The 57,671-nt window shown below is 41.7% G+C and carries 53 protein-coding genes, 1 tRNA gene and 1 pseudogene; 35 read left to right on the forward strand and 20 right to left on the reverse strand.

Features of this window, described 5'->3' with window-relative positions; genetic code table 11:
• Window positions 1–936 (forward strand): tetratricopeptide repeat protein (locus AC5JMF_RS00395; protein ID WP_495793739.1); only part of this gene is annotated, 936 nt, incomplete at its 5' end.
• A 23-nt stretch (window positions 937–959) separates the two neighbouring features.
• On the opposite strand, the gene AC5JMF_RS00400 is transcribed toward AC5JMF_RS00395, so the two are convergent.
• The 4 genes from AC5JMF_RS00400 to mnmG all read right to left on the reverse strand — a co-directional run bounded on the left by AC5JMF_RS00400 (window position 960) and on the right by mnmG (window position 7,715).
• Entirely contained in the window at window positions 960–1,193 is a 234-nt protein-coding gene (locus tag AC5JMF_RS00400) for a hypothetical protein (RefSeq protein ID WP_495793740.1), read from the reverse strand.
• A gap of 23 nt (window positions 1,194–1,216) precedes the next feature.
• Window positions 1,217–4,096: an isoleucine--tRNA ligase gene (gene ileS / locus AC5JMF_RS00405; protein ID WP_495793741.1), complete on the reverse strand. Its 2,880-nt coding sequence runs from the start codon at window positions 4,094–4,096 to the stop codon at window positions 1,217–1,219.
• Between the two features lie 151 nt (window positions 4,097–4,247).
• Entirely contained in the window at window positions 4,248–5,558 is a 1,311-nt protein-coding gene (locus tag AC5JMF_RS00410) for a hypothetical protein (protein ID WP_495793742.1), read from the reverse strand.
• Window positions 5,559–5,771: 213 nt separating this feature from the next.
• Window positions 5,772–7,715, reverse strand: coding sequence for a tRNA uridine-5-carboxymethylaminomethyl(34) synthesis enzyme MnmG (gene mnmG / locus AC5JMF_RS00415; protein WP_495793743.1), 1,944 nt, complete (start codon window positions 7,713–7,715; stop codon window positions 5,772–5,774).
• A gap of 355 nt (window positions 7,716–8,070) precedes the next feature.
• On the opposite strand from mnmG, the gene AC5JMF_RS00420 reads away from it, so the two are divergent.
• The 5 genes and pseudogenes from AC5JMF_RS00420 to AC5JMF_RS00440 form a co-directional block, all read left to right on the forward strand.
• Entirely contained in the window at window positions 8,071–9,225 is a 1,155-nt protein-coding gene (locus AC5JMF_RS00420; RefSeq protein WP_495793744.1) for an AAA family ATPase, read from the forward strand.
• Window positions 9,222–9,911, forward strand: a complete 690-nt coding sequence (locus AC5JMF_RS00425) for a hypothetical protein (RefSeq protein ID WP_495793745.1) — start codon at window positions 9,222–9,224, stop codon at window positions 9,909–9,911. The genes AC5JMF_RS00420 and AC5JMF_RS00425 overlap by 4 nt, the downstream gene beginning before the upstream one ends.
• Window positions 9,912–9,914: 3 nt before the next feature.
• Window positions 9,915–10,757 carry a D-alanyl-D-alanine carboxypeptidase family protein gene (locus AC5JMF_RS00430; RefSeq protein ID WP_495793746.1) on the forward strand — a complete coding sequence of 281 codons (843 nt, stop codon included), beginning with the start codon at window positions 9,915–9,917 and terminating at the stop codon, window positions 10,755–10,757.
• Between the two features lie 121 nt (window positions 10,758–10,878).
• Window positions 10,879–11,448: a TIGR04376 family protein gene (locus AC5JMF_RS00435; protein ID WP_495793747.1), complete on the forward strand. Its 570-nt coding sequence runs from the start codon at window positions 10,879–10,881 to the stop codon at window positions 11,446–11,448.
• Between the two features lies 1 nt (window position 11,449).
• Window positions 11,450–11,860 (forward strand): annotated as a pseudogene (locus AC5JMF_RS00440) (Uma2 family endonuclease); the annotation flags it as partial.
• Between the two features lie 3 nt (window positions 11,861–11,863).
• On the opposite strand, the gene AC5JMF_RS00445 reads toward AC5JMF_RS00440, so the two are convergent.
• Window positions 11,864–12,328: a hypothetical protein gene (locus AC5JMF_RS00445; protein WP_495793748.1), complete on the reverse strand. Its 465-nt coding sequence runs from the start codon at window positions 12,326–12,328 to the stop codon at window positions 11,864–11,866.
• A gap of 279 nt (window positions 12,329–12,607) precedes the next feature.
• On the opposite strand from AC5JMF_RS00445, the gene AC5JMF_RS00450 reads away from it, so the two are divergent.
• Window positions 12,608–14,137 carry a tetratricopeptide repeat-containing S1 family peptidase gene (locus AC5JMF_RS00450; RefSeq protein WP_495793749.1) on the forward strand — a complete coding sequence of 510 codons (1,530 nt, stop codon included), beginning with the start codon at window positions 12,608–12,610 and terminating at the stop codon, window positions 14,135–14,137.
• Between the two features lie 135 nt (window positions 14,138–14,272).
• Here the strand turns inward: AC5JMF_RS00450 and AC5JMF_RS00455 are convergent, their stop codons facing one another.
• From AC5JMF_RS00455 to AC5JMF_RS00470, 4 genes are all read right to left on the reverse strand, one after another.
• Window positions 14,273–14,962, reverse strand: a complete 690-nt coding sequence (locus tag AC5JMF_RS00455; RefSeq protein ID WP_495793750.1) for an HAD family hydrolase — start codon at window positions 14,960–14,962, stop codon at window positions 14,273–14,275.
• Window positions 14,963–15,130: 168 nt separating this feature from the next.
• On the reverse strand, window positions 15,131–15,856 hold the full coding sequence (locus AC5JMF_RS00460) for a DevA family ABC transporter ATP-binding protein (protein ID WP_495793801.1): 726 nt from the start codon (window positions 15,854–15,856) through the stop codon (window positions 15,131–15,133).
• A gap of 12 nt (window positions 15,857–15,868) precedes the next feature.
• Window positions 15,869–17,044, reverse strand: coding sequence for an ABC transporter permease DevC (gene devC / locus AC5JMF_RS00465; protein WP_495793751.1), 1,176 nt, complete (start codon window positions 17,042–17,044; stop codon window positions 15,869–15,871).
• A complete protein-coding gene (locus AC5JMF_RS00470; protein ID WP_495793752.1) occupies window positions 17,041–18,231 on the reverse strand; it encodes an ABC exporter membrane fusion protein in 1,191 nt (396 codons plus the stop codon). Before AC5JMF_RS00470 ends, devC begins: the two co-directional genes overlap by 4 nt.
• Window positions 18,232–18,453: 222 nt before the next feature.
• Here AC5JMF_RS00470 and AC5JMF_RS00475 point away from each other — a divergent pair, with 222 nt between their 5' ends.
• Together AC5JMF_RS00475 and AC5JMF_RS00480 are read left to right on the forward strand one after the other, a co-directional pair.
• Window positions 18,454–19,080, forward strand: coding sequence for a TetR/AcrR family transcriptional regulator (locus AC5JMF_RS00475; RefSeq protein ID WP_495793753.1), 627 nt, complete (start codon window positions 18,454–18,456; stop codon window positions 19,078–19,080).
• A 160-nt stretch (window positions 19,081–19,240) separates the two neighbouring features.
• A tRNA-Val gene (locus tag AC5JMF_RS00480) sits at window positions 19,241–19,314 on the forward strand.
• 17 nt (window positions 19,315–19,331) lie between these two features.
• Here AC5JMF_RS00480 and AC5JMF_RS00485 read toward each other — a convergent pair.
• Entirely contained in the window at window positions 19,332–19,559 is a 228-nt protein-coding gene (locus AC5JMF_RS00485; protein WP_495793754.1) for a hypothetical protein, read from the reverse strand.
• Window positions 19,560–20,246: 687 nt separating this feature from the next.
• Between AC5JMF_RS00485 and AC5JMF_RS00490 the strand changes: the two genes are divergently transcribed.
• Entirely contained in the window at window positions 20,247–20,615 is a 369-nt protein-coding gene (locus AC5JMF_RS00490; protein ID WP_495793755.1) for a hypothetical protein, read from the forward strand.
• A 244-nt stretch (window positions 20,616–20,859) separates the two neighbouring features.
• Here the strand turns inward: AC5JMF_RS00490 and AC5JMF_RS00495 are convergent, their stop codons facing one another.
• The gene (locus AC5JMF_RS00495; protein ID WP_495793756.1) at window positions 20,860–21,042 is read right to left on the reverse strand and encodes a hypothetical protein; all 183 of its coding nucleotides are present in this window, start codon (window positions 21,040–21,042) and stop codon (window positions 20,860–20,862) included.
• Window positions 21,043–21,082: 40 nt separating this feature from the next.
• A complete protein-coding gene (locus AC5JMF_RS00500) occupies window positions 21,083–21,331 on the reverse strand; it encodes a PIN domain-containing protein (RefSeq protein ID WP_495793757.1) in 249 nt (82 codons plus the stop codon).
• A 93-nt stretch (window positions 21,332–21,424) separates the two neighbouring features.
• Here AC5JMF_RS00500 and AC5JMF_RS00505 point away from each other — a divergent pair, with 93 nt between their 5' ends.
• From AC5JMF_RS00505 to AC5JMF_RS00515, 3 genes are read left to right on the forward strand one after another with little or no spacing between them, the layout of a single operon-like run.
• Window positions 21,425–24,940, forward strand: coding sequence for a CHAT domain-containing tetratricopeptide repeat protein (locus AC5JMF_RS00505; RefSeq protein ID WP_495793758.1), 3,516 nt, complete (start codon window positions 21,425–21,427; stop codon window positions 24,938–24,940).
• Window positions 24,941–24,943: 3 nt separating this feature from the next.
• Window positions 24,944–25,321 carry a hypothetical protein gene (locus tag AC5JMF_RS00510; RefSeq protein WP_495793759.1) on the forward strand — a complete coding sequence of 126 codons (378 nt, stop codon included), beginning with the start codon at window positions 24,944–24,946 and terminating at the stop codon, window positions 25,319–25,321.
• A complete protein-coding gene (locus AC5JMF_RS00515; RefSeq protein WP_495793760.1) occupies window positions 25,318–26,700 on the forward strand; it encodes a hypothetical protein in 1,383 nt (460 codons plus the stop codon). The genes AC5JMF_RS00510 and AC5JMF_RS00515 overlap by 4 nt, the downstream gene beginning before the upstream one ends.
• A 398-nt stretch (window positions 26,701–27,098) precedes the next feature.
• Here AC5JMF_RS00515 and AC5JMF_RS00520 read toward each other — a convergent pair whose 3' ends face one another.
• Complete coding sequence (locus AC5JMF_RS00520; protein WP_495793761.1) at window positions 27,099–29,195, reverse strand: S8 family serine peptidase; 2,097 nt, start codon at window positions 29,193–29,195, stop codon at window positions 27,099–27,101.
• A gap of 168 nt (window positions 29,196–29,363) precedes the next feature.
• Between AC5JMF_RS00520 and AC5JMF_RS00525 the strand changes: the two genes are divergently transcribed.
• The 3 genes from AC5JMF_RS00525 (at window position 29,364) to grxD (ending at window position 30,972) form a co-directional block, all read left to right on the forward strand.
• The gene (locus AC5JMF_RS00525; RefSeq protein ID WP_495793762.1) at window positions 29,364–29,969 is read left to right on the forward strand and encodes a hypothetical protein; all 606 of its coding nucleotides are present in this window, start codon (window positions 29,364–29,366) and stop codon (window positions 29,967–29,969) included.
• A gap of 152 nt (window positions 29,970–30,121) precedes the next feature.
• Window positions 30,122–30,385, forward strand: a complete 264-nt coding sequence (locus tag AC5JMF_RS00530; protein WP_495793802.1) for a BolA family protein — start codon at window positions 30,122–30,124, stop codon at window positions 30,383–30,385.
• A 263-nt stretch (window positions 30,386–30,648) separates the two neighbouring features.
• A complete protein-coding gene (gene grxD, locus AC5JMF_RS00535) occupies window positions 30,649–30,972 on the forward strand; it encodes a Grx4 family monothiol glutaredoxin (RefSeq protein WP_495793763.1) in 324 nt (107 codons plus the stop codon).
• Between the two features lie 342 nt (window positions 30,973–31,314).
• Here the strand turns inward: grxD and AC5JMF_RS00540 are convergent, their stop codons facing one another.
• The 3 genes from AC5JMF_RS00540 to AC5JMF_RS00550 all read right to left on the reverse strand — a co-directional run bounded on the left by AC5JMF_RS00540 (window position 31,315) and on the right by AC5JMF_RS00550 (window position 34,190).
• Window positions 31,315–32,451: a cystathionine gamma-synthase gene (locus AC5JMF_RS00540; protein WP_495793764.1), complete on the reverse strand. Its 1,137-nt coding sequence runs from the start codon at window positions 32,449–32,451 to the stop codon at window positions 31,315–31,317.
• Entirely contained in the window at window positions 32,441–33,826 is a 1,386-nt protein-coding gene (locus AC5JMF_RS00545; RefSeq protein ID WP_495793765.1) for a cystathionine beta-synthase, read from the reverse strand. Before AC5JMF_RS00545 ends, AC5JMF_RS00540 begins: the two co-directional genes overlap by 11 nt.
• A gap of 220 nt (window positions 33,827–34,046) precedes the next feature.
• Window positions 34,047–34,190, reverse strand: coding sequence for a hypothetical protein (locus tag AC5JMF_RS00550; RefSeq protein WP_495793766.1), 144 nt, complete (start codon window positions 34,188–34,190; stop codon window positions 34,047–34,049).
• An 82-nt stretch (window positions 34,191–34,272) separates the two neighbouring features.
• Between AC5JMF_RS00550 and AC5JMF_RS00555 the strand changes: the two genes are divergently transcribed.
• Both AC5JMF_RS00555 and AC5JMF_RS00560 read left to right on the forward strand, forming a co-directional pair.
• Entirely contained in the window at window positions 34,273–34,872 is a 600-nt protein-coding gene (locus AC5JMF_RS00555) for an MBL fold metallo-hydrolase (protein ID WP_495793767.1), read from the forward strand.
• A gap of 128 nt (window positions 34,873–35,000) precedes the next feature.
• Complete coding sequence (locus tag AC5JMF_RS00560; RefSeq protein WP_495793768.1) at window positions 35,001–35,588, forward strand: Uma2 family endonuclease; 588 nt, start codon at window positions 35,001–35,003, stop codon at window positions 35,586–35,588.
• A 10-nt stretch (window positions 35,589–35,598) separates the two neighbouring features.
• On the opposite strand, the gene purQ is transcribed toward AC5JMF_RS00560, so the two are convergent.
• Both purQ and purS read right to left on the reverse strand, forming a co-directional pair.
• Window positions 35,599–36,276 (reverse strand): phosphoribosylformylglycinamidine synthase subunit PurQ, encoded by a 678-nt coding sequence (gene purQ, locus AC5JMF_RS00565; RefSeq protein ID WP_495793769.1) that lies wholly within the window; start codon window positions 36,274–36,276, stop codon window positions 35,599–35,601.
• A 303-nt stretch (window positions 36,277–36,579) separates the two neighbouring features.
• A complete protein-coding gene (gene purS, locus AC5JMF_RS00570) occupies window positions 36,580–36,858 on the reverse strand; it encodes a phosphoribosylformylglycinamidine synthase subunit PurS (protein ID WP_495793770.1) in 279 nt (92 codons plus the stop codon).
• Window positions 36,859–37,339: 481 nt separating this feature from the next.
• Between purS and AC5JMF_RS00575 the strand changes: the two genes are divergently transcribed.
• The 8 genes from AC5JMF_RS00575 (at window position 37,340) to AC5JMF_RS00610 (ending at window position 44,958) form a co-directional block, all read left to right on the forward strand.
• Window positions 37,340–37,744, forward strand: coding sequence for a Fur family transcriptional regulator (locus AC5JMF_RS00575; protein WP_495793771.1), 405 nt, complete (start codon window positions 37,340–37,342; stop codon window positions 37,742–37,744).
• 226 nt (window positions 37,745–37,970) lie between these two features.
• Window positions 37,971–38,765, forward strand: coding sequence for an LmeA family phospholipid-binding protein (locus AC5JMF_RS00580; protein WP_495793772.1), 795 nt, complete (start codon window positions 37,971–37,973; stop codon window positions 38,763–38,765).
• A gap of 97 nt (window positions 38,766–38,862) precedes the next feature.
• Window positions 38,863–39,153, forward strand: coding sequence for a hypothetical protein (locus tag AC5JMF_RS00585; protein WP_495793773.1), 291 nt, complete (start codon window positions 38,863–38,865; stop codon window positions 39,151–39,153).
• Between the two features lie 244 nt (window positions 39,154–39,397).
• On the forward strand, window positions 39,398–39,955 hold the full coding sequence (locus AC5JMF_RS00590) for a GrpB family protein (protein ID WP_495793774.1): 558 nt from the start codon (window positions 39,398–39,400) through the stop codon (window positions 39,953–39,955).
• A gap of 273 nt (window positions 39,956–40,228) precedes the next feature.
• Window positions 40,229–40,774 carry a GNAT family N-acetyltransferase gene (locus tag AC5JMF_RS00595; protein ID WP_495793775.1) on the forward strand — a complete coding sequence of 182 codons (546 nt, stop codon included), beginning with the start codon at window positions 40,229–40,231 and terminating at the stop codon, window positions 40,772–40,774.
• A 232-nt stretch (window positions 40,775–41,006) separates the two neighbouring features.
• Entirely contained in the window at window positions 41,007–42,374 is a 1,368-nt protein-coding gene (locus tag AC5JMF_RS00600; RefSeq protein WP_495793776.1) for an NAD-dependent succinate-semialdehyde dehydrogenase, read from the forward strand.
• Between the two features lie 123 nt (window positions 42,375–42,497).
• On the forward strand, window positions 42,498–44,141 hold the full coding sequence (locus tag AC5JMF_RS00605; RefSeq protein WP_495793777.1) for an acetolactate synthase large subunit: 1,644 nt from the start codon (window positions 42,498–42,500) through the stop codon (window positions 44,139–44,141).
• Between the two features lie 211 nt (window positions 44,142–44,352).
• Window positions 44,353–44,958: a YdcF family protein gene (locus AC5JMF_RS00610; protein ID WP_495793778.1), complete on the forward strand. Its 606-nt coding sequence runs from the start codon at window positions 44,353–44,355 to the stop codon at window positions 44,956–44,958.
• On the opposite strand, the gene AC5JMF_RS00615 is transcribed toward AC5JMF_RS00610, so the two are convergent.
• Complete coding sequence (locus AC5JMF_RS00615; protein ID WP_495793779.1) at window positions 44,955–45,737, reverse strand: Uma2 family endonuclease; 783 nt, start codon at window positions 45,735–45,737, stop codon at window positions 44,955–44,957. The genes AC5JMF_RS00610 and AC5JMF_RS00615 overlap by 4 nt on opposite strands.
• 108 nt (window positions 45,738–45,845) lie before the next feature.
• On the opposite strand from AC5JMF_RS00615, the gene AC5JMF_RS00620 reads away from it, so the two are divergent.
• Both AC5JMF_RS00620 and AC5JMF_RS00625 read left to right on the forward strand, forming a co-directional pair.
• A complete protein-coding gene (locus tag AC5JMF_RS00620; RefSeq protein WP_495793780.1) occupies window positions 45,846–46,736 on the forward strand; it encodes an alpha/beta fold hydrolase in 891 nt (296 codons plus the stop codon).
• A 210-nt stretch (window positions 46,737–46,946) separates the two neighbouring features.
• Entirely contained in the window at window positions 46,947–47,954 is a 1,008-nt protein-coding gene (locus tag AC5JMF_RS00625; protein WP_495793781.1) for a serine/threonine protein kinase, read from the forward strand.
• Between the two features lie 359 nt (window positions 47,955–48,313).
• Here the strand turns inward: AC5JMF_RS00625 and dnaA are convergent, their stop codons facing one another.
• A complete protein-coding gene (dnaA, locus tag AC5JMF_RS00630) occupies window positions 48,314–49,693 on the reverse strand; it encodes a chromosomal replication initiator protein DnaA (protein WP_495793782.1) in 1,380 nt (459 codons plus the stop codon).
• A gap of 164 nt (window positions 49,694–49,857) precedes the next feature.
• On the opposite strand from dnaA, the gene AC5JMF_RS00635 reads away from it, so the two are divergent.
• The 7 genes from AC5JMF_RS00635 to AC5JMF_RS00665 all read left to right on the forward strand — a co-directional run bounded on the left by AC5JMF_RS00635 (window position 49,858) and on the right by AC5JMF_RS00665 (window position 57,407).
• The gene (locus AC5JMF_RS00635) at window positions 49,858–51,150 is read left to right on the forward strand and encodes an HhoA/HhoB/HtrA family serine endopeptidase (RefSeq protein ID WP_495793803.1); all 1,293 of its coding nucleotides are present in this window, start codon (window positions 49,858–49,860) and stop codon (window positions 51,148–51,150) included.
• A gap of 59 nt (window positions 51,151–51,209) precedes the next feature.
• On the forward strand, window positions 51,210–51,743 hold the full coding sequence (def, locus tag AC5JMF_RS00640; RefSeq protein WP_495793783.1) for a peptide deformylase: 534 nt from the start codon (window positions 51,210–51,212) through the stop codon (window positions 51,741–51,743).
• Window positions 51,744–51,836: 93 nt separating this feature from the next.
• Window positions 51,837–52,937, forward strand: a complete 1,101-nt coding sequence (locus AC5JMF_RS00645) for a hypothetical protein (RefSeq protein WP_495793784.1) — start codon at window positions 51,837–51,839, stop codon at window positions 52,935–52,937.
• Between the two features lie 356 nt (window positions 52,938–53,293).
• Window positions 53,294–55,561: a heavy metal translocating P-type ATPase gene (locus AC5JMF_RS00650; protein ID WP_495793785.1), complete on the forward strand. Its 2,268-nt coding sequence runs from the start codon at window positions 53,294–53,296 to the stop codon at window positions 55,559–55,561.
• A gap of 166 nt (window positions 55,562–55,727) precedes the next feature.
• Window positions 55,728–56,033: a DUF5132 domain-containing protein gene (locus AC5JMF_RS00655; protein WP_495793786.1), complete on the forward strand. Its 306-nt coding sequence runs from the start codon at window positions 55,728–55,730 to the stop codon at window positions 56,031–56,033.
• 193 nt (window positions 56,034–56,226) lie between these two features.
• A complete protein-coding gene (locus tag AC5JMF_RS00660) occupies window positions 56,227–56,772 on the forward strand; it encodes an HMA2 domain-containing protein (protein WP_495793787.1) in 546 nt (181 codons plus the stop codon).
• 233 nt (window positions 56,773–57,005) lie between these two features.
• Window positions 57,006–57,407 carry a fasciclin domain-containing protein gene (locus AC5JMF_RS00665; RefSeq protein ID WP_495793788.1) on the forward strand — a complete coding sequence of 134 codons (402 nt, stop codon included), beginning with the start codon at window positions 57,006–57,008 and terminating at the stop codon, window positions 57,405–57,407.
• The last annotated feature ends 264 nt before the right edge of the window (window positions 57,408–57,671 follow it).

Raw genomic sequence — 57,671 nt, forward strand, 5'->3', positions numbered from 1 at the left:
TTGGGAGATAAACAAGGGGCAATCACTGATTTCAACCAAGCCCTCAAGATTAATCCCAACTTAGCCCAAGCCTACTACAACCGGGGAAATGTCCGCTCTAGTTTGGGAGATAAACAAGGGGCAATCACTGATTACAACCAAGCCCTCAAGATTAATCCCAACTATGCCCAAGCCTACTACAACCGGGGAGTTGTCCGCGATGACTTGGGAGATAAACAAGGGGCAATCACTGATTTCAACCAAGCCCTCAAGATTAATCCCAACTTAGCCCAAGCCTACTACAACCGGGGAAATGTCCGCTCTAGTTTGGGAGATAAACAAGGGGCAATCACTGATTACAACCAAGCCCTCAAGATTAATCCCAACTATGCTAATGCCTACAACAACCGGGGAAATGTCCGCGATGACTTGGGAGATAAACAAGGGGCACTAGCCGATTACAACCAAGCCCTCAAGATTAATCCCAACGATGCCCAAGCCTACTACAACCGGGGAGTCGTCCGCTCTAGTTTGGGAGATAAACAAGGGGCAATCACTGATTACAACCAAGCCCTCAAGATTAATCCCAACTATGCCCAAGCCTACTACAACCGGGGAAATGTCCGCGATGACTTGGGAGATAAACAAGGGGCACTAGCCGATTACAACCAAGCCCTCAAGATTAATCCCAACGATGCCAAAGCCTACAACAACCGGGGAAATGTCCGCGATGACTTGGGAGATAAACAAGGGGCAATCACTGATTACAACCAAGCCCTCAAGATTAATCCCAACCATGCTAATGCCTACAACAACCGGGGAGTTGTCCGCAATGAGTTGGGAGATAAACAAGGGGCAATCGCTGATTTCACCAAAGCTGCCGAACTCTATCAACAACAAGGAAAAACAGATGATTACCAAAATGCACTCAACAGAATTAGAAGGTTGCAACAGTAGTCAGTTAAGCCAGAATTCTTTTGTCAAACACTAATAATCCTGCAAGAACGATCGCCACATATTTTAACGTAGCGATCGCCTGCTTGAGAGTAATAATAGACTTCTTGCAAAAATACTTGAACCGTCAGAGACTCAAGTCTCTGCCTAATAGCAAAAGTCCGTTGAAACGGACTAAAAATACTGTTATTAGTCGGTTTCAACCGACTTAAGTTATCAGCCAGAAAATTTATTTTCTGGCGAGTACCCGACTTTTGCAAGAGGTCTAATCAGAACTTAGTCCCTAAAAATCCCCAGCTAAGGCTGCAACGCACCTTTCACAAATTAGGGGATGTGCTGCTGATTCTCCTACATGAACTGAGTAATTCCAGCAGCGATCGCATTTTTGCCCGTCTGCGTCTACTACTCCAATACCCCAGGTATCTGACTGTAAGTTGTATTTTACATCTGGCAGTTTGTCTGGTGAATCTAACATTTCTACTTGGGAGGTGAGGAATAAATAACGAAGCTCATCGATACCATTACCTTGCTCTGGATTCAGTGCTTTTACTGAAGAACGTAACTGTTCATTCTTGATGTAAAGCAAGACTTTCGCCTCTAGGGAAGAGCCAATCACTTTATCTATCCTGGCTTGCTCTAATACCTTGTTAACTTCAGTGCGGATTTGCCGAACTTGTTGCCAAAAATCTGCTAGTTCGGGATTATACCATTTCTCCTCAAGTTGTACCCAACCGGCTTCAAATACCGATTTGTAGGGTGTTTTGTAGGGGAGATATTGCCAGATATCTTCGGCCATGTGGCATAATACAGGGGCGATCGCCCGTGCTAAATTCTCTAAAGCTAATTGCAGTACTGTTTGACAACTGCGACGCCTCAAAGCATTAGGGGCGCTGATATACAGTCTATCTTTGGCAACATCCAAATAAAAATTGGATAAATCCACCACGCAGAAATTCTGTACTGTTTGGAAAAAGCGGAAGAATTGGAAACTATCAAAGGCTTCTGTTACATCCTGAAACACTTCCATCATGCGGTGTAGCATGTAGCGGTCGAGTTCTGGCAACTCCTCGAAGGGTACAGCATCCTTTTCGGGGTCGAAATCATGCAAGCTACCCAACAAAAACCTTGCCGTATTGCGAATCTTGCCTCTCACATCATTGAGTTGCTTGATGATATTTTTACCGATACGCACATCAGCAGAGTAATCTACCGACGATACCCACAACCGCAAGACATCCGCACCATAAGCTGGTTCTGCTTTTTGATTTTTTCCGCCTTCAATAATTGTGTGTGGATTAACTACATTTCCTTCTGACTTACTCATCTTACGCCCCTGTTCATCCAGGACAAAGCCGTGAGTTAAAACAGTTTTGTAAGGTGCAACGTCATTTACCGCCACACTAGTCAGCAAACTTGACTGAAACCAACCGCGATGTTGGTCTGAACCTTCCAAATACATATCAGCGGGGTAACATAAATCTGGACGTTGCTGTGTAACTGCTGCCCAAGACGAACCAGAATCAAACCAGACATCCATCGTATCCATACCTTTGCGGTAAGACCGACCATTGTGGCGATAAGATTCAGGTAATAACTCTTCCACCGACATTTCCCACCAAGCATCAGAACCTTTTTGGGCGAAAATTGCTTGAACGTAGTTGATAGTTTCCTCATTCAGCAGTGGTTCCCCCGTTTCCTCATCATAGAAAACGGGAATTGGTACACCCCAAGACCGCTGACGAGAAATACACCAGTCAGAACGTTCCGCCACCATGGGCGTGATGCGATTTTCACCTTGGGATGGAATCCATCTTACCGTAGCGATCGCCTTTAGAGCTTCTTCCCGAAATCCCTCAACCGACGCAAACCATTGTTCAGTCGCCCGGAAAATCGTCGGCTTTTTCGTCCGCCAATCATAAGGATACTTGTGTTGATAAAGTTCCTCCTTCAACAGCGAACCCGCCGCCATCAAAGCATCAATTACCGCCTGATTCCCATCACCCAACACATTCAACCCGGCAAATTCTCCCGCCTCTTGGGTAAAGTTACCATTATCATCCACCGGTGCCAAGATAGGCAAACCATAACGCTGACCAACAACATAATCTTCTTGACCATGACCTGGAGCAGTATGTACCAACCCCGTACCTGACTCAGTAGTAATATAATCGCCACCCACAACAACCGGACTTTCACGGTCAAACAGAGGATGACGGTAAATACTGTGTTCTAAATCCCTCCCCTTAAACGTAGCTTTCACAATCAACTCAACTCCCAAAGTCGAAGATAAACTCTCCGCCAACTCAGCAGCAACAATCAGATACTTAAATCCTCTCTGCGTCTCTGCGCCTCTGCGTGAGATTTCCACCACTGCATAATTCAAGTCAGGATTCACCGCCACAGCCAAATTCCCTGGAATCGTCCAAGGGGTGGTAGTCCAAATAGCCACACCCAAATCTGGATATTCTCCCAACACAGCCTTAACAGCTTCCCCAAGACTCATAATTGGGAAAGCAGCATAAATACTACGAGAAGTGTGACCTTCAGGATATTCCAACTCAGCTTCCGCCAAAGCAGTTTTAGAACTAGGACTCCAGTGAACCGGCTTCAAACCGCGATAGATGTAACCTTTTAAAAACATCTGACCAAATACACCAATTTGCGCCGCTTCATATTCTGGCTGCAAAGTCATATAAGGGTGTTTAAAATCACCCCACATCCCGAAGCGCTTACAGCTTTTGCTTTGGTCATCTACTGCCTCTAAAGCAAATTCTCTAGCTTTGCGTCGCAGTTGTAACGGTGTCAAGTTTTGCCGTTCTGCTGGCTTCATATTCTGCAAAACTTTCAACTCAATAGGCAAACCGTGACAGTCCCAGCCAGGTACATAGCGAACCTTACGCCCTCTTACCAGTTGGTAGCGATTAACAATATCTTTAAGAATTTGACCTAAAGCATGGCCGCTATGCAGTGAACCATTCGCATAGGGTGGCCCATCGTGGAGTATAAATAATTCGCCAGGGTTTTCTTGGGAAAGGCGATCATAAATTTTATTTTCTTCCCAGAATTTTTGGATTTCGGGTTCACGCTTGAGGGCGTTGGCCCGCATATCAAAGTTAGTCTTGGGTAAGTTTACAGTATCTTTGTAGCTTCCTGATTCGGTCACAGTCTCATGCCTAAGATTATGTGTGCAGGTTTATCAATTATAGAAGATGGCATGATGACCAAGAACAAGGGAATAGGGAACGCTTAACAGAGAACAGTTTTTTCTATTTGTTGTCCTTTGGAAAATTTCTAGGATAGAAAATTTGTGAAAATTACAATTTTTGTCCGGCGTAAATCGATCGCACTTCCCCATTTCGGCGGACAATAGCTTCACCGCGACTCACTTCTACTAGAGTCCAACCACTAGAACCAATGCTTTCACCAACATCAACGCGGCGAGATACGCCATCGATTTTAAACAAGGCGGCAGATTTGTTACCTAACTCTAATAATCCTTCTAGGGTATGGCTAGGAGCAGTATCTGCAACAGTGTTTGGTAGATATACCTGCTGCTGAGTAGCGGTTGGTGCTTCTGGCGTTGTTGGGCGTAATGGTAATACTGGCAGCGCAGGTAGAGGATTGGGTGTTTGCTTGACGGCTATTGGCGCAGTTCGCACATCCACTGGTTTGAGTTCGCTTCGCACTGCCGCAGCCAACATGTTTACAGTTACAGGTTTAGCTGCTTTACGCACTGTATTCAAAGTTGTTTTGACAATATCTGGCTGAGTTCCCGGCACCGCAGTCGCAACCGGCGGTAATGGCGTAGAATTACCAGGAATAGATGGTAGCGCATAACGCATTGGTGATGGCGCTTGATAAACGGGAATATAAATCCGCTCAACAACGCTAGCAGAATTTTTGGCGGCTGGGGAGGTATAATTTGCCGCTAGAGGTGGTAATGGTGGTAAATTTCCAGTAAATTGATTGCTGGCTGGGGGTGTTTGAGTGGTGGTTGTTTCACGGGAAAACCCAGATTTGGCGATATAGCTGCGATTGTTTTGCCCTTCTTGCTTATCTATAGCAGCCAGTGACCCTAGCATGTAGTCAACCAACTCTGCGTTAACTTCTGCTCTTGTAGATACTTGTGATTGCGTTACTTGCAAAGCTGAGTGGGTCAATTTGGTATTTAAAAGATGGATGACTCCAGACTGTACTAAGCCAATAATACCTGCGATCGCCACTCCTAATGTTGTTCCCACAATTAGCAGTTTGCCTAAAATACGTCTGGTTCTTTGCTGCTTTGGATTGCCAGTCACAACTGTACCTAATTGTCTGTTTCTCATCCCAGACACTGGCTTGACAGTCCGCTGTGTCTTTGGTAAAACAATTTGCGGCACTGTAACTGTTTGCAGAGGTATGTATTCTGGAGGCAGTGAGGTGGGTGAGTGACCCGATTTCAACCTATTGCTCTGTCTCACAGTCTGGGAAGCTAGATTCCTGCTACCATCCAAAATGTGGTCAATGTCGGCAAAGAGTTCATCCATCAAACCATCAGCGTAGACATCAATCGACCAAGATTCGTTCGCGATTAAGTCATCTGCTGGTTCTAAAACAATAAGGCTGGTACTTGCTGCTTGTAACATAGGCGTTATAGGTTGTAGCTGCTAGGACGAATAAATTTCGCCCACACTGCCTGGAAATTAAGATTATTAATCAAACATCCAACCCCTCATCTTAATTAAGACAAGTTGATTGGGCGATGGTATTAAACTCAACTTTAATTTGAAGATTACTTGAAGATAACAATACTAAAAGTCGTGTCATCTATCATACCAATCCCCTCCTTACTACTATACTCAGCCTTTATGAAGTTGTGTTGAAGTTAACGCTGAAAACTCGGACTGGTTCTTGGTTTTACGTAATTCTAAATATAATAATAAGGCATTCATATCCGCAGGATTTACACCACCAATACGCGCTGCTTGGCCAATAGTCAGTGGTTTTACTTGGGTTAACTTTTCCCTTGCTTCTTTGGAAAGAGTATCAATTTTTGTGTAATCTAAATCTGCGGGTAAATGACGATGTGATTGACGAGCAATTTGCTCAATTTGATTTTGTTGCCTAGCGAGATAGCCAGAATATTTAATGTCAATTTCTGCACCTGCTTTCTCAGCTTTGCTCAGGTCGGGATTTCCGAGTTGATATTTATCAAGGTCAACATAATGAAATCCTGGACGTCGCAGCAAATCAGCCAAGGTAATTGAACCTTTGATTGCTTGTTGGGTATCGTTAGCGATCGCTCTACCTATGGTATCATGCTCTTTAACTCGTGTAGTGTGCAACCGCTCTTTTTCAGTGGCGATTTGGGTTTGTTTTTGGGTAAATAAATTCCAGCGGCGATCGTCTATTAACCCAACTTCCCGTCCTAACGGTGTCAGCCGTTGGTCAGCATTGTCAGACCGCAGTAGCAAACGATACTCAGATCTACTAGTCAACATCCGGTAAGGTTCCCGTAAGTCCTTTGTACAGAGGTCATCAACCAAAGTACCGATGTAACTTTGCTCACGTGCAAACACAATCATCTCTTGACCACGCACAAACCGCGCCGCGTTAATTCCGGCGACAATACCTTGAGCTGCGGCTTCTTCATACCCCGTTGTGCCGTTAACCTGCCCAGCACAAAACAACCCAGCAATCTTCTTAGTCATCAGCGTGGGATAACACTGAGTCGCGGGTAAATAATCATACTCCACAGCGTAAGCTGGACGTAGCATTACACATTTTTCCAAACCGGGGAGACTCCGCAACATTTGCAGTTGCAGATTTTCTGGTAACCCTGTAGAAAACCCTTGGATGTAAAGTTCCGGTATATCTCTACCTTCCGGTTCGATAAAAATTTGGTGGCTTTCTTTATCAGCAAAGCGCACAATCTTATCTTCAATGCTGGGACAATAACGCGGCCCCTTGGCTTCCACCCAACCACCATAAACCGGCGACAGATGCAAATTTTCCTGAATGAGGCGATGGGTTTCGGCAGTTGTGCGGGTGATGTAACAAGGCATCTGTTCCCGTTCTACCCACACATCCGGGTCAAAGCTAAACCAGTGTATTTCCTCATCCCCTGGTTGAATTGCCATTTTACTATAGTCTACCGATCGCTTGTCTACCCGTGCTGGTGTACCAGTTTTAAGGCGTCCGGTTTCAAAGCCCAAACGATTTAGGGTTTGTGTCAATCCTTCGGCAGCAAATTCTCCAGCACGTCCGGCTGGCATAGATTTATTACCAACCCAAATCCGTCCTCCTAGAAATGTGCCAGTCGTCAAAATCACGGCTTTGCACTCGAACGCCACACCAAAGTAAGTCTCAATACCAATCACTTCATCGTTAGCGCCCAGAACTAAATCTGTTGCCATACCCTCGCGGATTGTCAAGTTTTCTTGATTTTCCACAATCCCCTTCATCACCGCTGCATACTCACGTTTGTCTGTTTGGGCACGCAATGCCCAAACAGCGGGCCCTCGTGAAGAGTTGAGGATACGCTTTTGTAGGTAGGTACGGTCTGCCATCTTGCCAATTTCGCCGCCGAGTGCATCTACCTCATTAGTCAACTGAGATTTGGCAGGGCCACCCACGGCGGGGTTACAGGGTTGCCAAGCAATTTTGTCTAAGTTGAGTGTCAACAGTAAGGTACGACAGCCAAGGCGGGCCGTAGCGAGGGCAGCTTCACAACCAGAGTGACCTGCACCGACGACAATCACATCAAAAGCGTCTTGGAATTCTATGGAATTGTGCATGGTCATACTTAGAGATGAAAGGGAACAGGGAACAGTGGTAAATAAGTTGCCAGCCAGGGGCAGGGCTTTGAACTTTTACGACAAAAGTAAAGTAAGTTGATGGTTCTTTTTAATTTTAACTGTTCCAGTGGTTTCATGGATGTAGATTTATAACGGAAGAGTTATTACATTCACTAAGTTGTTATGCATTTATGTTTTTGACTTCAGAGGTTATTTATCAAGTAAAAACAAAATTACTGTAGTGGTATAAAACATCTAAATTTATGCATTCAACGTAAGTTGGGTTAAATGAAGTGAAACCCAACCTACTAGCTAATATAATATGTAATTAATGAAAGTAATGCTATCGCAATAGGTAGAAATGAAAATCAATCAGGTAACATATTATGACCATGAACTAGAGTGGCGCTTTGAACCAATCAAGTTTTCCGAATTCAATCTTTTAGTTGGTGTGTCTGGTGTTGGTAAAACTCAGATACTTAAATCTATTATAAATTTGAAAAAAATAGCTAGAGGCGCATCATTAAATGGTGTGGAATGGAATGTAATTTTTACAGCAAATAATTATGAGTATAAATGGAGTGGTGAATTTGAAACAAAAAGAAAAAATAAAATTGTTTATGTAGAAGATAAAGGAAATAAAGAGTTTGAAAATGAAAAATCTAAGATTAATCAAGAGTATTTGTATATAAATGAAAAACTAATTATAGAAAGGCATGAAAATGATATCAAATTTAATGGTAATAAATTGCCAAAACTATCACCTTTTCAAAGTGCGGTAGAAATATTGAGTGAAGAGGAAGATATTGCTCCAGTCAAAAATAGTTTTAACAAGGTAACTTATAGCGATAATTCAAAAGATATATCTATTTCATTTGATAATTTACTTAATTCAGTTTTTCAGAATAAAACTGTGAATGACAAGTATTCCTCTTTGGATAAAATTCAAGAAACTAACTTGCCAATACTTTCAAAATTAGCGCTAGTTTATAATCATAATCAAGATATTTATCAAAAAATAAAAGAACATTTTATAAATATTTTCGAGTATGTAGAAGACATCAAAATTGAGCCAGATGATGATGAGAATTTACCTGAAATAATGTTAGATTATCCTATTATTAAAATTAAAGAAAAAGGTGTAAGTAATTGGATTACTCAAGAACGCATATCGTCAGGAATGATGAGAACACTCATACATATTAGTGAACTTTATTTATCATCTGAAGGAACTGTAATTCTAATTGATGAATTTGAAAATAGTTTAGGAGTTAATTGTATTGATGTTTTAAGCGATTTATTATTTGATAATAGAGAGCTACAATTTATAATTACTAGCCATCATCCATACATAATTAATAAAGTCGAAATGGAACATTGGAAAATTATATCTCGTAAAGGAGGTGTAGTTACAGCAAGAGATGCTACAGATTTTAATTTAGGTAAATCTAAACATCAAGCATTTATACAACTGATTAATCTCGACGCTTACAAAGAAGGTATTGCAGTTGGATGAATTTATACTTTCTTGTAGAAGGAAAAAGAACTGAAAGAAAAGTTTATCCAGCTTGGTTAAACCATCTACTACCAGAATTACAACGAGTTAATAACTATGATGAAGTTATTCAAAATAACTATTATCTATTCAGTGCAGAAGGTTATCCCTCGATTATTTACGATCATCTTCCTAATGCTGTTGCAGATATTTGTGCAAATGGAAGGTATAACTACTTTGTAGTCTGTTTAGATGCAGAAGAGAATACAGTTAGCTGTATTCAGCAAGAAATTTATGATTTTTTAACCGCTGAAAACATTCAGATGGAAGGCACACAGCTTGTTATTATTGTCCAAAATCGTTGCCTTGAAACTTGGTTATTAGGAAACAGAAAAATTTATTCAAGGCAACCACAAAGTAATCCTTTGTTAAATTATACCCGTTATTATGATCTATTGATTAATTGCCCAGAACTAAAGGGTAAGTATGATAAATTTAATACTCATGCCCAATTTCATGAAGCATACTTAAAAGAATTATTGAGGGCAAAGAATACTAATTATTCTAAAAAAAATCCTGGTGACGTATTAAAGTTACATTACCTACAGCAATTATTAAGAAGGATAGAAGATGAAAACAATCACCTACCTAGTTTTCAAATTTTTATACAATTTTGCCATCAAATTAAATCTAAATTATCAAGTTAATTTATGAAAAAAGTTTTAAGCAAAATAAAATTTATTACTATTATATTTTTTATTATTTTTACAATAGTTGCTAGCAATGAAGTTAGCCATCACCAATTAAGTACAACCGCCCAACCATTAAATGAGTGTTTGAATAATAGTTTATTACGTTGCATAGATACATCTAAAGATATCAAAAAATTATCATTTATTCCTGATCAGTCTTTAAGTAATCAAGAGCGTTTTTTATCTGCGATCGCCAATAATTTATCCCCAATTCCTCAGCATAAAACTTTTGAATATACTTTGCTGCGGGTATATGGTGCAGTATTCGTCAACACAGACCCAGAAGTTAAATTACCACAAACAGTTATCTTAAATAATGAACAAGAAACTCAAGAATTTCAAGCTAATTTAACAATGAGTCACGTTGATGGAACTAATAACTGTTATTTACAAAAACCAGCGGCAGAAGCCTTAAATAAAGCACGCTCCCAGCAAAATATCCCGCTAAAATCTGGTTATGGTACTAGTGATTGCACTCGCGACTTTACTACAAATTTACGATTTTGGCACAAATACGCCAACAATCAAACTTTGACAAAAGTACAACAAGGTAAAGAAACAAAAATTCTGGGTACAGTTGCCCCTCCTGGGACTTCTCAACATCTGTGGGGACTAGCGATTGATTTACGCCTATCCAGCCGAAAGCAAAGACAAGCCCTAAATCAAAATAGTTGGTTTCAAACTGTAGAAAATGATATTCCCCATTGGACTTATGTAGGTTTATCTGAGGATAATTTACCTAAATTTGGTTTTAAAAACAAAGTAGTTAGGGGTATTACATATTGGATTACACCGTTGTAATCAATCACGCCACAAAAGCATGAAAATCTCTCTTCCCTACTCCCAAGATTGAATTATTGTTCGCCTTGGATGATAATTACTACAATAAAATAGTCACACACCGACTTTTGGAGTTCTAGCAGTGGGCTTATTTGATGATTTGAGTCGGTTTCTAGAAAACCGTTTAGAAGAATTCTTGCGTAGTAATCCACATTTAGAGTTAGACGCGCTGTTAGAGCAGCTACGCGAGCAAGAGGAAGATACATTAAAGTTAATAGCAGATTTACAATTGCAACAGAAGCGATCGCAAGAGGATATCTTATCCACAGCTCAAGAAATTCAGCGTTGGCATATCCGCGTCCAAAAAGCCAAAGACGCTGGTAGACAAGATTTGGTAACGGCAGCACAAGAGAGAGAAGCCGCCTTATTACGCGAAGGCAATCAGCGCTGGGGACACATGCAAGGACTCAAAGAACGCATCGGCCAATCTCAGGAACTACTGCAAAAAATTCAGCAACGGCGACAAGAAGTACAAGCCAAAGCTACCGAAGCGCAAACAGCACGCGCCAAAGCTCAAACCCAACAGCGCTTAGAAACTAATGGTTGGTGGAATCAAGCTAGCAGTAATAGTTTTGACGACTTAGAAGAGAAATTCCGCCGCTGGGAAACTCAAGAAGAATTAGAGCAAATGAAGCGAAATTTAGGTAAATGAGCGAGAATATGACGCATTTACACCCCTTACCATGAGCTTACCCGATGAAAGCGGCATTGAACCAGATTATTGCTTTTATATCGATAACTGGCAAGCAGTATCTGGAAAGAAACGCATCGACTGGCAAAAAGACCCACCACTAGATTTAGTGATTGAAATTGATGTTACCAGTTATTCTGATGTACGAGATTATCTTCCCTATCGTGTTCCTGAAGTTTGGTTATTCAAAAATCAACAGTTATTGATTTATCAATTACAAGCAGCGGATTATCAACTACAAACCCACAGCTGCTATTTTCCCAACTTTGATTTATTAAGTGCAATCGCTCGTTGTGTGCAAATTGCCTACAAGCGTAACACCAGCACTGCTATCCGCGATTTCAAACAGCGTTTAGCTTCACCTCTCAAATAACTATCAATTACGCTCAGCGTTGAGTTCGTTAATTTCTTTACACTTAGTCTCTGCGGCTTGATAAGCATCTAAGTAATCTTGACCACCTAACATCACATCACCGTAATACTCATAGGGCGGCTCACCATAAATAGGTAGCGGATCATCTTCTGGATAATCTTCTTGCGATTCTTCGATGATTGCTTTCAGTTTTTTTACGGTTAGCTGCTGTGCTACAAAATACCATAAATTTTGAGGATTTGTACGCAAATGTGGTAATGTTGGATCAACTATGCACTCGCCTAACTCAATCCAAGCGTGTTCAACAGGTCTGTACGGCTTTTGATCAAAAACCAAAAACCCTTGAACATATGTTGCTCCCTTCGTCGCTAATGCAGCTCTGTAAGCATTATCAAACGGGGTAGCAGCTTTGCTGTTTATGCTTTCAGCAATTTGGGTTGACAGTGTTGGATCTAATGGTTTATTCATCAATCCTGTTCGCTTATATCCCCCGGTTAGAAACACGGGGGCTTTACGCTGCACGTCTGGTAAATGTCAACTTATAACAACCTCCCGCTGCTTTTGTGTATTATATCTTGTTAGTCGCTTAGCCCATCCATCAATCATGAGTATTAACACTTATAAATTAAAAAGTGGAACCAATACAGTTAATCAAGAGTCCGTCTAATTACTGATCAACAAAATCTTCTGCTAGCGATGCCAAAGGCAAGCCGCTTAGCGTCTATGCGTCACTTCTTTTGACACAATATGAAATTTAATGATTTACTCGCACCAGCGCTAATTGGAGTCACAGTTACCCTTGTACAGCCGCAAACAGCTGTGGCACTCTCCTCAACTGAAGTGGGTAAAATTGCCAAAGCTATTACAGTACAAATTGCTCATCAAGATAGCTCTGGAACTGGAGTAATTATTAAAAAAGCAGGTAATACTTATACTGTTCTCACAGCTCGGCATGTCGTCGAAGCCCAAGCGAAATACGAAATTGTCACCCCGGATAGTCAGCGCTATCAACTCAATTACAGCACTGTCCAAAAAATGCCAGATGTAGATTTGGCGATCGCCCAATTTACTAGTGACAAAAATTACCCAGTTGCTCAAATGGGCAACTCTGATGCATCGAAAGAAGGTGCAACCGTCTATGTTGCAGGTTTCCCCCAAGCAACGGCGGCAATTTCCGAGGTAATTTACAATTTCACTGATGGGCGAGTTACCGCTAATGCTACAAAGGCTTTGCGCGATGGTTATGCCCTGGTTTATAACAATGATACGTTACCAGGAATGAGTGGCGGCCCGGTGTTAAATGCTCAAGGTGAACTCATCGGAATTCACGGCAGAGGTGACACAACAGAAAATTTTAAAGTTTCTAAGCAAAATCCCAACATCGTCGTCAAAACGGGCTTTAACTTGGGAATTCCTATCAACACTTTTTTAAGATTGGCAACCAAAGCCGGGGTAGATATCGGTATCACTCCTCCCAACATACCAAAAGCTACAGCACCAAAAGCTGATGACTTCTATATTCAAGCTGGTAATAAGTACGATCAAGGCGATTTTAGAGGGGCGATCGCTGACTATACCCAAGCTATCAAACTCAATCCTAACTATCTCAAAGCTTACAATAACCGGGGTCTGGCTCGCTATCTTTTAGGAGATCACTCAGGAGCGATCGCAGATTTCAACCAATCTCTAAAAATTAATCCCAATGATGCCGATGCTTACAATAACAGAGGTCTTGTCCGTTCTGCTGTGGGAGATAAGAAAGGGGCACTAGGAGATTACAGCCAAGCCTTGCGGTTTAACCCCAACTATGTATTAGCTTATAATAATCGCGGCATCGCCCGGAATAGTCTAGACGATAATCAAGGTGCAATTACAGATTTCAACCAAGCCCTAAAAATTAATCCCAAATTTGCTGAAGCCTATGCAGGTAGAGGTCTGGCTCGCTATCAATTAAAAGACAAGCAAGGGGCACTCAAAGACTATAACCAAGCACTCAAGATTAATCCTAAACTTGCCCCAGCCTACGCCGGTCGGGGCATAGTCCGTTCTGATTTGGGAGACAAGCAAGGAGCAATTAATGATTTCAACCAATCTCTCAAGCTAAATCCTAATTTTGCCCCAGCCTACACAGTTCGAGGAATCACCCGCTTTCAACTGGGAGATAGACAAGGCGCGATCGCAGATTTGCAAAAAGCAGCCGACCTCAATCTCGAACAAGGCAAAACAGAAGATTATCAACAACTGCTACAACTAATCAAACAAATTCAGCAGCAATGAAGAGTGGGGAATGGGGAATTATGTAGGGTGGGTCAATTTGATTCACCTTAAGAGGATGTTTTAAAAGTTTTGGGCGAATATAATTCGCTACTACACAAGCGAAGTCCACCTCCTTTGGAAAACACGGAAAATGACTCATTGACGTTGAGGCTCAAGGATTAAATCGACAGCGAAGCTCAAATCTTTGACAACCAGGTCGGGGTGGTAAAGTTCTAGTTGGGTGCGATCGCGGATACCGCATTCTACAGCCATGACTTTAATATCGTGTTTTTTGGCGGCGGCAATGTCAGCTTCTGTATCCCCTACCATCCATGTATCAGCGGCAAGTGGCAGTTCTTCTATGGCTCGTGCCATTAATAAGGGCTTGTCTTCGATGTCACGGGTTTTTATATAATCGTCACTCAAGCAATAACAACGATTTTTTGGAAAAAATCTCTCTAAGTCATATTTTTTAAAAGCATAATCTAGTTCCCAAACTCGGCGCATGGTCATGACTACCAAATCAATCCCAGCTTGTTGAACCTTCAATAGTGCATCGACAGCACCAGGCGCAAGCCTATCATACTCAAAGTAAGGTTCTGTGTGTACTACTTGCTTACGCAACTGAGAAAATTCTTGTGCTTGCGCTTCATTCAAACCAGAATTCAAAGCAATTTGTTTTTCGGGAATGCGCGATCGCTTCATCTGCCAAAATTCTGCTTTGGAGAGCTGTTTGATTGGCTGATCTGAGTATCGAGTGTTCTCTAGACAAAATTGATAAACACGGTAGTAGCGATCGCAAACATCAATAATTGGGCCGTCGAAGTCAGTAATCAGTCTTAGCATCGGCGGAGGTTATTAATTTTTATTAAATTATCTCACCTTTTTTGCCATTGGTCTAAGCTCTTTGGGCAGGGGGCCGGGTTTATCAACCTGCCCCTACTAAGCTAAAAAACATCTAAATTACATAATCAAATTAAATAAAACTCTTGTGGGGTGGGCATCTTGCCCGCCCTAATTATGCAAGTTATATGTGGAACAGCTTAGACCCGCTGAAGCTGCGGAGTTGCGCTTGAGTATGCCATCTTCCATGTGGACGATGCGATCAGCAACGTCTAGAATCCGATTGTCGTGCGTCACCAATAAAATTGTGCAACCTTGCTCTTTTGCCAGATTTTGCATCAAATTGACCACATCTCGACCTGATTTACTATCCAAAGCCGCTGTGGGTTCGTCAGCAAGGACTAGTTTGGGATGGCTGACGAGCGCACGCGCGATCGCTACCCGCTGTTTCTGTCCACCCGATAAATCATCGGGGTAATAATTGATGCGCTCACCTAATCCAACGTGTTCTAACATCGCCTTTGATCGCGCTTTCATTTCTGACAGAGATAGTTCTTGATGTAGCTCTAAGCCCATTTTTACGTTTTGTAATGCGGTTAAACTGCCGTGCAAGTTGTGTGCTTGAAAAATATACCCATGCTGTTTTCTCGCTCGCGTTAGCTGTTGAGCGCTGGCCCCGCACAGTTCTTGTCCTAAAACTTGCAAGCTGCCAGACTGGGCAGAACGTAACCCACCAACTAATGTCAGCAATGTCGTTTTTCCAGACCCCGAAGGCCCCGTCATAATCACAATCTCACCTGCATTAATTTCGAGATTGACATCGAACAATACTTGTTTGCGAAGCTGACCTTGACCAAAATAATGATCGAGATTTTGTACAGAAATAGCGATCGCCATCATCATACATTCCTAAAACATATCTGCTGGATCGGCGGACTGGAGTTTGCGAGTGGCGATCGCACCCGAAAGCGCACACATCACAATCGTCAGCATTAAAACCATAATTGCTCTGGAAACTGTCATGTAAATGGGGAGAGCAGTGGCTTTCGCAGCTAGGGCATAAAGTCCCAATGGTAAAATCGTACCTGGGATAAATCCGAAAAATGCGAGGATGATTGCTTCTTCAAACACAACGCCCAATAAGTAGGAATTACCGTAACCCATTGCTTTGAAGGTGGCGTACTCCTTGAGGTGCGTGTTCACGTCAGTCGATAGCACTTGATACACAATCACAACGCCAACCACAAACGCCATTGCAGTTCCTAGCCCAAATACAAATCCAATCGGGCTGGCAGTTTTCCAATAGTTTTCCTCGAATTGCACATACTGCTGAGCAGTCAGTACACGTACATCTTCGGGTAAATGAGATTCTAAAGCAGCAGCAACTTGCTGGGGATCATAACCCGGTTTCACCTGAATCAGCCCCAGACTAACGCTAGCAGCCTCTCGTCGCGGAAACAAGCGCAGAAAGGTTTGATCGCTCACCATCAAGTTAGCATCTGCACCAAAGGAAGCCCCCAAGCTAAATAGTCCGGCAATCGTTAAGGTGCGGCGCTCGACTTCCGTCGTTACTATTTTTCCTTGATTCACTTGAGCTACTGCCTCTGCATACTTACCTCTGGCACCGCGATCAAATAAAACCGTATCCGGCAACTTGAGTTTACTGAGTTGTTGATTGACTTCTGGTAAGTTAAAAGCTGGCTCATCAGGCGCAAATCCTAGTACCTGTACGGTGGCGTTGAGGCGAGTTTGGGGATTTTTCCAGGTGATGTTGTTGATGTAAAGTGCAGTTGCTGTTTGCACCCCTGGAACGTCTCTAGATTGCAGCAGTCGCCGCCGGGAAAAGGTAGACAGATTTTGCAGATTGAGGGCTTTGGGGCTGAGCAACACAATGTCAGCTAACATGGCCCGATTGGCACGGGTATTACTGTCATATAGCGCATTCTGAAAGCCCAACTGCATAAACATCAACACATCTGCAAAGGCAATGCCTGCCAAGGCAACCAGCAAGCGACCTTTCTCATGACTCAGTTGCAGCCATCCCAAGGAAGTACGCCGTTGTAGCTGTTGGATGAATCCAATCATTGTTCGATCACCACCTGAACTTGTAGATTTGTGAATTTGGCAGCTTTTTGACTAGAGGCATCATCTAAGTTGATATGCACCTCAATGACTCTGGCATCGATATTCTCGCTGGGATCAGTGTTGACAACCTCTTGTCGGCGCACTTGAGAATCTACTCGCTCAACTTTTCCTGTTAATTCACCCGGAATTGAGGTACTAGTTACCCGAACTCGTTGCCCAAGCTGAACTTTACTAATATCGCTTTGATAGACTTCGGCGATCGCTTGCATCTGCCGCGTTTGCCCAATCTCTGCAATACCATCCGTCGCCACAACTTCCCCCGCTCGTGTATGAATATCTAGCACTTCACCATTGATTGGAGAACGCACTAGCGATTGATTGAAACTGGCCTTTGCTTGATTGTAGGCTGCGATCGCTCGGTTGACTTCTGCTTGTGCCGAACGCACATCCACAGGACGGACTTCGGAAATTTTATCTAGTGTTGCTTTGGCGCTGTTCAATTCTGGCGGCGTGGCCGAACGCAGGCGCTCAAGATTGACTTGCGCTTCTTGGACAGACTTTTGTGCCTTGTCTAAGGCTAAGCGTTTGCTGTCACGTTCAGACGCGGAAATTGCGCCTTCTTGATACAGCAATTGATAACGATTGAACTCGGCTTGGGCATTTTGTAATTCTGATTGCAGTCGAGCGACGGTTGCGGCTTGCGCTGCAATATTACCCTGACGTTCGGCAATTAATCGCTCAATTTCTGCTTTTTGGGCATTGATTTCGCCTTTTTTCGCGCCCGCTTGAATCACCTCTAGTTGGGTACGTGCCACTTTTACTTGTTCTTCTGCTTCTTCTTGAGCAGCTTGGCGTTGATCATGGGAGTCCAAAATGGCAATGACTTGACCAACTTTGACGCGATCGCCCTCTTGCACCAGCAATCGATCAACTCGATTTCCTTGACTGGAAGTAGGAGCCGAGAGCTTAATCACTTCGCCTCGGGGCTCCAATCGTCCGAGCGCCGTCACCGTCTGAATCACAGGGGTTGTCACAGGTGCAGCAACCTCCCGCTTCACTGATGACATTCGCATCCATCCATATGTCATAGCGCCACTGACGCCCAACAGTATAATTCCAGCAATCACAACTCCTCGCTGGGATATTGCCTTGATGAATTGATTCCGGCTCTGAATCTGACCCTGCATAAGTAATTGACTCCTTTGCTGAAAGCCGACTATACTAAACCGACTAGTGTAGCTATTACTAAACTAGTCGGTTTAGTTTATAATGTCAAGTAAGCCAATGCGCTGACATATTGCACTATTTGTGGCAAAAACACTCATTAAATACAAATGACAACCACCAGTGAATGTGCAAATTAAATGCACGACAGCTTAAGATTGATTCAGCCTTAAGGATGACCCGGCATGAGACAGGCAAAACCTGAACGCGCAGATAGACAGCTTTCTCTAGAGAAAACCGAAGCCATTTTAGAAGGCGGAATGCAAGAGTTTTTGACCCACGGCTATGCGGCAACCAGTATGGATCGGGTGGCGATCGCTGCAAAAGTTTCCAAAGCCACGGTGTATAGCCACTTTCAAGACAAAGAAAGCTTATTCATTGCCCTGATTCGGCGTCTTGTTGAGCAAAAATTTCAATCTATTTTTGGTGCAGCGGATGATCAGATTTTGCAAACCGCACCCCAAATCGTTCTGAGAAATTTTGCCAACCGAGCCTTAGATATGGGGATAAATGAGTCGCAGTTTCTCAATTTTATGCGGCTGATTCTGGGTGAGTCGGGGCGATTTCCCCAGTTGGCTCGCGCCTTTGTTAGCAATATCGAGCAGAATGCATTTAGAAGGCTTTGCTACTATTTCACAAATTGTCCGCAGCTCAAATTATCTGACGCGGAAGCGACAGCACGAATTTTTGTGGGTGCTATTGTGCATTTCATGATTGTGCAGGAAATGTTGCATGGCAAGGATATTATGCCGATGGAACGCGATCGCCTGATTGATGGCTTGATTGAGTTGATTGTAAAAGAGCGATCTTAACCTCCAAACTTAGACATAGCAACGAATAAAACGCTTATTTCTGTTGCTGTCTACTTCATAAACCACTTTAAATATCATAAGGGGGAATACTAGGCTACACAAGCATCAAGTATTTACATACTCGTTCAATATATGCTATATTGATAAATCGTGTGGTTAAGGACGTATAGCTCAGTTGGTTAGAGCGCTACGTTGACATCGTAGAGGTCACTGGTTCGAATCCAGTTACGTCCATTATTTTTGTACAGTGACTAATTATTTGTCGTCGGTGACAGATTAATGTCGTCAAGTAATCGGCCATAACTCCAGTGATGCACGTTAATGCGGTACTGTTTGACATATTTTTGCTGGGCTTCTAGATAACCAGGGCATTTTTGCTCAGATCTAGCTTGAATTTCACTTTGGACAATTTTTCGCATATCTCCCAGCTTGGGCAAGACTATACTGCCAGCTCTGTGGGTTTGAGCGATCGCATTCACGAAATCTTACACCAAAACCTCAAACGCTTTAGCGAGTAATATCAAGATACCAAACATCCTCAGCGTTGTTCTTCTTTAAGATCGCATCTTCCTGTTACCTAAAATTCTCACGAGGACGGAAACTGGCTCCGCTAAATCCTTAATCGCCGAAATCACAAAATCAATAAATGCGTGGGCGTAGCCAGCACTTCTCTACGAGACGCTGCGCGAACGAGTAAGCTTCAGTGACCACCGCAGGCATCGCCAAAATATCATTTGCGAATGCTTTGTTACAGTTGCGATTTTTAATTGCAATAGCTATACCTAAAATGTAATTTGCTACATTAATAATGTATCGCCTTGCATTCACAATGTATTGCCTTGCATTGATAATGTATTGCCTGACATTCACAATGTATCGCCTTGCATTGATAATGTATCGCCTTACATTAATGATGTATTGCCTTGCAGAAAAATAATATCAAGTAAGGATGGGAGTCGGAAATTTCTTGTAGTGTTCGCGCAGCGTCTCGCAGAGAGGACTTTAGTCCTATTAAAGTGTCTTTTGGCTACGTTAAGATCAGGGCTTTAGCCCTGACTACAAACTTTTAAGTTACAGATGGCGTTAATTACGTGTATTTTCTCAAGCGATTTTAAGTTTAAATTGACACGCTAGATATATAGTCCACTACGGATATATTAACAGCCATGCAAAACACAAACCGCCGTCTCACGCCTCCTACCATTGATCAAGATATTAATTCATTCCACGGTTTGCAAACCATCACTGATTATCAAACCAGCCGAGATGATGCTTCCACGAGCAAATTAGACCAATCTTATCAAGCAATGTTAAATGCTCAAAAAGCCGAAGTTGAGAAACTAACTTTATACCGTGCTGCGTCTGATGCGGCGCGATTAGCAGAGTGGGAATTTCACAATGCGGTGTTAGCGATGAAAGAAGTTGTACGAGGACAGTATGGCTCAGATAGCAATCAAGCTCAAGCTGTAGGATTGAAGAAAAAATCAGAGCGTAAGCGTCCTAGTCGCAAAAAGTTAGTTGAGGCGATGAGTTAAGTAACTATAGGACTAATATTTGATTTTTGAAATACACGTAGGATGCGTTAGCGACAGCGTAACGCATCTACCACAAAGCTTGCGGTGCGTTACGGCTTACGCCTAACACACCCTACTGGCTTATGATTTTGATTGTATGGTAAAAGATAGGCGATGCTTGGGGCAGGATGTGCCTACACACTATTTTGTAGGAGTATGTTTGCGGTGAGTCAGGCGATTACCTACGGTACACTGTGTGAACGCATTAAGTCTTATGCAACAAAGAAACATCTTTCAACAACTTTGGAAGATAAGAAACAAATTTTCTCTTGCTCTTTCTTTCTTGTGCTTTTAAATCTTGATAAATTGCTTGTAAGTCATGATTAAATTGATTTGAATGGGCTTGTCTAGCTTGATGAATTTCTTTGATAATTGGATCTTCCCACATAACTTTTACCTTTCTATCAGTTCTTCAGGGGTACAAATTATTACTGGTTCATAGCCTTTTCTAATAATTCTATTGTTTCTAAGATTTTTAGTCTTTGTTCAGAGGTAATAGAATCTCCAGCACTGGCTTCTTGAATAACTAGCTGTGAAGCCACTAAAATAAATTTATCTCGATAATTTTGCCACCATTCTTGGGTAATTTGTTGATGCCCTGCAATCACAATATCTCGGCTAGGACGAGAAGTTAGATAACTTATTACTGAAGTTTCTACATAGACTTTTTCTTTCATGAGATTTTTGCATCGTCACAAACGCATCACCTGTGATGAAATTCTAGACTTTTCTGGAATTGAGGGCGTTGGCGTTGAATTATTCTCTTGATTATGTTGCGTCTCACGCCTTTACCCATGAACGAACAGCGTCAGCAAGCTTACCTCAACCTTATTCAATATCTGTTGAGTTGTCGTAGTGACGGTGAAATCCAAGAGATTTTGGCAGCAAATCAAAATTTAGTGGATGCTGGCTTGGTACAAAAGATGCTGGAAGTGTCAAGTAATCTGCTGGCACAGAGAAAATTAGACCAAGCTAATCGTTTGATGAATATAGCAGGACAGAAGCTTGGGGTTTATAGTTACTTATCATTGACTACCACAGAACAAGAATACTTAGATTTATTAAAGCAAGTGCTGAAGGCAACAGCAGATAGTGAAGGTGATGCCCAGGTAGTTTATCCTTTACTGGTAAGGAATAAAAATAAACTCAATGAAGTATTACGAGAAATCTTGTACCGTTGGGGTACAAAAACACTAATAGAAACGGAAGGAGAGATAGCAGAATTGCTGGCAAAGGTTATTTTCCTTTTTTGCAATCTAATAAAGGATTTCTCCTTGGGTGACAAAGCCAGCAATATGGAAATTGCGATCACTGGTTATAAAGTTGTACTAAATGTCTACACTCGTGACGCTTTTTCCTATCAATGGGCAGCAGTTCATAGTAATCTTGCTGTAGCTTACCTTTACAGAATCAGGGGAGAACGGGCTGAGAATCTAGAACTAGCGATTGCTTTTTGCCAAGAAGCTCTGAAAGTTTATACTTTAGACGCTTTTCCCGATAAATGGGCAAGGACGCAAAATAACCTTGGAAATGCTTACCTTTACAGAATCAGAGGAGAACGGGCTGAGAATTTAGAAAAAGCGATCGCATCCTATACTGCTGCTCTTGAGGTTACAACCCGTAATGCTTTTCCCGTTGATTGGGCAATGACGCAAACTAATTTGGGGGGAGCTTACATTGAGAGAATCAGAGGAGAACGGGCTGAGAATTTAGAACAGGCAATTGCTTGTTTCCAAGAAGCTCTGAAAGTTTATACTTTAGACGCTTTTCCCGATAAATGGGCAGCAGTTCATACTAATATTGCTTTAGCTTACCTTTACAGAATCAGGGGAGAACGGGCTGAGAATCTAGAATTAGCAATTACTTGTTGCCGAGAGGTTCTCAAAGTTTATACTTTAGACGCTTTCCCTTATGAATGGGCAGCAGTTCATACTAATATTGCCTTACCTTATCTTTACAGAATTAGAGGGGAGCGGGCTGAAAATTTAGAACAGGTAATTGCTTATTGCCAAGAAGCTCTGAAAGTTTATACTTTAGACGCTTTTCCTTATGAATGGGCAAGGACGCAAAACAACCTTGGAAATGCTTACCTTTACAGAATCAGGGGAGAACGGGCTGATAATTTAGAACTAGCGATTGCTTGTTGCCGAGAGGTACTCAAAGTTTATACTTTAGACGCTTTTCCTTATGAATGGGCAAGGGCGCAATATAATCTTGGACATGCTTACCTTTACAGAATCAGAGGGAAGCGGGTTGATAATTTAGAACAGGCAATTGCTTGTTGCCAAGAAGCTCTGAAAGTTTATACTTTAGACGCTTTTCCTTATGAGTGGGCAAGGACACAAAATAGTTTGGCTAGTGTTTATAGTTTTAGGATCAAAGCGGAGCGAGTTAGTAATCTAGAGCAGGCAATTGCTTTTTACCAAGAAGCTTTGAAAGTTTATACTTTAGACGCTTTTCCTGATGAATGGGCAACGACACAAAATAATCTTGGTCTTGTTTTTCTTTCTAGAATCAAAGGGGAGCGGGTTAGTAATTTAGAGCAGGCAATTGCTTGCTGCCAAGAAGCTTTGAAAGTTTATACTATTGAGGGTTTTCCTCAAAAATATGCAGAATCTCTAACGTTACTAGGAATTGCTTACCAAAAAATAAATCAGTTTACCTTAGCTTACAATACCTTTGAATTAGCTATTACTACAGTAGAATCTTTGCGGGAAGAAATAGTATCTGGTGAAGAAAGCAAACGCAAGCAAGCGGAACAATTTAACGAAGTTTATAGCCGCATGGTAGAAGTTTGCTTAGAATTAAATCAGATTACCGAAGCAATTGAATATGCTGAACATAGTAAAACTCGCAATTTAGTTGAGCAAATCCTCGAACGTGACTCTAAAACTATCTTCCCTCTAGATGATATAACTCAACTAGAAACCTACAGAGATAAAATAGCCGCAGGACAATATCAAATCCAAAATGGTAAAGTGAAAAATCCCCAAGACTTAGCAAAACGTCTCCAAGAATTGCGACAGCAACGCAACAACTTACAAGATAAATATTTGCCTGTTGGTTCTGGCTTTAAGTTTGATAAATTCCCAGAAACTTTAGATGCAAATACAGCAGTTATAGAATGGTATATTGCCACAGATACAATTCTCACATTTATTATCCAATCTCACGGACAACAATTAACCTCTTGGCAATCACCACCAGAAGAGAGAGCAGCCCTAATAGATTGGACTATTGAATATTTAAATGATTACGACAATCCAGAAGACGAAGATAAAATACAATGGCAGAATCAACTAGAAACACGCCTGAACAAGTTAGCAGAAATTCTGCACATTGAAGAAATATTAGCCCACATCCCCGAACAATGCCAAAGATTAATCCTCATTCCTCATCGCTTCTTACACCTATTCCCTCTCCATGCTTTACCCGTCAAATCATCATACTTAATTGACTTATTCCCCAAGGGCGTAAGCTATGCACCTAGTTGTCAAATCTTACAACAAGTGCAACTGCGTCAACATCCTGAATCTCAATCATTATTAAAATCCTTATTTGCTGTACAGAACCCCACAACAGATTTATATCAAGATCAAGGCTACGAAAAAGACTTAGGTGCAGTCGCCGCTATTAAAAAGAAATTTACTCAAGCTCATATTATCAAACAAGCCAACGCCAACAAATCAGCAATTCTCCATGTTGATGAAAATCATCACACCACCCTCAACCAAGAATTAAGCCAAGCGAACAACATCTTTTTCTTTTGTCACGGCTACTTCAACTCTGACTCTCCCCTAGATTCCGGCTTAAAATTAGCCGACGCAAACCTAACTTTAACAGAGATCATCGCTCACTTCAAATTAGCTAACTGTCACCTAGTCACCCTTTCAGCTTGCGAAACTGGGATGATAGATTCCAGCAACACCAGTGACGAATACATAGGTTTACCCAGTGGCTTTTTGTTAGCTGGTAGCACCAATGTAGTCAGCAGCCTTTGGACTGTCAGTACTACAGCTACAGCCTTATTCATGATTAAATTTTACGAAGAACTCCAGCAGCAAACTAATATTGTATTAGCTTTAAATGCAGCACAACACTGGTTAAGAAATACAACAACTAAAGGCTTTCAAGATTGGCTACCTAAATCATCATTACTTATATCTTGGCAGAAAGTAATAGATAAACACTTTACTGAAATTGCCAAAGACAAAGGAGAATCTACACAACCCTTTGAGTCACCTTTTTATTGGGCTGCTTTTTATCACACAGGTAAAGGAGTTTAACAAATGTCATCTCAAAATAGCATCCAAGCCTTTATTCAAATACTTAATTCACAATCACAGTTAATTTCTCTAGCAGACTGGGAAGAATTACAGCAAATACGTAGCAATTTCCCAGAAGATGACGATGAAGAAATTGCCGAAATATTAGAAGAGTGGTTACAAACAGCATCTCGCAGTCAACTGTTAACAGCTTACGAACAAAACCTCGAAATAATCACTGCTGAATCTTCTATTGATGTAGGTAAAAACTTAGGGATAGCTAAGAGTACATCACAGACACCACCAGATAAACCCAGCCCATCATCAAAAGAATTGTTAGACAATGCTATTAAAATCAACGCGCCTTTATCAGATAAGCAAAAATCTCAACCAACACAGTGAAGAATTTTAGCCTCAGCCTCTACGCTTTTCATCTCCGCCACACCCTCACCCATCTTCCTGATGAAGTTGTGGCAGATGCTCATTTATTATGGGACAATTTGGTGAAACTGGGAGAGAATAACCTTACCTTTCCTGGCTTAAAAGATTTGCGCTCAAAACTAGTTTCTTATCATCATGGTGTATACACACCCCAGCAAGAAATAGCCATCAAAACTGAATGGTTAAGCATTTCCGGAAAAGATTTAGACTTAGGTAGTCTCCCCACCCCAGCCGGATTTAACATTAACGCTAATCTTCAGCCATTCTTACTTAACGACACCTACGCCGTTGATTTAACCTTATCTCCCGAATTACCAAACACCGAAATAGACATCCCCCAACTGCAACATTTTCAACCCCAATCTTTATTACCCGCTAATATTCAAGCATCATTAGGACAAACATTATCGGTTTATGGAGAAGTAGAACCCAGTGAAGATTGTGACACTTTAGCACAAAAAATTGCCATAGCCTTAGTATCAGGAACTAACTTAAATTCTCCCACATTAATACACAAGGGAGAATTGTTTGAGAGTTTATTATTTGAATACCAAGCACTTGACACCAATGCACCAAATAACCCTGCTAAACAGTGTCAAATTTTAATAGTCATTAATAATAGTCAAGCAACAACAGGAACGCTTGCAGAATCAGCTTATAACTGGTTGCGAGATTTATTTTGGAGCTATCATAAAATCCTTTATATTTATCAACTAGCGCGTCAACGCTATGGAGAAGGGAGAAAAATTTACAGCGATTTAGAAAATAAAATCCAAATATTTAACAATCTAATAACTGCAAATCAACCAAAATTATCTGCATTAAAAAGCTTAATATCCCAAGTTCCGCAAACAAACTTAGACTACACTAGATGCTGTCAAGATTTAGAAACCCACTACACAGCAATTACTACTAATATTACTAATTACAAAACCTGCTTAGATAATATTAAAGCCATTAATAACGGCAATATTCCCCAATTCTGGGAATATTTTTTCAACAAAGAATGTCAAAAATGGCAAGAACAAATTCAAACAGATATTAACTATCTTGCTCCAGGTAAAGAAATATTTGGACAATTAGTTGATACTATTCGGGGTATAGTAGAAACAGAACAAGCAGAGCGCGATCGCTCTTTAGAAAACACCATTCAAGTATTAGGTATAGCCTTTGGTGGCGGTGCAATAGTTTCTGGTGTTGTCACCCAACACATAGATAAACCCTTCGCACCAGGGATCATAAATTTCAAGTACCCAGTTCATCCCCTAGTATCATCCTTGCTGTGGAGTTTTCTAGCTACCGCCTTTTTTTGGTGGGTTGCCAAACGTAAGTGGCGTTAGGACGAGTTATACTAACCTATGTGATATCAACAGTAGCAACAATCTTGCTTATGATCGCACAAATTTTTTGGGCAACCAGAAAAATTTACCTGGAGACTTGGTTAATTTCAAACTTTTTCTGGTGAGTCTACTAACCCTTCTGATGCTTTGCCAAAGGCTTTCCCCTGGATAGGGTTCTATAATAAAAAGGCCATCTTGCTCCCACTTTTTAACCAGTCGCTGCACAGTTCGCACTGATACACATGACAATAATTTGTCACGACGACAGATAATTAGTCACTGTACATTATTTTTCGTCGGTGACAGAATGAACTACCAGCCCTTACTTCGCCCGTGGGCTGGTTTCTACATCCAGCCCTGTAAAGTAAATTTCTGACGCTTCATTGCCCCTAGTTGCTTCATATAATCAATTCCCAATAATTCAATTTCCCGACATCCTGCTGTGCATAATCAATTACCCACAAGTACCAGTTTCCTTTTGTTGATTGTGATAATAACTGCTTAAGGGGTGGGTGCGATCGCAATGCGTAAGTTGTTTGTAAGTTGGTGCGGCGTCCCAAGGTGCGGCTTTGTAACAAAACTGTTTGATTATTGGGGGCAATTAGGTATACTTCTAAATCGCCTAGAAAATCATGGGTGATGCTGACTATTACCTGAATGTCCTTGATTGTACTAGCCTCGGCGATCGCGATCGCACTTTTTACCCCTTGTCTATCATGATCGGGAATCGCTACTGAGTTTTTATTCGCTCCCTGGACTTGTTTACTAGTAACTGCTGCTGGCGTCAATGTTTGCTGTGCTGCTTGTACTGCCCTAGCTGCGTTCACTTTGCCATAGCCAAACCACTGACTATGACCACTAGCATTGTAAGTACCTTCTCGTAAACCTAGCTGCGGATCGGGGTCAGAGTCAACAATCTTATCAGCAGTTTCTTGTAAAATTCGTTTGACTTGTTGGGCACTTAAGTCAGGGTTTGCTGACAATATTAGGGCTGCTACACCCGCGACTACGGGAGTGGCACTAGAAGTACCGCCGAAGTTGTTGGTGAAGTTGCCAGGATCGTAGCCAGCGGCCCCTACTTGGTCGGTGGTCAACATTCCCAATCCTACAAGAGAGGTGGCGATCGCAGGTTGTGTATTTACAAAACCCGTTTCCTCAAACCACATTCCCGGTGGAGCATTGTTACTAGGGGCACATACGGAAATATTAGTCCCCCAATTACTGTAAGCAGCCTTCTTATTTAAGCTAGTGGCAGCAGCGACAGCAATTACATCTGGATGTAAGGAAAAACCACTCAACCATTCCGTATTTCCTTGTAAAATATTTTTTGGCCAGTTTTTCTCATTCACCTTACCGTTAATGGGACGGTTGGCATTTCCCGCAGCAAACACAATTACACAACCTTTGCCATTACGCCCTTTGGTGGCAGCGCGAGTGATGGCAGCCTTTTGACGTAAAGACAAGGGGAAATACACAGCCGAAGCTCCCCAACTGCAAGAAATCACACTAGCGCCCTTTTCAATAGTCCAGTTGAAAATATCTTCAATCGATTCGTCATCTAAAAACCCCGTAGTGCGAATGGGCATCAAAGCACAACCGGGGGCCACTCCTACAATTCCCGCACCATTTTCTTCAGCCAGCGCTATCCCCGCACAAGCTGTACCGTGGCTGGGTTCCTTTTCGGCAGACAAAGGTAAAAAGTCATTCTCCTTCAAATCTCTAGGGGCGACAATTTTGCCGTTACCTTGAAAATCTGGATGGTTCAAATCAAAAGAATCATCTACCACAGCCACAATTACAGAACGCTTACCGCGAGTGATATCCCAAGCTTTTTCTACAGAAATATGGGAACCCACTGCCAACTGATTACCACCGTTGTGATTGAGATACCATTGCTGGGAATAAAGAGGATCGCGGGGTTTGTAATGTGGTTCGCTTTGCACTAGGATGTTAGGCTCAGCGGCTAAAACCTCAGATAGTCCTTGCAAATGGTTAGTGATTTTGATGGGATTTTCTGTTGCTTGTTTGCTGACTAAAAATACAAAAGTATTGGGAATACCCAAGACTGGTTTGTCTTGAATTAGGTTAAACGTGGTGGCGATGGCAGTAATTTTAGCAGCATCTACCCCAGAGGCAAACTGAATCGTAATTTGGTCATTTAAATAAACGAAAGTCCCTGGATTATCTTTAATTTTGTAAACATGGCTGGCAAAAAGGACATTTTGGTCAGCCCGTGCTTGGGACATCGCCGTTTCTAGTTGGTTGGGTGCAACCTTGAACAGTTCCAACCTGGCTTTGGGAATACTGCATTGCCAAATACCCCAGCTAAGCTGAGATAATTGTTGAGGAGGAAAATCGGGGATCACACGGGCGGTGAAGCCGTCTAAAACCTTGTCTAGAATTAACTCTTCACCACCACGTTGTAGAATTACTCCCAAACTGCTTGCTGGTACACCTGTGGTTGGAGAATCAGAGAAATTGATGCGATCGCTCATAAAGACGATTTTAGTTAATACAGGGGCAAAGGGAACTCAATTCAACCGATTTTCAGTCTAAATCAAAGAAACTCAGAATGTAACTTTGCTTTATATAAGGCAAAAACAGAGTTAAGATACCCGAAGTTTCTCTTCCGTTTTTGTACTGTTCTCGTACTAATTCATCCCATGAAAATTGCTGCCGCTGTTACCTTGATGCGCTTCACTTCCTTATCAGTCATAGCAGCCCTTAGTCTGCTATTACCTGTTAATGCTCAGGTATCACAGCTACCAGGCACTACCAGCCAACAAAAACCTATTGATCCCAATAGTCCTAACAATCTCCGCCCTGTAACTCAAAATAACAGCCTTTTGAGCATTGAAGGTGGCGATCGACTCATGAAAGAAGCAGAACAAGCTGTTTCTTCTCAAAACTATGCTGTAGCTGCTAAGAAATTGCAAGAAGCGCGTCAAGTTTATAATCAATTGTCTAATTTTTATCAAGAATTAAACTCTAGTTTTTCAGGAATTGACGTTAGAGTGTCAGATTCCCAACGTCAAAAAGCCTTATTAACTGCTCAAAAACGAGATGAGGCCACCTATCAATTAGCATTAGTACATCGGAAACAAAATCAACCAGAATTAGCCGTACCCTTGTTAATTCAAATTATTAAAAGTCAAAACCCCACACGCGATTTAGGCAAAAAAGCTTATCAACAATTATTCGAGTTAGGTTTTGTAGATTCCCCCTATCCTAGACAAGGCGGTAGCTCATCTTCCTCAAATCCAAAATAGGGTAGAGTCAAGGGTCATTATTTATTTGCTCCCTCATCTCCCTCATCTCCCTCATCTCCCCCACAGCCTTGCCAAAATCAAAAATTGGCAGAGGCAACTACTGCATATCTATATCTGTTAATAATATAAAAGTAAGTTTTTCAGGAATTGCGATGATTAGTCCGCAGCAGGTTGAGGTAATGATCAAAGCAGAACTGCCAGACGCTCAGGTTCAGGTGCAAGACTTGACAGGTGGCGGTGACCATTATCAGGTGACAGTAGTTTCATCGCGCTTTGCAGGTAAGGGACTGGTGCAACAGCATCAGTTAGTTTATGGTGCGTTGCAGCAAGCTATGTCAACAGAAGCGATTCATGCCCTAGCATTAAAAACATATACCCCCGAAGCGTGGCAAGCAACAGCCGCTTCATCAAGTTGATAGTGTCTAGTTAAGTAGGTGGACACAATTATTTATAAAACGCCTGCGCGACTTCTTTTATCAGAGACGCTACGCGTAGCTAGCTTTCCGTTCGCGTTAGCGTCTCCAAAGGAGAAGGGTACGCTCAATGCTCTTCTTTTTGAGAAGACGAGGGTTGAGCGGAGTCGAAACCCGACAATCGAAGTGAGGTTTAATTTAGTCCTTCTACTTATTTGCTATCGACCATTGACTCTTGACTATTAGCAACATAGGAAAAAAATACCATGACACCAGAACTCAAAGAAAAAATTGACAACTTGGTACAACAGAACAAAATTTTGGTTTTCATGAAGGGAAACAAATTGATGCCCCAATGTGGTTTTTCTAACAACGTTGTGCAGATTCTTAATACATTGGGAGTTCCTTTTGAAACTGTTGATGTTCTTTCAGACCATGACATCCGTCAAGGAATCAAAGAATATTCCAACTGGCCGACAATTCCCCAAGTTTATATTGATGGTCAATTCATTGGCGGCTCAGACATCTTAATTGAACTGTACCAAAAAGGTGAATTACAACAATTAGTAGAAGTAGCATTAGCTTCGTAATTTCTTCTTGGGAGTGAACTACCGACTTGAGTGATTAGCGGTAGTCAAATCCCCGACTTTTACCCTGTGGGAAGCCACCCTCTGGGTGTCTACAAAAAGTCGGGGATTTAGCAACCTCTCAGAATTAATGAGACACATCATAACAAGGGTGCGTTACGTCGGCGCGATAACAAATGACACTCTTATTAAGCTGTTCCACATATAACTTGCATAATTAGGGCGGGCAAGATGCCCACCCCACAAGAGTTTTATTTAATTTGATTATGTAATTTAGATGTTTTTTAGCTTAATTACGAATTACGAATTACGAATTATTTAAACGTCCCCTTCCATTCCCCATTATCAACCCAAAGCACTTTCCAAATCAGCTTGCAAATCTCTGAAATGCTCAATACCCACCGAAAGCCTCACTAAGTTATCTTGAATACCGCGCTTGAGTCTTTCAGCTTCTGGTAGAGAACCGTGAGTCATTTTTGCTGGATAGCAAAGTAGCGACTCTACCCCTCCTAAACTTTCTGCTAATAAAAACAACTTCAGTCGAGAAACGAATCTTTCTACTTCTGCAAAACCACCTTTTAATTCCAAACTAATCATCCCGCCAAAACCAGACATTTGCTCTTTTGCTAGTTGATGCTGTTCGTAACTAGGCAAACCTGGATAATAAATTCGCTCAACTTTGGGATGTTTTTCTAAAAATTTCGCTAACAATAAAGCATTTTTTTCATGTTCGCGCATTCTCACAGCTAATGTTTTAATACCTCGCAGCACTAACCAACTATCAAAAGGACTTGGAACCGCACCGATGGCATTTTGATAAAACTTCAGTTGGTTGTATATTTCTTCATCAGAAGTAATCACTGCCCCGCCAATTACATCACTATGTCCACCTAAATATTTAGTGGTACTGTGAACTACAATATCAGCGCCTAATTCTAATGGTCTTTGGAAATAAGGACTGGCAAAGGTATTATCAACTACTAGCAGAAGATTGTTTTTCCGGGCAAGATTTGCTAAGGCTGCAATATCAACTATTTTCAACAATGGATTGGTAGGTGTTTCAATCCAAATTAGCTTGGTATTGGGTTGAATAGCAGTTTCAAAATCAGCAATATTATCAATATGTACATAGGTAGTCGTTACACCCCAATTTTTCACTACCTTTTCTAGTAAACGATATGTACCGCCATACAAATCATCGCCAGCAACAATGTGATCGTTAGTTTTTAGCAAACTTAAAACAGTAGTAGTAGCTGCTAAGCCAGAGGCAAATGCTAAACCAAATTTTCCATTTTCAAGAGAAGCTAAAGCTGATTCTAAAGCTGTGCGAGTGGGGTTTCCAGTCCGAGAATACTCATAACCTTTATGCTGGCCTATCGCCGCTTGCTCATAGGTTGAAGTTAAATAAATCGGCACAATCACAGCCCCAGTTTGCGGTTCTGGTTGCTGGCCTTCATGAATTGCTCTAGTTTCAAATTCCATTGTTTTCCCTTGATTCTTCCTGGGTTTGACTAATCCAATATCTAATTAAATCGGCTCTGGTAATTAATCCAATGGGAATATCGTGTCGTTTAATAATAATACCTGTTGTTCCTGATAAAAGGACTCGATAGGCTTCGGAAATATCAACTTCTTCATCAAGAATTGGCAACGGTTTACCCATAACTGCTGAAACTTCTTGCTTAGAAAAATTAATGCCATCGTGAAGGAATTTCATTAAAGATGCTTCGTTGATGCTGCCGACAACTTGGTTATGATCAATTACAGGTAATTGTGAAATATTCAATTTTTGCAATAATATTGTTGCTTGGCTTAAGGTATCACGAGGGCTAACAGATACAAGAGAAGGAAAATCAATTTTTTGAGCTAAAATTTCACTTACTTTTGTCGATTTGACTGTTTTACCTTCCCAAAAGCCATTTTCTTGCATCCAAACATCGGAGTAAATTTTATTAATGTAGTTTCTTCCTGTGTCGGGTAATAGCACTACAATATTTTTGGGTTGTGATAGTCTAGCTGCATATTTCAAGGCTGCGGCTACGGCTGTGCCACAAGAACCTCCTACTAATAAACCTTCTTCTCGTGCGAGACGACGAGCCATGTTAAAAGATTCTTTATCACTTACCCGAACCATTTCATCTACTAATTGGCGATTAAATGTTTTAGGAATAAAGTCTTCACCAATTCCCTCTACTTTATAAGACTTGGGTGCGTCTCCTGAAAGAATAGAACCTTCGGGATCTGCGCCGACAATTGTGATATTGGGATTTTGTTCTTTAAGATATTTGGCAACTCCCGAGATGGTTCCACCTGTGCCCATTCCAGCAACAAAAACATCAACTTTCCCATCACTATCAGCCCAAATTTCTGGCCCGGTTGTTAAGTAATGGGCTAAAGGATTATTGGGATTTTCAAATTGATTTGGTCTGTAAGCACCTGGTATTTCTTTGGCTAGTCTTTCTGCTACACCGTTATAACTTTCTGGTGAGTCAGGCGCTACTGATGTGGGAGTAACTACTACTTCTGCACCATATGCTTTGAGCAGGTTGATTTTATCCTGGCTCATTTTGTCGGGCATGACGAAGATGCAGCGATATTTTTTCACTGCGGCAATTAGTGCTAGTCCTACACCTGTATTACCTGCGGTGGCTTCAATAATTGTGCCTCCTGGTTGCAGTTGACCGGCTTTTTCTGCTGCTTCAATCATGGTGAGGGCAATTCTATCTTTGGTACTGCCGCCAGGATTTAGATATTCTACTTTGGCATAAATGGTGGAGTGGATATCTTCTGTAACTTTGGTGAGTCTGACTAATGGAGTTTTACCAATTGCTTGCAAAATGTTGTCGTAGGTGGTCATATTTACTCCTTGCCAGTGATGGTAAATAGGGTTTTATGGATATTTCATGTTGGACAATTTGGGATGTTGAAATTAACCACATTAGACGCAAAGCGGCTTCCCGCTTTCTTAGGCGCAAAGAGCGTCAACAGAAGAGACGGAGTTAAAATAGAGTTTGTGGAGATGGTAGCAGTTTGAGGAGGCGATCGCCAGCTGCTTGCAATTACACCAAGATTTTTGATTAGATAGTTGATAAATTTAATATCTGCAAAGACGTAATAGACTCTTTGAGAAGGAAATAGGGAATTTCTACCTGATTGAGAATACTTAAAATAGTATCTCGTTTTTGGTGGTAGAGTTTGGCTAGTTCTTTATGCTGAATCATTGATATCGAATTATTAAACTGAAGATTAAATTAAGTACTCAAAATAGTTACCTCAGTTCCTAGTCCTTAATTCCTAGCCTCCATGAAATCTTTACATCGTGCCGATCTCTATAGCTGGTCTAATTTCAATCCTGCAAGAAATATAGATTTCAATGGGGTTGCCTGGATTCGTCCAGAAGGCAATATTTTAATTGACCCCGTAGCCTTATCAAATCATGACTGGAACCACTTGCAATCCCTCGGTGGTGTAAGTTGGATTATCTTGACAAACTCCGAGCATTTTAGAGCCAGTAAAGAAATTGTCGATCAAACCTATGCTAAAATAGCCGGCCCGATCGCCGAAAAAGATGCTTTCCCAATATTTTGCGATCGCTGGCTGTCTGATGGTGATGAATTGGTACCAAAACTGAAAACAATTGAACTCCAAGGTTCTAAAACTCCCGGTGAACTGGCATTACTGTTGGAAGACACAACCTTAATTACAGGGGATTTGGTACGGGGACAAAAAGCTGGTCGCTTGAATATCTTATCAGATGAAAAACTGCTGAATCGCGCCGCAGCAGTAGCTTCAGTGCGACGGTTAGCAGAACTGACTCATGTAGAAGCAGTGCTAGTAGGGGATGGTTGGTCAATTTTTCGAGATGGACGCGATCGCTTACTGGAACTGGTAGAAACGGTGTGAGTAGGTGAAGGTGATTTATTGATGGTAAAGTGCGAACGCTCTCTATGACTTTAATTATTTAAAAGTTTACTTTTCTGCGATCGCAATTCACAGCACTAAACTAGAAAGTAAGATGTTGGGGTAAGTTTATGAACGCTGCAACAATCACTTTGCCTACTAGCCTCATATTGAAAATCGATTTGACTGATGAACAATTTTTCCAGTTGTGTCAGGAAAACCGCGATTATCAATTTGAGCGTACAGCATCAGGGGAATTATTAATTATGCCACCTACAGGTAGTGAAACTGGCAACCGTAATTTTGATCTGGTGGTTGAGTTAGGAATTTGGAATAAACAAACTAAATTAGGCAAAGGTTTTGACTCTTCAACTGGCTTCACTCTACCTAATGGTGCAAATCGTTCTCCCGATGCTTCTTGGATAAAAATTGAGCGGTGGAATGCTTTAACACCAGAACAACAAGAAAAATTTGCTCCCATCTGTCCTGATTTTGTCATAGAATTACGTTCTCCTAATGATTCTCTAAAAGTTCTACAGGAGAAAATGCAAGAATACATCGAAAATGGCGCTCAATTAGGTTGGTTAATTGACCGCAAAAACAAGCGAGTAGAAATTTATCGCCCAGGCAGAGATGTAGAGATATTAAATAATCCTACTAGTTTATCAGGTAAAGATGTATTGCCTGGATTTGTATTACATCTACAGCAAATTCTTTAAGAACATTAAACTAAACTAATGTTGCTACCTTCTCTAAGAGTCCTCGAAATAATTTCAACCCATCACTACCACCCAGCATCGCATCTGAAGCTCTTTCCGGGTGCGGCATCATTCCTAACACATTGCCTTGAATATTGCAAATTCCAGCAATATTATTTAATGAACCGTTGGGGTTTTCACCCTCGTAGCGGAATATCACTTGCCCATTATCTTCAATTTTAGAGAGGGTAGCTGCGTCAGCATAGAATCGGCCTTCGCCATGGGCAATGGGCAAAGTAATAGTTTCAGCAGTGGTATAAGCTTGCGTCCAAGGGAGATTGGTACGCTCAACTTTCAGAGGGACGCGATCGCAGATAAAATGTAAATCCCGATTTTTCGTCAGTATACCTGGTAATAGTCCTGCCTCAGTTAATACTTGAAAACCATTACAAATACCCAAGATAAACTTACCTTTTTGTGCATGTTCAATAACCTGCTGCATAACAGGCGAAAACCGTGCGATCGCACCACAACGTAAATAATCACCGTAACTAAAACCACCAGGGATGATTACAACATCCAAATCAGTAATATCCGTCTCTTGATGCCAAACCATGCGAGTTGGTTGTTCTAACAAGTCTCTAGTGACATAAGCAACATCGCGATCGCAATTAGAACCGGGAAAAACAATAACGCCGAATTTTGTCATTTGTTGTTGGGGATTGGGGAACTCGGGGCCCCCGCTCTTCTTATGGGTAGGTTTTTTAGATTTCGCGTTTTGGTTGACGCGGGGACGCGGAGAAAGATTTCGGAACGAAAAAATAGGTTTTTTCAGACTGAATATGAAAAACCTACCCTTGAAAGGGCCCCCGCTCCCGTAGGGAGTGGGGATTAGGGGTAATGGGGATTGAGGGGATGCACTTCGAGTTCGCTCAGTGACCGGGGGAGTGAGGGAGTGAGGGAAAAAATTTCTCCGCGTAAGCGCGTAAGCGCGTCCCAATTCCCCCATTCCCTAAAAAACGCCCGTCTGCGATTCGACTTCTATCAAATCAAAGCGATAATTTTCAATCACCGGATTTGTTAGCATTTGGTCACAGATTTGATCAAGGTTATGACGTGCTTTCTTTTCATCAGGCGAGGTGATGAGTAATTCGATGTACTTGCCAATCCGCACCTGTTCAACACTATCGAATCCCATTTGTTTGAGACCAGATTCTACAGCCACACCAGCAGGATCTAGAACTGAAGGGCGGAGTGTTACGAAAATTTTGGCTCGATACTTTCTTTGCACAGGCTCAAAACCTCCTTTAAATCAACACTTTTAGCGTAATATGCTTTTAAAATACTCACTGAATGCTCAAAAGCACTATTGTTAGTGTTTCAGCATGAGTAAAGTATATTCTAATACTTGGCAACTATATTCGAGTTATGCTTGATCATTCTCCCATCAATAATATTATCGCTCTAGTTTTTAGACTATTAATTTAACAACTTTCCTCTTGTCAAATTTTCCCCTAAAAAATCGACCTTCAATCTTTGCAGGGCAATGGTTGCAGCGTTCAAAATTTTGAGGGAAAATTTGGTCAGATTTTTGGAGAGATGTTTTTAGGCGTCTGACCTTGGATAATAGAGAATGAGCATTAATTGAGCATGTTCGCCGGATAGTCAAATATATAAAGTAATGCTCAAAATTAGAGATAAAACACTTAAACTAGCTTGTTTGAGCATCAGATGAGCATTTTAGAAAATTAATAGGCTGAAAGTATTGAAAAATGAGGATTACGAGAACCCGCAGCCAAGAGCGTATCTTGAACCTACTAAAAACTATCAAGCAAGGCATTTCCGCCCAAGATATTTACGTAGAACTACGCAACCGCAATCAAAGCATGGGTTTAGCGACAGTTTACCGTTCCTTGGAAGCCTTGAAACTTGAAGGTATGGTACAATTACGGACTTTGGCTAACGGTGAAGCCCTCTATAGCTTGGTACAGCAAGACAAGCACCACCTTACCTGTTTGCAATGCGGCGTTTCAATTCCGATTAATCAGTGCCCCGTGCATGACTTAGAAGACCAGTTACAATCCAGCCATAAGTTTAAAATTTTTTACCACACCCTAGAGTTTTTTGGTTTGTGCGGCCAGTGTCAAATCAATCAGGCTGCGGAAGTTGGTCATTAGGGGATTGGGAATATTGCAGTTAATCCAGAATCGCTAATTTCTACTGTCGGCAAAGAGGCTTCTGGCACTGGCAATATGAAATTCGCGATGAACGTGGTAAGCGTTGGTGGCGGTCTAAATCCCCTATTTCAACTCTGTCTTTCAGCACAATTATTCATGGGATCGCTTGCTGTATTTTTCACATTTTGTTACAAAAGTACAAAGAACTTCTAGAGACTAAAACCAAATGTTCGGCGGACTTACTGGTTTAACAGATCCTAAAGGCACAGATTGGGGAGAGCGGATGCTCAATACAGTCGCCAGCCAAACGATTCGCCACCTATTTACTCAAAGCGAGTCAGTAGAAGTCTTCGTGCGCTGTTATCCTTCTAGCAAGTTGTTGCAAGGTAGTATTGATAGCTTTAAGATGAGCGGTCGTGGTTTGGTGATCCGTAGAGATTTTGCGGTAGAGGAGATGTCTTTTGAAACTGATGCGGTTTCTATAGACTTCGGCTCTGTTTTGAGCGGTAAACTTAGTCTGAAGCAGCCTACTGTGGCGATCGCCCAAGTAATTTTATCAGAGGCAGGTATCAACCAGGCATTTAATGCCGAACTTGTGAGAAAACGCCTGCTTAACCTTTCCCTACCAACCTTGACAGCCTTATTTGGCGATAAACCAGTTTCTTTTACAGAAGTCCAAGTGCAGCTATTGCCTGAAAATCACTTACAGCTTGCCGCCAAGGCAGATTTAAACAATGGCGAAATCGTGCCTCTCAGTATGACTTTAAGCGTTGGCATTGAAAGACGGCGGCGGATTTCTTTTAAAAACCCAACAGTACAACTTGACCACGTACCGGAAGCACAAAGGGAAATATCTCAAACCCTGAGTTTGGCACTAGTAGAAATTTTGGATAACATGGTCGATTTGGATCGCTTTGACCTTGATGGTGTAAAAATGCGACTTAATCGTCTAGAAACCGAGGGGAAAACAATAATTTTCAGTGGATATGCTGAGATTGAGCGTATTCCAAGTAGCCCTTGAAACGCGAATGTCGTTAAGGTGAGCAGTGCCCATTCTGTTGACTTACAAGGTATTATGGAGAAACTATGGAAATAGCGTGATAATCAGGAGTCAAGCTATGCAAGCGATCCTGTTGAGCAGTGAGGAAGTTGCGAAACGCGCTTACCAAATCTACGAGAGCGGAATCCGCCAAAAGGTTGAGACAGAGGAAAATATTGGCAAAATGGTCATCATCAACATTGAGACAGGTGACTATGAGGTTGATGAAACTGGGCTACAAGCAGCTAAAAACCTTCAGGCAAAGTCCCCCTATGCAAGACTCTTTGGCATCTGCATTGGCTATAATGTAGCCGCTTCTTTCGGCGGTGTGATGAAGCGGGTGAGCAGTGATTTCCGGTATTGTGACTGACAGACATGCGATCGTCTCTTTGACATTTCTCTTGGTGAATGGCGCAACGTTCTCGATCGAGTTTGTCATAGATACAGATGAAGCGGACGGGCGAGAGATCCTGGTGGTGAGGCATAAATCATCTGCCGCCGCTTATCTTAGTCGTTAGCTGGCTTTGTTTCTGGGTTAGGACGGTATTTTAAGATTGTCTTTGGGGAGGTTTAATGTGAGAGTGGTCGAGTCCAGATAAACAAGTTGTAGACCAATGGATGAAGTTGTCATCACTGAATACGATCCAAACTGGGTGCTACTTTTTGAGCAGGAATCTGTACGTATTCAGGCAGTTTTAGATAGAGACCTTATCACTCGCATTGAGCATTTTGGTAGTACAGCCATTCCAGGTTTAGCTGCAAAACCCATCATCGATCTATTGATAGGGGTACGCTCACTGGCAGAAGCAAAACAAGTTGCAGTTTCTCCGCTAGAGCAGTTGGGCTATGCTTACTGGTCGGAGAATCCTGACCCTCAGCGGATGTTTTTTGTTAAAGGTTTACCACCCAATAGTCCACGCACTCATCATATCCACATGGTCGAGCTAGATAGTGTATTGTGGGAGCGTTTGATATTTCGAGACTATCTTTGCAAGCATCCAGACGAAGCAGCACGTTATGCACAATTGAAGTACAATCTTGCCCAACGCTTTTTGAGTGATCGCGAAGCATACACAATGGGAAAAGCGGAGTACGTGGAGTCTATCATGCAAAAAGCTCGACAACAGCGAGTTAACACGGCGTTGGAGCGGATCGACGAAGGATTCGTGTAAAAATAAGTTGAACAATTTAATATTTGTAGTGGGGGCATCTTGCCCGCGCGAGCAAGATGCTCGCACTACTTATTTTTACTTGATGCCGAAAGATATTGGTGCTGAATTCGAGGTCATCTGCGACCGCTCAACTGTGCCGTTATGCCGCTGAATCTTGGGTGGAGACAGTAATCTGAAAGTTATTTGTGAGTGTTGGGAAATCGAACAATATTTGGCTTTGTAGTATCATGTAGCATATTCGGTAAAGTTCACAAATTTTTGTTGAGATCGCCTATGAGCCAGCAAACTTTTCTAAAAGTGCCTTTTGTTTGGAAGGGGACGGAACGATTGATAGAAGTTTCATCTCGGTTGACCTTTGAACCAGTCAAAGCGATAGACGATCAATTAATTTCAACTGTTACGCGAGTAATGTCTGAATCAATCGATGCAAGCGATCGCCAGAGAGTATCAAAACATGATCCTTATAAAGCGGCTGAGATGTTTTTGAATTCAGCAAGAGACTTCGCATATCAAGATAACTGGTGGCAGTTTGGGATAAACGAAAAAGGGGAAATTGTAGGGTTTGTACTTCCGGTCGTTTTTTCAGGATGTGCCAAAGAGGGTTTAGAGGAAGGAACAATCTACTATATGGGAGTTTTGCCAGAGTATCGAGGGCTTGGTTTGGCAAACGATCTTTTATCGAAGGGAACACAGATCTTACAAGAGATCGGAGTCTGGCGAGTCTTTTGTGACACGGCGGTAGATAATGTGCGGATGATTTCTGCGTTCAAGCGGGTTGGCTATCGGCAATACAGTGAACCTTGGGAACGCCCGGTTTAATTGTTGTAGTTTGCGCGGCATAACAACCCTGGTGCATGTCTTGATAACTTTGCTGACTTCTAGTATAAATACTAACATTTAAGTATAATTTAATTCAATATTGTTTGCGAAACCGTAATAATGAAAAACTAAGCCTGTCCTGAAAGACTAGAATTTGGATGGTAGCTTCCCTAATTGATATGTGTAAGACTAAGAAGCTACTCAAGCTATTTTTTAATGGGAGGTCAAGGCAATGGCTATCGCCACCATTAATCCCGCCACAGGGGAAACGCTCAAAACCTTTGAGCCACTTAATGATGCAGAAATTGCCGCTAAACTGGATGTAGCTGGTCAGGCTTTTGAGTTCCACCGCCAGACTAGTTTTGAGCGGCGATCGCAATATTTACAAAAAGCTGCTGATATTTTAGAGCAAGACAAAGCGGAATTTGCAAAGTTAATGACTTTGGAAATGGGTAAACCATTCAAGGCTGCGATCGCAGAAGTAGAAAAATGTGCTGTAGTTTGTCGCTACTACGCTGAACACGCTGCCGATTTCTTGGCTGATGTCACCGTTCAAACCGATGCTAGTCATAGTTTTGTGCGCTATCAGCCTTTGGGTGTGATTCTGGCTGTGATGCCATGGAATTTCCCCTTCTGGCAAGTATTCCGCTTTGCTGCACCTGCACTCATGGCGGGAAATGTCGGCTTACTTAAGCACGCTTCTAATGTGCCGCAGTGTGCTTTGGCAATAGAAGATATTCTACAGCGAGCAGGTTTTCCCACAGGAGTTTTTCAGACGTTATTGATTGGTGCTGCCAAAGTTGCCGATTTAATGGCTGATGAGAGAGTGAAAGCTGCGACATTGACAGGAAGCGAACCAGCGGGGGTATCACTTGCTACTGCCGCAGGTAAACAAATTAAAAAAACTGTCTTGGAATTGGGAGGAAGCGATCCATTTATTGTGTTAGCAAGTGCTGATTTAGAAACAGCAGTTGTCACAGCTACTACAGCGCGGATGCTAAATAACGGGCAATCTTGTATAGCAGCGAAACGTTTTATTGTTGTAGAGGCGATCGCTGATAAATTTGAAAAGTTGCTTTTAGATAAATTCGAGGCGCTAAAACTTGGCGATCCTATGGAATTAGACACCGATTTAGGGCCATTGGCAACCCCTGGCATTCTCCAGGATTTAGATCAACAAGTGCAAGATGCCATCAGTAGCGGCGGTAAAGTGATCACGGGTGGACATGCTTTATCAGATCGTCCGGGGAACTTTTATCCACCAACAATCATCACCAATATTCCCCCCGACACACCAATTGCTAAAGAAGAATTTTTTGGCCCCGTAGCACTATTATTTCGTGTTGCGGATATCGATGCTGCCATCAAACTTGCCAATGACACACCCTTTGGTTTAGGTGCAAGTGCTTGGACAACAAACGATCAAGAACGCGATCGCTTAATTACTGAAATTGAAGCAGGTTCAGTATTTATTAACAGTATGGTTAAATCCGACCCCCGCCTACCTTTTGGCGGTATTAAGCGTTCTGGATATGGCAGAGAATTGAGTATCCAAGGCATACATGAGTTTATGAATGTTAAAACTGTTTGGGTGAAGTAAGAGGGGAGTAGGGAGTAGGGAATTGGAACTCAATATCTCGTCTAGGGATGAGGGGTAATGGAATTTATTTCATTACTCCCCACTCTCCACTCCCCACTAAAGGTTGTTATTGAGGAAATGATAATGAATACAGCAGAATTATTAGTACAGTGTTTAGAAAATGAAGGAGTGCAATATGTTTTTGGACTTCCTGGTGAAGAAAATCTACATGTTTTAGAAGCTTTAAAACATTCTTCAATTAAATTTATTACTACCCGTCACGAACAGGGTGCAGCATTCATGGCAGATGTCTATGGACGTTTGACAGGGAAAGCTGGAGTCTGTCTTTCTACTTTGGGCCCTGGTGCTACAAATTTGATGACTGGGGTAGCAGATGCTAACCTTGATGGTGCGCCTTTGGTGGCAATTACCGGACAGGTGGGAACAGATAGAATGCATATCGAATCTCATCAATATTTAGATTTGGTGGCAATGTTTGCACCTGTAACTAAATGGAATAAGCAAATTGTGCGACCGAGTATTACACCAGAAGTGGTGCGGAAAGCCTTTAAGCGATCGCAAACTGAAAAACCCGGTGCAGTCCATATTGATTTACCAGAAAATATTGCTGCTATGCCCGCAGAAGGCAAACCATTGCATAAGGATAATATCGAAAAAACCTATGCTTCTTTTGCTAGTATTCGAGCAGCAGCAGCAGCAATTTCTCAAGCAGTTAACCCATTAATTTTAGTAGGAAATGGGGCAATTCGCGCTCAAGCAAGTAATGCTGTGACGCAATTTGCTACGCAATTGAATATTCCTGTAGCTAACACTTTTATGGGTAAAGGTGTCATTCCCTACACTCATCAATTAGCTTTGTGGTCGGTGGGATTACAGCAACGAGATTTTATTACCTGTGGATTTGACAACACAGATTTAGTCATTGCTATTGGTTATGATTTAATTGAGTTTTCACCAAAAAAATGGAATCCTGATGGCAAAATTAAGGTTGTGCATATTGCGGTAAATCCAGCAGAAGTTGATAGTAGTTATATTCCTTGTGCGGAAGTCGTCGGAGATATTTCTGATTCTCTAGATGAAATATTAAAATTGGCAGATCGACAAGGTAAACCTAATCCTTTTGCTATCAGTTTACGTTCAAATATTCGTGCTGATTACGAACAGTATGCTAACGACGATGGGTTTCCCATTAAGCCACAAAAATTAATTTATGACTTGCGGCAAGTGATGGGCCCTGATGATATTGTGATCTCTGATGTCGGCGCACACAAGATGTGGATTGCTCGTCATTATCACTGTCATAGCCCCAATACCTGCATTATTTCTAATGGTTTTGCAGCCATGGGTATTGCTATTCCTGGTGCATTAGCTGCCAAACTTGTTTACCCCAACCGCAAAGTTGTAGCCGCAACTGGCGATGGCGGTTTTATGATGAATTGCCAAGAATTAGAAACTGCTTTGCGTGTTGGTACACCTTTTGTCACTTTAATTTTTAATGATGGTGGCTATGGATTAATTGAGTGGAAACAAGAAAATCAATTTGGTAAAGGAAATTCATCTTTTGTGCATTTTGGCAATCCCGATTTTGTCAAATTAGCCGAAAGCATGGGCTTAAAAGGCTATCGAGTTGAATCAGCCCTTGATTTAATACCTGTGCTAAAAGAAGCCCTCGCTCAAGATGTGCCAGCTGTGATAGATTGTCCCGTGGATTATCGAGAAAATCGTCGTTTTACTCAGCAAGCCGGCGAGTTGACTTGTTCTGTTTAGTTGAGTAGGGAGTGGGGAGTGGGGGATGAGGGAGACGCGGGGACGTGGGGACGCGCTTACGCGGTGAGACAGCGAGTAAAGGAGGGTTTCCCTCCGCAGGCAACTGCGAACCCGTTCGCTGAAAGCGTTCCCGAAGGGTAGGGGGACGCGGAGAATAGCCAATGACAATTTCCAATTCCCTACTCCCTACTCCCTAACGCCACTCCCCATTATGCTTAATTACAAAATTCTCAAAAAATGGCTGTTCTTGATTTCACTGGCTTTGATATCTGCGCTGATGCTAGCGATCGCATCTACAGCCTTCAGTATATATTCATATGGCAATAGTATTAATCATATTAAGGCAGAAGCAGCTATTGTTTTAGGAGCTGCGGTTTGGGGAAAGGAACCATCTCCGGTTTTTAGAGAACGTATTAACCATGCCATTAATCTGTACAAAAGTGGCGATGTTAGTACGATTATTTTTACTGGTGGAGTTGGCGAAAGTCATGAACTTGCTGAGGCTACAGTTGGTAAAGATTATGCGATTGCTCAACGAGTCAAAGCAGATAATATTCTCATAGAAACTCAATCTCGAACAACTTACCAAAACCTCAAAAATGCTCTACAAGTGGCATCTGTTCACCGATTAACTAAGTTTCTCATTGTTAGCGATCCGTTGCACATGAAGCGAGCTGTTTTGATGGCGCGAAACTTAGGAATGGATGCATATCCATCCCCTACACCTACAACCCGCTATCGCAGTTTCTTAAGTCAAATGGAGTTTTTGATGCGAGAAACCTATTTTTATTTTGTTTACTTAATATTTAAAATTTAATCAACTGACAAATTACTAAAGCGTTTAACTTCATCCACAGATAAGCTAAGTGCGATCGCAATTTGCTCTAAACTCAACCCCAACTCCAATAATCGAGGTATTGCATCACATCGCGCTTGTTCTGCTTGTTGTCGTGCTTGTTCTGCTTGTTGTCGTGCTTGTTCTGCTTGTTGTCGTGCTTGTTCTGTTTCTTTATGACTCAAGAGTTTTTTCCCTGTTTGAGGTTCAAAGAAACGCAATTCTCCCTCAACAAGTCTGATATCTAAACCTAATACTTCACTGTGAATAGAGATACTTTCAGATAGAGAGTTGGGTGCAATAGGTTGATATCTACCTTCGACTAAACTTGAACCCTTCAATCGTGGGTTGAGATAATCTCCTATTGGATCATATTGAAAGTATTCTTGCACACCTAAAAGAGCATATTTTTGGGGTTTCTCTTCTTCATCGTTTTCTTGGGTAGTTAAAGAAGTTACTTCTAAAACAAAACTAGGAACTTTATTTCCTTCTTGCCAAACTTTATAACTGAGGCGCTTCTTCTTTTCTACCCCAAATATAACAAAGACATCAGGAGCTACCACAGCACTAGGAATGCCTTTTTTGTAATAAATAAAAAGGTTCCCAGACACATAAACATCATCTCGGTCTTGAAAATAAATATCTAGAGTTTCTACACCATAAATTAAATAATCTCGCGCTGGGTCGCTTTCCGCCATCGGTTTACCGTCTGAGTCGGGGTAGATAATCTCGGTCTTGAGTTGGTTGGGTGAAAGGGTCATCGAGCAAAGACCTCAACTCAAATGGAACTAACCTTAAAATAGCATTTTGTTCAGGATAGTTTTCACTCAGAAATATTACTATAAAAAAATACTTTAGGAATCTTAATAATGAGTTTAACTACCCAGCAGCTATCTACAGCCCCATTGGAAAAACTCTTTTGGACTTGGCAAGACTACAAAATTCAGTATACCGTTATGGGTACAGGACGCCCTTTAGTACTGGTTCATGGCTTTGGTGCTTCTATTGGACACTGGCGCAAAAATATCCCGGCTTTGGCAAATGCAGGCTACCGAGTTTATGCTTTGGATCTTCTGGGTTTTGGTAGTTCTGATAAACCGCCAATCAACTACAGTGTGGAAGTGTGGGTAGAACTACTCAAAGATTTTTGGATGACACATATTCAAGAACCCGCTGTATTTATTGGTAACTCGATTGGTGCCCTTTTAGGTTTGATTGTATTAGTAAAACATCCAGAAATCGCTGCTGGCGGTATTTTAATCAACTGTGCGGGTGGTTTAAGCCATCGTCCTCACGAATTGCATCCACCAATACGGATTGTCATGGCAGCTTTTAATAGAATTGTGCGATCGCAGCTCACAGGTAAATTCGTTTTTAACCGCATCCGCCAAAAATCACAAATTCGCCGCACCCTCTACCAGGTTTACCATAACCGCGAAGCTGTCACCGATGAACTAGTTGATTTACTCTATACTCCCTCTTGCGATCCAGGAGCGCAAAAAGTTTTCGCGTCAATTCTCACAGCACCACCAGGCCCCAGTCCAGCGGAATTATTGCCCAAAGTAGAACGCCCTCTATTAGTACTTTGGGGTGCTAATGATCCTTGGACACCAATCACCGGGGCAAAGATTTACCAAGACGCCCATGAGAATGGCAAACAAATCAAAGTTATTCCCATTCCTAACGCCGGTCATTGTCCCCATGACGAAGTTCCAGATATTGTAAATGACCAGATTGTTGGTTGGTTAAATAATTCGTAATTCGTAATTCGTAATTAATACTCCATTCCCCATTACCCCTAATCCTTGCTTCGGGAGCGGGGGCCCCGAGTTCCCCATGCCCAATTCCCCGTGGGCTGAGCTGCGGGATCTTGCTAGCAAGAGCGTCTTTGACAGGATAAGCCAATTCCCAATCTCTTTAAATATTTAGTTTACTTGTACTTGACTAAATCAAATTTATGTGGTAGCAGGATGGAGCTTGATCTAAATAATGAATATCAGCAGCCGGATTTTTCTGCACTAGGATATCAAGCTATCAGGGAACTGGGACGCAACCAGCAAGGCGGACGTATCACTTACTTGGCTAAGATTATAGGATGCGATCGCCTAGTGGTGATTAAAGAGTTCCGGTTTGCCAGTGCAATTACTGACTGGTCGGGAATGAAGGCTTATGAACGCGAAATTGCTATCATGCGACAGCTAAATCATCCCCGCATTCCCCGATATCTAGATTCTTTTGAAAAGTCAGGGGTTTTTTATTTAGTGCAAGAGTATAAAAATGCCCCATCTTTAGGAGCAAAACGCAGCTTTCAACCTGAAGAAATCAAGCAAATTGCTTTGTCAATCTTAGAAATTTTAGTTTATTTACAACGGCAAGTGACGCCAATTATCCATAGAGATATTAAACCAGAGAATATTTTAGTTGATGAGCAACTGAATGCATACTTAGTAGATTTTGGCTTAGCGCGGATGCGGAACGAGAAAATAACCCTTAGTAGTTTTGTGGTAGGAACTCCAGGTTTTATGCCACCGGAGGAACAGTTGGGATATGCCCTCACCGAAGCATCAGACTTGTATAGTTTAGGGGCAACACTGATTTGCTTACTAACAGGTATTCGTTCTGCGGATATCAGTAAATTAATTGATGATAAGTACCGCTTTCATTTTCCGAAATTAGTTCCCCAAATCAATCCGCATTTTCGATCATGGTTGATGAAAATGGTAGAACGTAACCGGAAACATCGCTATGCTAATGCAGCGACTGCTTTTCAAGCGCTAAGACCGATTCCAGTTATTGGTGCTGGTAATGGAATAGATCATTTAGTTGCTGCTGTTAAACATAGAAAAATCATTACTCTGCTGAGTTTAGTTACCATTGCCACGCTAACTGCCGTGGGAGCAACTTTAATAATTGAACAACCTGGTAGCGCTGTCAGACAATTACTGGAAATGAAACAATGTCAAAGTGATGATTGTTAAAGTTTGTCATTAGTTATTTGTCATTGGTCAAGAGTCAAAAGTTTGTAATTCCCCCTCTTCTACTCCCCATCACAACAATTGTGGAAATTGTGGAAAACTTACTTTAAGTCTGCTTAATAGGTAATTCAGTAGATAACCCCCTGTGGAAAACTTGTGGAAAAACTAGGGTATTTTTCCACAAGGTAATTATACCTAATCTAGGTTTTTACCACAGAAAATCAAGTTTTCCACAGACTTTTCCACAGCAAAAGTAAAATTTAATGAGTTTTTATACTTTGCTTAATACTCTCAAGAATACAGGTGATAGGTGATAGTGAAGAAACAAAAGGAGTATTTCTTTCGCCCTTCCCTGTTCCCTATCATGATGATTTGTGGGAACGGCTAGTCATATTGATCCGATCGCCTAGTTGACGTAGTGTTTGTGCTAGAGCGCGATCGCTTTGTAAAAGTTGAGTAATTTTGTCACAACTATAAATTACTGTCGTATGGTCTTTACCACCAAATTCCTCACCAATTCTCGGCAAACTCAAAAGTGTATGTTGCCGCATTAAATACATGCCTATTTGACGCGCCCAGCTAATTTCTCGGCGGCGGGAGTTGCTTTTGAGGTCTTCTGTAGAAACACCAAAAGCATTTGCAACAACTGTTAAAATTGCCTCTGGGGTAGCTTCTATCTTCTCAGTTGGTGGTTCTAAAACTGGCGCAATATTTTCTACATTCATCGGTAAACCCCAAATAGAAATGTAAGCCAGTGCCCGAATTAATGCACCTTCCAACTCTCGAATATTAGAAGTATAGTTAGCAGCAATATACTCAATCACCTCTCTAGAAAGCCGAATATTTTCATACTCAGCTTTCTTCTGTAAAATAGCCATTCTTGTCTCTAAATCTGGTGGTTGAATATCTGCAATCAACCCCATAGAAAACCGCGAACAAAGACGTTCTTGCAAACTAGGAATTTGATTAGGAGGGCGGTCAGAAGCAATAACGACTTGTTTACCCGCTTCATGTAAAGTATTAAAAGTATGAAAAAATTCTTCTTGCGTGTACTCTTTGCCCTCAATAAACTGAATATCATCTACTAACAAAACATCAGCAGCTCGATAATGCTCGCGAAAACTTTGCATACTATCTTGGCGAATGGCTGTAATTAAATCATTAGTAAACTGTTCAGTAGAAACGTAAAATATTTTACAATCAGGAGAAATTTCGCAGCGATAATGACCAATGGCTTGCATCAGGTGAGTCTTACCCAAACCTACCCCACCGCACAAAAATAAAGGATTAAACTCTCTGCCAGGAGATTCAGCAACCGCCAAAGAAGCAGCATGAGCCATACGGTTGTTAGCACCAACTACAAATCTAGAAAATACATACTTAGAATTTAAGTCAGCGGTTTTTTGGTTATTTTTTGTCATAGTTTCAGAAACATTGCTTGGGACTGGTAATTCCCAAGTAACTTCTTGCTCAGCTAGATGAGATTCATCACCCTGAGCAACAGTAAAGTAAATCTCCACAGAATGACCTAAAACATCTTGCACCACATGAGCAATTGTGTTGATGTAATATTTCTGTAGCCAATTGCGAGCAAACGGGTTAGGAGTGCGTATCACCAAGCAATTATTTTCCAATCGCTCTGCACTAGCAGTCTTGATCCAAGTTTCAAAGGTGGGTCGAGATAGTTCTATTTGTAAGCGTTCTAGGACTTGACTCCACAAAGTTTCTATGGGAGTTTCCATAATTTACCACCTTTGCTGCTAATCGTCACAATAGAAGATATGAGCAAGCACCAATCTAGCATTCAGACGCGCTAGATCTGGAACCAGCTTTTAAGTTGTAATCAGGGAAATACCCAGTAGGCAATATCCTATCACCGATGACTCGCACGGAGAAACAAAGACACATGAAGACAAAAGACTATAATTTAGCACCCACAAGTATAAATAATAGGGATTTACCTCAGAGGTGGAGAAAAAACAAAACTTTATTGATGCTCATGTCTGGAGTAACAGCGATATTCTTGGGAGGTTGTTCTCTGATTTCTGCTAGGACAACGGAGAATGGGCAAAGTGATAATCAATCTCAAACTCAAGTGCAAAATACCAGCACTCCTAATCCGGTAATTGCTCCCCCAGCAATTATTTCAACCACTGGAGATCCTAATTATGTGGTTAAGGTTGTACAAAATGTGGGGGAAGCGGTAGTTCGCATTGATGCTTCTAGAACCATAACCTCTCAAGTCCCAGATGAATTTGACGGCCCAGTCTTCCGACCGTTTTTTAGAGATAGATTGCAATCACAGCCAAGACAACGAGTAGAAAGGGGTAGCGGCTCTGGATTTATCATCAGTGCTTCAGGTGAAATTTTGACCAATTCTCACGTAGTAGATGGTGCGGATAAAGTTACAGTCACACTTAAAGGTGGTGAAACTGTTGACGGCAAAGTCATGGGTGAAGACCCAGTAACTGACGTGGCTGTAATTAAAATTGATACCAGTAAGCTTAAGGAGCAAAATCAACTGAAAATATTACCTATAGGCAATTCTGATGCTTTGCAACCAGGAGAAGCAGTAATTGCCATCGGTAATCCTTTGGGGTTGAATAACACCGTCACTTCTGGGATTATTAGTGCTACAGGTCGCTCTAGTAGCGATATTGGTGCTACTGACAAACGAGTTGACTATATTCAAACAGATGCAGCAATTAACCCTGGTAACTCTGGGGGGCCACTACTGAATGCGCGTGGTCAAGTGATAGGGATGAACACAGCGATTATTCGAGGCGCTCAAGGTTTGGGATTTGCGATCCCCATTAACACAGTGCAAAGAATCTCCAAAGAATTAATTGCTAAAGGCAAAGTTGATCATCCTTATTTAGGTATTCAAATGGTGACATTAACACCAGAAGTGAAAGAAAAAATCATTAGTAGTAGTGGCGATCGCTTAAACATACAATCAGATAAAGGCGTTTTTCTATTTGATGTTGTAGCGCGATCGCCTGCATCTATCGGAGGACTCAGAGCTGGCGATGTCATTACAAGAATTAATAACCAGCCTGTTACTAAAATTGAAGACGTGCAAAGGCTAGTAGAAAATAGCAAAATCGGCAGCACTCTACAAATACAAATAGAACGCAATGGACAAACCGCACAAGTAGCAGTAAAACCCGCTGCCTTACCAGTGCAACGTCAAGGTTAATGTCATTTGCAATTCCCAATTCCCCATTCCCTACTTCCCACTCCCCACTCCCCAAAAATATGAATGAATCATCACAAATCATTCAATTAGGCAATCCCATATTGCGCCAAAAAGCTGCTTTAGTTGACAATATTCAAGATGTGTGCATTCAAAAATTAATAGTAGATTTAATTGCCACTGTTGGTACAGCTAACGGTGTGGGCATTGCAGCACCTCAAGTAGCCGCTTCTTATCGTTTATTTATAGTGGCTTCCCGTCCTAATCCCAGGTATCCCAATGCACCAGAAATGGAACCTACTGCCATGATCAATCCCAAAATCATTGCTCGTTCAACTGAGGTTGTGAAAGGCTGGGAAGGCTGTTTGAGTGTTCCAGGAATTAGGGGGTCAGTTCCCAGGCACCAAGCAATTGAAGTGGAATATACTGATCATCTTGGTCAGCTACAAAAGCGAGAATTAACGGATTTTGTGGCTCGTATATTTCAACACGAGTACGACCATCTCGACGGTATTGTATTCGTTGACCGCCTAGAAAGCAACCTCGACATGATTACCGAGCAGGAATACCAACAACGAGTAGTTAACAACACTTAACCCAAAATAATTCCGAAGAATGAGATTCAACACTGATACCTAAGTTATATTTAACCTATTGTTAACCTTTGCCTTGGTTTAGTGATCGGTTAAATGACCAATACTACCAGCAGTCGCAATGGGTTAAGTCCGCAGCTAAATATGTCTCCTGACTTAACCCTTACTCAGCGCCAAAGCGATGAAGTAAAACTGAATAAAAATGCAAGCACAACGGTTGCACAGTTACAAGTGCAACTACCTTCAGAGGGATTACAAATAGTTCACGCCACCAGAAAGCGTGTGCGAGTTCGTGTGAGCGAAGGTGCTTTGAATTCTAGATTGGAAAGTATATCCCAATATTTAAGGCAACAACATGGGATAAAAGAAGTTTCTACTAATCAGCAAACTGGTAGTATAATAGTCACCTTCGATGAAAATCGCGTATCATTGCCGCAGGTGATAGAACTACTGCAACAATTGGGCATTCACCCACTGGAAACTTCAGCGCAATCAACCAGCAAAACAGATCCTTTCGCTGCATGGAAATCCCTTGATTTTTGGAAAGAACAGTCTATTTCTTTTATCCCCTTGATGACAGGATTAGCAGTGACAGGAGGATTGGGAATCAATGGTTTGGCAGCGATCCCAGTTTATATGATTACTTCTGGTACAACTCGGCGGATAATTGATTTTGCGCGATCGCAAATCCTCACATCTGAAGACTCAGAAAACAAAGAAAACCAGAAGCAACAGACGATAACACCACAACAATCTCCAAATCTTCCCACTTCTGTTACCTACAGCATTGTTCACACCCTCCCTGGACGAGTGCGCTTTCATGTACCTCAAATCGCTCAACACCGTGCTTATGCACGAAGATTAGAGAGATTAATTAAAGCCGATCCCCAGGTTACTAGTGTACGTGTGAATGATGATGCCGCATCGATCACGATCGCCTATCATCCTCATGAGGTGAGCATCTCCCATTGGGTAAATCTTATGGAGTTGGCGTTGCAAATCAATCCTGCTGTCGAGGAGCAAGGGGAGATGAGGGAGATGAGGGAGATGAGGGAGCAAGAAGAGATAAAGGAGCAAAAACAGCAACAAGAGTTAGTTAACTACTTCCTCTCATCCTCGTCATCCCACGTCTGGGCTGAGATGAAGCCTTCGGCCTTGTCTTATTCCTTAGCCTACATGGCGAACTTTCCTCTATAGACGGTTCCAAAAATGAAGAACATGGAGGGAAATATATGGAAGGTTCTATTTTGCAGGAATCGTGTCTAATTTATAAATCTAGCGCTCGCAGCACGCAGCCTTCAAAGGTAATCTATAGAGTTACCCCAGAAGTGGCGATTCCACAACCAAATACAAACTCAGAGCCTCAACTTGTCTCTGATTCAATCTGTTAGTAGTGATGTAACCGCAGTTCTAGCAAACACCAATAATTTTGCGATTAGCTAAGTCTCCCGTGGGCTGAGCGACTTGCCCTGAGCGTAGCCGAAGGGAGTCAAAGCCCACCCCCAACCATTAATAAAAACCAAATGTAACAACCCTTTATGTAGAGAGAAAGAATGGCAAAAGTCAGTACTCAAATAGCACCATCCCCAATTGCATCTGCTCAAGATTCTGTAAAAAAACAGAACGGCATAGTTACTCTAGCTAATAGCAACGGATACTTAAGTAAACAAACAGCCAAAGTTACTTACAAAGTTGTCCATGCAATTCAAGGAAGAGTGCGGTTGCGTGTGCCTCGGTTACGCTCTGATCCCGACTATGCAAACCGATTGCAAGCATTACTCCAATCTGATCCCATCGTCACGAGTGTTCGGCTCAAATCTGCAGCTGCATCGCTAGTAGTTACCTATAACTCTAGTGCAATTGCAGATACACAGATGCGATCGCATTTAATCCGTCTACTTTTAGCAGCCCATGAGGTAGCAAACGTTCTCATCCCTGCTCAAAATTCATCGGTATCGCCACCAACAACGGACACAGATACATTTTGGCCGGGGATGCAACTTGCCGCTGTGGCTACTGGTTTAGCTGTCTTGGGAGGGCCATTAGGGTTTTCCGTTCCGCCTGTAATGGTGGCGGGAACTATTGCCTTGGCGACATTACCCGTCTTCCAAAGAGCGCTAGAGGGAATCACAACGCAGCGCAAGCTAAATATTGATTTTTTGGATCTGATGGCGATCGTAATTACTACCGCCCAGGGTCATTTTCTCACGCCATCGCTGATGCTGAGTTTAATTGAAATTGGCGAGAATATCCGCGATCGCACCGCTCGTTCTTCAAAATTGCAGACTCTAGATTTACTCAATTCCTTGGGACAATTTGTTTGGGTTGAGCGTGATGGCATCAAACAACAAATTGCCATTCAAGAAGTACAGCGCGGTGATACAGTTATTGTTTATCCTGGCGAACAGGTTCCAGTTGATGGCAATATCATGCGGGGGAAAGCGCTGCTGGATGAACAGAAACTAACTGGCGAAGCTATGCCAGTGCTGAAAAGCAAAGGACAAGCTGTTTTTGCCTCAACTTTGGTGCGTGAGGGACGAATTTATATTTTGGCGGAACGAGTCGGTAATGATACTCGTGCTGGACAAAGTATTAGGTTAATGCAAGAAGCTCCTGTCCACGATACCCGGATGGAGAACTATGCCACAAAAATTGCCGAAACAGCTGTAGTACCAACTTTGCTACTTGGAGGTACAGTATTTGCCATAACTCGCAACCCAGCACGAGCCGCTAGTGTCCTTACCTTGGATTTATGTACAGGTATTCGCGTATCTATTCCGACAACAGTTTTGGCGGCACTTACTTATGCAGCCAAACACGGTATTCTCATCCGTAGTGGACGGGCATTAGAACAACTAGCAGCAGTTAACACAGTTGTGTTTGATAAGACAGGCACACTTACTAAAGGAGAAGTGACAGTTGTTGCTGCCGAGAGTCTCAATCCTGCAACATCAGACTTGCGAGTACTGGAACTAGCAGCCGCTGCAGAACAGCGTTTAACACACCCAGTCGCTGAGGCAATAATTCGTTACGCCGAAGCACAACAAGTAGTTATTCCAACTCGTGGTAAGTGGAACTATCAACTGGGTTTAGGTGTGCAAGCAGAAATTGATGGTGAGACTGTATATGTGGGTAGCGATCGCTTTTTGCGTCAGCAAGGCATTGATATGCAACTACTCAACGGGCGTCATCAACGGGCAACTTCAGTGATTTATGTAGCTAGCAACGGTCAACTTCAAGGTAAAATAAAATATAGAGACATTCTTCGTCCAGAAAGTCGGCATGTAATTAACGAGTTATTGGCGGTTGAGGGTGTGGAAGTCCACATGCTCACAGGAGACAACAAGCGAACAGCCAACACTGTTGCCGCTGAACTAGGTATTGCTCCAGCCCACACACACGCCGAAGCCTTTCCAGAACAAAAAGCAGCGATTGTTCGCGAACTGCACGAACAAGGTAAAACAGTTGCGTTTGTAGGCGATGGAATTAATGATTCGCCTGCTTTAGCATACGCTGATGTTTCCGTGTCCTTTGCCAACGGTTCCGACATTGCCCGCGAAACAGCAGACGTAGTGTTAATGCAGAATGACTTGTATGGTTTACTAGAGGCGATTGAGATTGCTCGCAAAGCCAAGCAATTGATTCATCAAAACACAGGTCTTGTTGCTATTCCTAATTTAGCAGCAATGGCGATCGCAGTTTTGTTTGGTCTAAATCCCCTAGCAGCAACAGTAGTCAACAATGGTTCAACAGTAGTTGCAGGCGTAAATGGGTTGCGTCCAATCCTGAAACCTTCGCTAAATACAGCAAATCGCAGGTAAATAAAGTACAAATTTTTAGAAGAACAAAGTCACATAACAAAAGAATTTCACCCTATTCCCTGTTCCCTGTTCTAAAACTCTACCATCAGTAAGATGAGCTAGTCATTTTTTGTAGAGTACCTTTGAAAGCTTTCCCATGTTCCAATTTACGGAGGTAATTTAACTCATGGCACCTAAAATCACCGATTTCGTTGAAGATGCCGGCCCAGTCGGAATTGTAGCCGGTATTGGAGCAGTTCTGCTAGCTCCTATTGTACTTCCCATTGTGGCTGGAATTGGTAAACCCATCGCCAAGACAATCATCAAAGGTGGACTTGTCGCCTATGAAAAAAGCAAAGGAGCCTTTGCCGAACTTGGCGAAACCTGGGAAGATATGGTAGCTGAAGCCAGAGCCGAAATAGCTGAAGATAAGCACCCTGCATTTGAAGCTGCTAGCACTCCTGTTGATACTTCAACAGATAACGGTGCATAGAGACAAGCAGTTAGATAGTTGCATAGTTGCTAGGTTACTAGATACCTGACTTCTTGACGAAGTCGGGTATCTAATCTAGACCAAATCAAATATGAGTCCTATATTTTGTTGATAAATAGCTTTAAAAAATATGATTGAGAGAATAGATATATTGAAAAATAATAATAGTAGTCTTAATAGGAGCGTCAAAAATATGAAGCAAACAAACTTCAGCAAACTTGACAATTCCATATCTACAAAAATTGTCAGTGACACTCCAGGTAGACTACGGTTAAGAATTGCTCGACCTGATCGTCAAAGCAAAAAAATACAACACATTGTTAACCTTTTAGAAGCGCAACCACATATCAATCAGGTACGTACTAATATCGACCATGGTAGTATTGTGATTAATTATGATAGTAAAAGCAGCAATTTAAAAAATTTACTAACCGCTCTACAAGATTTAGGAATTATTTTTACCGATATTACTGTGGGTAATACCGAAGCTGCTGCGAGTTTATCGAATGCAGTTATTGATTTGAATAGACAAGTCAAACAAGCCACTAATAGTGTAGTTGATTTGCGCTTTCTTTTTCCTATGGGATTAAGTATCCTGGCTGTTCGGCAACTAGCAATTAGGGGTTTGCAATTTGAGGTTATTCCTTGGTATGTGTTGGCATGGTATGCCTTTGATAGCTTTATTAAACTAAACGTCAATGGCATTTATTCACCACAGGCAAACGAGGATCATTTATAATCATCGTTTTAAACAAATGCTATATGTAACGCTTATGTAATTAAATAGTTATATTTATTTTGAGTATTATACATAAATACTTATCGTTTGGTAAATAAAAAAATAAGGTAAGGTTAAATTTGTTAATTAGATTTTCTATTCAATAAAAACAATCTAACCTGTCTAAAGGTAGATACTATTTATGTGAAATAGGTTTAACTTTGTAGTGAAATATACAAAAACCTCCAAGACATATGGCTGACATCGTTGATACCGCTGTAAATGCTGGTTCATTTAACACTCTAGTAGCAGCAGTTAAAGCTGCTAATTTAGTAGATACACTCAAGGGTGCTGGCCCATTTACAGTTTTTGCACCTACTGACGAAGCATTTGCGAAGCTACCAAAAGGTACAGTAGACGCACTGCTTAACGATATTCCACAACTCACCAAAATCCTGACCTATCATGTTGTTTCAGGTAAAGTACTATCAAAAGATGTGGTGAAGCTAAAGTCAGCTACCACTGTTGAAGGCACTGACGTAAAAATCGATGCATCTAATGGTGTAAAAATTAATGATGCTACCGTTACCACACCAGATGTTGCTACTGATAACGGTGTTATTCATGTTATTGACACAGTGTTGATTCCTGCATAAGCAAATACTCAAATAGCTGATTTATAATTTGTAGAATAGCAATTATTAGTAATTGCTATTCTACAAATTTTTTGATGCAAAAACACAGAGTCACTCCATTTTTAATGAATGATTTAGGACTGCTGTAGACTCAAACACCAAACTACTCCACGGTACTAACGATAGTCGTAAACCCGCAGGCAAAGCAGTAGCTTATTAACAACTCTGCGTACCTCCGCGCTCCTCTGCGTTGCAAATTCCTATATCGTATTTGTAGACCCCTCT

The organism is Desmonostoc vinosum (genome assembly GCF_059505385.1).

What these genes read in the sequence shown, in the direction of transcription:
- AC5JMF_RS00410 (WP_495793742.1), bottom strand. Translation starts at nt 5,558, where the DNA reads ATGTTACAAGCAGCAAGTACCAGCCTTATTGTTTTAGAACCAGCAGAT.
- mnmG (WP_495793743.1), bottom strand. Translation starts at nt 7,715, where the DNA reads ATGACCATGCACAATTCCATAGAATTCCAAGACGCTTTTGATGTGATT.
- AC5JMF_RS00420 (WP_495793744.1), top strand. Translation starts at nt 8,071, where the DNA reads ATGAAAATCAATCAGGTAACATATTATGACCATGAACTAGAGTGGCGC.
- AC5JMF_RS00425 (WP_495793745.1), top strand. Translation starts at nt 9,222, where the DNA reads ATGAATTTATACTTTCTTGTAGAAGGAAAAAGAACTGAAAGAAAAGTT.
- AC5JMF_RS00430 (WP_495793746.1), top strand. Translation starts at nt 9,915, where the DNA reads ATGAAAAAAGTTTTAAGCAAAATAAAATTTATTACTATTATATTTTTT.
- AC5JMF_RS00445 (WP_495793748.1), bottom strand. Translation starts at nt 12,328, where the DNA reads ATGAATAAACCATTAGATCCAACACTGTCAACCCAAATTGCTGAAAGC.
- AC5JMF_RS00450 (WP_495793749.1), top strand. Translation starts at nt 12,608, where the DNA reads ATGAAATTTAATGATTTACTCGCACCAGCGCTAATTGGAGTCACAGTT.
- AC5JMF_RS00455 (WP_495793750.1), bottom strand. Translation starts at nt 14,962, where the DNA reads ATGCTAAGACTGATTACTGACTTCGACGGCCCAATTATTGATGTTTGC.
- AC5JMF_RS00460 (WP_495793801.1), bottom strand. Translation starts at nt 15,856, where the DNA reads ATGGCGATCGCTATTTCTGTACAAAATCTCGATCATTATTTTGGTCAA.
- devC (WP_495793751.1), bottom strand. Translation starts at nt 17,044, where the DNA reads ATGATTGGATTCATCCAACAGCTACAACGGCGTACTTCCTTGGGATGG.
- AC5JMF_RS00470 (WP_495793752.1), bottom strand. Translation starts at nt 18,231, where the DNA reads ATGCAGGGTCAGATTCAGAGCCGGAATCAATTCATCAAGGCAATATCC.
- AC5JMF_RS00475 (WP_495793753.1), top strand. Translation starts at nt 18,454, where the DNA reads ATGAGACAGGCAAAACCTGAACGCGCAGATAGACAGCTTTCTCTAGAG.
- AC5JMF_RS00490 (WP_495793755.1), top strand. Translation starts at nt 20,247, where the DNA reads ATGCAAAACACAAACCGCCGTCTCACGCCTCCTACCATTGATCAAGAT.
- AC5JMF_RS00495 (WP_495793756.1), bottom strand. Translation starts at nt 21,042, where the DNA reads ATGTGGGAAGATCCAATTATCAAAGAAATTCATCAAGCTAGACAAGCC.
- AC5JMF_RS00500 (WP_495793757.1), bottom strand. Translation starts at nt 21,331, where the DNA reads ATGAAAGAAAAAGTCTATGTAGAAACTTCAGTAATAAGTTATCTAACT.
- AC5JMF_RS00505 (WP_495793758.1), top strand. Translation starts at nt 21,425, where the DNA reads ATGTTGCGTCTCACGCCTTTACCCATGAACGAACAGCGTCAGCAAGCT.
- AC5JMF_RS00510 (WP_495793759.1), top strand. Translation starts at nt 24,944, where the DNA reads ATGTCATCTCAAAATAGCATCCAAGCCTTTATTCAAATACTTAATTCA.
- AC5JMF_RS00520 (WP_495793761.1), bottom strand. Translation starts at nt 29,195, where the DNA reads ATGAGCGATCGCATCAATTTCTCTGATTCTCCAACCACAGGTGTACCA.
- AC5JMF_RS00525 (WP_495793762.1), top strand. Translation starts at nt 29,364, where the DNA reads ATGAAAATTGCTGCCGCTGTTACCTTGATGCGCTTCACTTCCTTATCA.
- AC5JMF_RS00530 (WP_495793802.1), top strand. Translation starts at nt 30,122, where the DNA reads ATGATTAGTCCGCAGCAGGTTGAGGTAATGATCAAAGCAGAACTGCCA.
- grxD (WP_495793763.1), top strand. Translation starts at nt 30,649, where the DNA reads ATGACACCAGAACTCAAAGAAAAAATTGACAACTTGGTACAACAGAAC.
- AC5JMF_RS00540 (WP_495793764.1), bottom strand. Translation starts at nt 32,451, where the DNA reads ATGGAATTTGAAACTAGAGCAATTCATGAAGGCCAGCAACCAGAACCG.
- AC5JMF_RS00545 (WP_495793765.1), bottom strand. Translation starts at nt 33,826, where the DNA reads ATGACCACCTACGACAACATTTTGCAAGCAATTGGTAAAACTCCATTA.
- AC5JMF_RS00550 (WP_495793766.1), bottom strand. Translation starts at nt 34,190, where the DNA reads ATGATTCAGCATAAAGAACTAGCCAAACTCTACCACCAAAAACGAGAT.
- AC5JMF_RS00555 (WP_495793767.1), top strand. Translation starts at nt 34,273, where the DNA reads ATGAAATCTTTACATCGTGCCGATCTCTATAGCTGGTCTAATTTCAAT.
- AC5JMF_RS00560 (WP_495793768.1), top strand. Translation starts at nt 35,001, where the DNA reads ATGAACGCTGCAACAATCACTTTGCCTACTAGCCTCATATTGAAAATC.
- purQ (WP_495793769.1), bottom strand. Translation starts at nt 36,276, where the DNA reads ATGACAAAATTCGGCGTTATTGTTTTTCCCGGTTCTAATTGCGATCGC.
- AC5JMF_RS00575 (WP_495793771.1), top strand. Translation starts at nt 37,340, where the DNA reads ATGAGGATTACGAGAACCCGCAGCCAAGAGCGTATCTTGAACCTACTA.
- AC5JMF_RS00580 (WP_495793772.1), top strand. Translation starts at nt 37,971, where the DNA reads ATGTTCGGCGGACTTACTGGTTTAACAGATCCTAAAGGCACAGATTGG.
- AC5JMF_RS00585 (WP_495793773.1), top strand. Translation starts at nt 38,863, where the DNA reads ATGCAAGCGATCCTGTTGAGCAGTGAGGAAGTTGCGAAACGCGCTTAC.
- AC5JMF_RS00590 (WP_495793774.1), top strand. Translation starts at nt 39,398, where the DNA reads ATGGATGAAGTTGTCATCACTGAATACGATCCAAACTGGGTGCTACTT.
- AC5JMF_RS00595 (WP_495793775.1), top strand. Translation starts at nt 40,229, where the DNA reads ATGAGCCAGCAAACTTTTCTAAAAGTGCCTTTTGTTTGGAAGGGGACG.
- AC5JMF_RS00600 (WP_495793776.1), top strand. Translation starts at nt 41,007, where the DNA reads ATGGCTATCGCCACCATTAATCCCGCCACAGGGGAAACGCTCAAAACC.
- AC5JMF_RS00605 (WP_495793777.1), top strand. Translation starts at nt 42,498, where the DNA reads ATGAATACAGCAGAATTATTAGTACAGTGTTTAGAAAATGAAGGAGTG.
- AC5JMF_RS00610 (WP_495793778.1), top strand. Translation starts at nt 44,353, where the DNA reads ATGCTTAATTACAAAATTCTCAAAAAATGGCTGTTCTTGATTTCACTG.
- AC5JMF_RS00615 (WP_495793779.1), bottom strand. Translation starts at nt 45,737, where the DNA reads ATGACCCTTTCACCCAACCAACTCAAGACCGAGATTATCTACCCCGAC.
- AC5JMF_RS00620 (WP_495793780.1), top strand. Translation starts at nt 45,846, where the DNA reads ATGAGTTTAACTACCCAGCAGCTATCTACAGCCCCATTGGAAAAACTC.
- AC5JMF_RS00625 (WP_495793781.1), top strand. Translation starts at nt 46,947, where the DNA reads ATGGAGCTTGATCTAAATAATGAATATCAGCAGCCGGATTTTTCTGCA.
- dnaA (WP_495793782.1), bottom strand. Translation starts at nt 49,693, where the DNA reads ATGGAAACTCCCATAGAAACTTTGTGGAGTCAAGTCCTAGAACGCTTA.
- AC5JMF_RS00635 (WP_495793803.1), top strand. Translation starts at nt 49,858, where the DNA reads ATGAAGACAAAAGACTATAATTTAGCACCCACAAGTATAAATAATAGG.
- def (WP_495793783.1), top strand. Translation starts at nt 51,210, where the DNA reads ATGAATGAATCATCACAAATCATTCAATTAGGCAATCCCATATTGCGC.
- AC5JMF_RS00645 (WP_495793784.1), top strand. Translation starts at nt 51,837, where the DNA reads ATGACCAATACTACCAGCAGTCGCAATGGGTTAAGTCCGCAGCTAAAT.
- AC5JMF_RS00650 (WP_495793785.1), top strand. Translation starts at nt 53,294, where the DNA reads ATGGCAAAAGTCAGTACTCAAATAGCACCATCCCCAATTGCATCTGCT.
- AC5JMF_RS00655 (WP_495793786.1), top strand. Translation starts at nt 55,728, where the DNA reads ATGGCACCTAAAATCACCGATTTCGTTGAAGATGCCGGCCCAGTCGGA.
- AC5JMF_RS00660 (WP_495793787.1), top strand. Translation starts at nt 56,227, where the DNA reads ATGAAGCAAACAAACTTCAGCAAACTTGACAATTCCATATCTACAAAA.
- AC5JMF_RS00665 (WP_495793788.1), top strand. Translation starts at nt 57,006, where the DNA reads ATGGCTGACATCGTTGATACCGCTGTAAATGCTGGTTCATTTAACACT.